The sequence below is a fragment of the Burkholderia sp. GW821-FHT14F03 genome, from assembly GCF_058803765.1.
Genome location: NZ_JBXAPG010000049.1, coordinates 1 through 53,296, shown reverse-complemented (window position 1 = coordinate 53,296; position 53,296 = coordinate 1). Strand labels below are relative to the sequence as shown.

Genomic DNA, 53,296 nt, shown 5'->3' with positions numbered 1-53,296 from the left:
CGTTTTTTCGGCATCGGCATATCCATGACTTTTACCTCTCATGATATGCCCCGCCCACAAAATCCCGGACAGGTCCGATCTCAGCGAATCCAGTCATGGCGCTACCCATGCGCCACGTCTACAAAGCGATCTCGCGTGAGCGGGCGCTGCCGGCCGAGGAAATCAAGGAGTTCCTGCAGGCGGCACACCTGTCCAACATCCGGCGTCAGTTCAAAATAAGTTTGCAGCTCATTTTGCTCACCTTGGTTCGCAAATCCGAGCTTCTGTTGGCTAAGCGCAAAGACCTGCACCTTGATGAAGCAGAATGGCATATCCCCGAAGAAAACTCGGAGACAGGGAAGCCGCACATTGTCTATCTGTCTAGGCAGGCCGTACTTCTGTTCAAGGAATTGCTCACACTTGCCGGCAATAGCGAATGGGTTCTACCTGGTCGGGGTTCTCTAACCAAGCCATTCGCGCACAACGCCCTGAACAAGGCACTAAAGGTCGCATTGCAGGGGCAGGAGATTCCAGCCTTTACCATTCATGACTTGCGGCGCACAGCATCGACCCTCTTGCACGAAAAGGGATGGGCATCTGATGTTGTGGAGAAGGCGCTAAACCACACCATCGGCGGCGTGCGCGGTGTGTACAACCGCGCCGAGTATTCAGAGCAACGCAAGGCTATGTTGCAAGCCTGGGCTGACGCCATTGATGCTCTCGCGCCGGCTTCGAGTCTTGTCGTATCACGGGCCTGAATCTGACAGGCCATACGGCAGATAGCGTCCGCTATCTGCCGCTCAATGTGTGCCCCAAGCCCTATCAAAGAGCAGGAGGAATTCTGCTCATTTTTCAGATTCTTCCCACTTACAAACTTAGGAAGATGCTTCTAAAAGTGGTTACTACCACTTGACGCTAGGGACGACCAGTAAGGTCCGTCCTCCCCGGGAGCACGCCATGCCTTCTCCGTCTGACTTCCTAATTCTCAACATCCAGCAGATATTCGAGGTATCGCTCAAAGCTCCAGGCCCTACGGGAGCTGCATGATGGGCGCAACGTCCGATCAACCAAAGTGGTCGCGTCAAGTGGTGAACACGCTGCCTCTCATGGACTGGGCCACGCTGCAACAGGGTGCACGCCCTTGGCTTTGGCTGAGCGGAGCACACAGCGAAACACTCGAACAAGATGTGCAGAAGATAGCCAAGAGTTTTGATTATTTTTGGGTTTGGCGCGACACACCCTGGGAATACGGTTCTCCAGGCTATCGTGAGGGACCTTTGCTGGTACCGCTCGACGAGCAACTCTTCACCTTCGCGCGCGATCACTGGCTTCGCTGTCAGGCGGGATTGATCCTGCTAGGCCCCGATGATGAAACCAACCTCGTAGCGCATCTACAGCACTTGCACCAGTTGACGGGGGCTGATGGTTTTCCGATCGCTTTCAGCCTCCATGCTGTGCGTCCCCTCGAAGAACTCTGTGAAGGGTTGCCAGCGGATCGTCTATCTCAGCTGTTCGGCCCCATTCAGCGCCTTATCTGGTACGCAGGAGATGTGCAGTCGGGCGAGTGGCTGTCTGCCAATGCACCGTTAATCGCTCGTACTTCATCGATAACGGAAAGGCCCATTGCTTTGACAGTGAACGATGAGGCTACGCTTGGCCAAGCCAGTCTCGCGTGGTTCATGCGCGACTTTGCACGCGACGTTCGTCAGCGCTTCCCGGCGTATGACCGCCCAGAAAACGAACCCGTGCTCTGGCGACATCTAAACCTCTTCGCACGTGAGGCTACCGATCAACTGGCGCTAGCCACGGAACGCGACGTTCGCCACTACATGGAACTGCGCTTCCAATATTCACACGAGCTCTTTGCCAAGGACCTGGCGTTGCGCGACATCTTGGTCAATCTAAAGGTGCAGGGGAAACAGCGGTTGACTGACGCTGAAGCGCGGCTGGCGGCTTTAGCCACCACAATGTCTTAAGGGAAGATGGATGACGACAACTTACAAAATAGCACTAGGCCCGGATCGTCCCAATGAGAAGGAACTGGGTAAAGCTATCTCGCCACCCCCGTGTCAGAGGTGTATTCCGGTCTACCCATTACGCTACGGCATCGCGGACAGGGCCCCAGATAAAGGCGTCTTTCCCACACTTGGCACTGAGGGCTACCCCGCGCTCACATCAGGTAAGGCCTATGGCCTGCGCGTGCTGCGTCCGGGCACCTACGTCTACCTCTGCTATTTCGAAAATGACCGCATGTGGACGCAGCACTATCAAGTTACCGAGGACGTACGATTTGCCCGAATTTGGTGGAGCCGTCCCGATGAAATCGACGCTACCCCTGGTCGGCATACTCGCCCCGATACCGTGGGTGCCAAGTCCTTCCTGTTAGCCCCAGAAAGCAAAACAGCAGAGAGCGTCTACCTGATGGTAAGTGAAACGTTGCTTACGCATCGCACTCTCTGGGATATCGAAACGAACAAGGACCGGCTGCGCGATACGCTGGCCGTCAAAATCAAACCAGCGGGTGGTGCTGAGCAAAAACATGCCTTCAATGCCGTGTTGCTTGGCAATGCCACCCCTGAGCTTGTTCAACCCGCGGTGTACGGCATACCCATGTACTACGGCTGGAGTGAGATTCAGTTCTCAGCGACTGCGCCAAACCACAACAACATTCTGGGCAATATGTACATTGGATTGCGCCCACGGATGGATATCGCGCCACTGGCCGTCGCATTGCCAGATCCAATGGGCATTGCCAGTGAATTGCACTACTTATGTGCTGACTCCGTGAAGAAGCGTGATAGCTGGCAGCTGAACAACAAGCACAAGCTGCAGAGCGCCGCTCTGATAGACGGCTACTTCAAGAGCATTGAGACCTCCGCAGATTCGGCTACCGCCGATGGTGCTCAAGCGCTTCGCCGTCAACGTGAGCTGGTGAACCTTCAAGGCGCTCGGGCATTCAGACCATCCTATGAGAAGACATTAGGGTCGTACAACGAACAGGTAGCAGTTGCCGGCGCTGATGTTGTGAGTTGGGCGAAACTGCTTGGCGCAGGCCAATACCTGGGTCAGACACTTAGACTGTTTGACCTTTCGTGTATAGAGAATGCTCTTGACTATGAGACAGCGGTTCTAAACTGCTTAGGAGCGCTCGTTCACACTGACGCAGGACTCAAAGAGCTGGAACGGCTTATTGAGGCCAACCCGAGCGACAGCCCGTTGTGGAAATCACTGGCTGCGGGTGACAAGTATCTGCTTGACCGGATCTCCGGTCCGTTGATGGTTGCGAAGAACATCTTCGGTGCTGTTGATAAGTATGTTGAGCAATACGCAGGTACGGTCGCTACCCAGGCGCTTGCAGGATTGATACAGCACTATGTAGCAACTGCTCCGGAGGTGAAAGCCAAAGTTCAGATTGAACGTCTGCGCCACGTCAGCGAACGGCGCTTCAGCATCACACTTGGTTTCCGCTTGACCACCGCCGCAGACTACTTGCGCTACTCCATGGAACTGCAGGGCTACCTGACACTAGGCGAGGATGCCTATGCTCGGTGGAACCTTCAGACCCTGCCTGAACCAGGTAGGATCCCCGGTACCACGCGCGTGAGCGGTGTCGAACGGATCGAAATCTGGGAGTGGGAAACCGTTGGCACTGCCGACGTGGGTAGTCCACCCAAACAGATCCCGCTGACGGAAAACCCGCTACTGCGAAACCTGAAACGTATGAAGGCTTCGGCGCTTGCTAGTGCAGAACGAGTAAGAGGCCCAGTAGGCATCGGTTTCACTGGGGTCGGAGGTGTCCTAGCAGTCTGGGGGATACGGGGGGCAATTAAAGAGCTTGGAAAAGTCCAATCCACAGCAAATGTAGTCACCATTCTCGGTGCTGGTGCGGCTTTTGCGGGTTCGGTCATTGAAATAGGGGCCTTGGCAACTTCAATGATTTCGTCAAGACGAGGAAATACACTCCTTGCCCAAGGAGTAAAGGTGTGGGGCTTTAAGTGGGGAACAACTGTTGCGGGCTCTATTGGTGCTGGCTTGTTTGCCATTGGTGACGGAATACGAGCCATTAACGCAGTTGGTGATTCTAATCCTCAACAAGCCCGCCTTTACCTTGGGTCTGCATTGTCGGGAGGAGTAGTCGCTGTTGCCACGCTCATGGGGGGAACTACCGTCAGTCTCGGTCCTATAAGCATCACCCCTTTGGGGTGGTTGGTGATCGCAGCCGTGGGAATCGGCGCTACTGTATGGTTTACCGTCAAAGCAGGAGAGGCCGGGCACAGCCCTATCGACACATGGCTAAAACACAGCGCCTGGGGAGTGAATGTACGCCGCTACGATTTAAATCAAGAGCTAGAGGCTTGGTATGCACTGCATTTTCGACCACGGCTCACCCCGAAGTGGGAGGCCAGCGGAGAAACCATGTTCAGCCGATTCTTCAGCAACGCTGGCACCCTACGGCTGCGATGTACTCTGCCAAATACGAGCGCAAATGAGCACTTCGATAGCAAGTTACGGGTCACATTGCGCGGTAAAACACTGCCGCCAATAGATCCTCAAGTGTTGAAATCCCAGGGCAGCTTCATGCTAAACCTGGACGAGAACTGTTTCATCAGCCCGCTAACCAACAATCAGGGCGTGGAACGAGGCTGGGCTATCGCTATGCATGAGGATGCGGCTGTCGAATTGGAGTACTTGTACCAGCCAGATCGTCTATCAATGCCCGAAGTCGCCCTGTTGCAGCAGGGGGCGCCAAGACCATTGGTTTTTACCTCAGGTAGCCTTTTCTCAGATCCTATCGATATGGATAAGGTGACCCCCGTAGAGGCGCCTAAATGATCCAATCAAAGGGACGTACCAAAAGACTGCCGCCTAGCCTGCTGTTCGGAGCAACGCGACTTGCTCATGGCTGGACGGTTGGCAATATCGAGTCGGCTTCACCAGAGTCAGTTCGACAAGAATTGGGTATCCGTCGCATCAATGATAAATGTGTTGAACTGGAGAGCTTCGATAACAATCAACGAAATCTATGGGCTAGCGCCATAGGAATGATGATTCTGTTTTCAATAGGTGGGGCCTTCTTCTTATGGCTGATACTGACGTATGGCAGCTCCGGTACACCCCGCCCATTGAGCTTAGAGGTATGGCTCAAGATCGTCCTTGTTCCATGGATATCCGTCGCCCTGGCATTCATTTTCTATGTGGTGACTGGCGCCTCTCGTACGCGTGGCGCCTTCATTCGATTGAACCGCGTCACTCGAAAGCTCTACTACGTTGCTCCGCGAAAGACCCATGTGACTGTGCTCGATTGGGACTCTCTTGTACCCCTAGCTGCGTATGTACCAATAGCCAGCCAGACCAGCTTCACCACTAGGCATCCCCTGTACTTAATTGCCGTGGACGACAGTCAGTGCCCCTCCGCTGAAGTCTGCATTGCCTGCGGCAATATGGGATGGCGTGATGAGGGAGATTCGGCCAAACAGTTATGGGAGTACCTTCAGCACTTCATGGAAAACGGAGTCCTGGACTTGCCTCTACCACCGCCAGTACCTCAACGCGGGACACGTCAACAGGCCTTCACTCGGTTGTTTCATGAATGGGCTGCCAAGTTCCGTGAAGATTTTCCTACGGTAGGTTCGTGTCTTCGCTCACCGTTCCGCGTTTGTGGCAAGGTGATATGGCTGATCGCTATGACATTCCCCGACAGCCTGGCCGAGTGGATTCAATACAACGTGCCTTACGCACAATTCCCTAAGGAGATCGACCGGCTGTGCGGCTTCGAGGAAAAGCGTACTCCAGTGATTCGTATCAACGGGGAGCGCATTGATCCGTAAGCACAAGCCCACTATTCAATGAACGACTGTGGAACCCGACCTCGCCGCCAGCTGCTCACTACCGCCCAAGATAGACCACCGTAATCTGCGTGCGCTCGTGCCCCAGCTCACGACTGATGGTCTGTCGTGCTTGCAAATCCATAGCTCGTTGCGCGGGGGGCAGTGACCGTGCCGAAGGTCCGCCGGCCGCTGGAGCCTTCCACCCCGTCAGCACTTCATAGCGGTCCTGCGCATAGCGATGCCGCAGCCCATGCATGTTGCTCAAACCAGCCGCTTTGCACTGTCCGTCATAGGTGTGCCGCTGCTGAATGTAGCTCTTGTGCGCCGGGATCAAAGATCCCGCGCCCGCCAACCGGTGCGCCAGATCGAGTACGTGGCGCTGCTCAGCCGTAGTGATCGGCACAGTCCGCTCGCGGCCACCCTTGGTCCAACTGCCTTTGAGCGCAATGTGATCTCCCCGGTCTGCATAGCCCGGCTGGAACTTGATGGACTCTTCCCGCCGCAACCCGAAGGCTTGCTGCAATTGCAGACTCATCTGGACATGGGCATCGCGCACACCGTCGAGCGCATCGCCCAACGTCTTTGATTTGTCCGTGTTGGTCACATGCTGCCTTTCAGAGATGCCAAGGCGCGTGTTGTCGGCCGGAATGACACCGGCCTTGCCCACCTTCTCTGCCCACCAGCGCAGGTGCGCCAGACGGTTCTTGAGCGTGCCTGGGGACAGTCCTTCGGACTGCCAGCGCTCCACCAATGCTTCCACATGCTTGCCCTTGATCGAGCCTGCGCTCATCCGCCGAAACCCCGCTTCGCTCAGTTGTTGAGCGACCAGGGTCAGCCCGCGCATCCGGTCGGCCTGGGTCGTGTGGCTGCCGTCTTTGTTGCGCCGGCATAGCTGCCGTAGCCCATAAGTCAGATCGTCCATACAGCGCCCCAATAGTGTTGTGTCTTGTCCTGCTTTCTGAGATCGAATCGGTTAGTGAAGTTGCCGGCTCGCCAAGGCGAGGCTCCCGAAGGACAAGGGCATGGTGCTCAGAACACCGGTTTGCCTCGAATGAGGCGTCCGCCGTGCTCCCTGGGGGGAGACAGAACGAAGGTACAGCGAGAGAACAAACAAGCCAGTAGCGGTGAAAAAACCTCCTTTGAGTGAGTGGGATGGGTAAGGCCGTTCGCGAGCGTTGCACTCGAAACATGGCCATGGAATAGCGCGCCGTGGGCGCAAAGGGAATGAGAACAAGCGGAGAGGGAAGGCTCTGCCCCGTGGGTAGGGGCGGCATGCGGGGGAGCCTGAGCATGCCTGGGGATGGTTCCAACCTGGCTAGGCAGACGCTTGCAGGAACCAGCATCTTTGGGGGTGCCGATGTACAAAGCCCATCGGTCGTGGCGTGGTGCAAGGTCAATGTAAATGGGCATCGTCACGCATGCCGCAATCAATAGGAACGTGCTCAAGCCCATATTCCGCGCAGGTTCCGGGGGGCCGTCACTGCCGAAGCAGTGACGGCCCCTCGCATCGCTGGGGACCGTGCAAAAGGCCAACGCCGTTGCGGCAGTATCCGAGCACAAAGGGGCTGGGATAGCCGTGAGCACGCCTGCTGACGCGCCCCTGCGGGGCTTGTCGGCTACCCACCCTGGGCGCGCAAGGAGTTCCCCCTTGCCCACCCAGCGCGGGCAGCTTGGTGTATGCAGCGGCTTGCCTGGGGCGAGCGTAGTGGGGGTCAATGGCGGGCGCGCAGGCCGCAGCGGAGCGCAGCCGCAGGCGAGCACCGAACGGGTGAGCACCCGGCGTAGCGCACCATTGACGCCCATGCAGCGACCCCAGCCTTACGGCGGGGGTGCAGGGCGCTTTTCCCCCTGCACCCATGCCCTTCGGCGAGAACGGAGTTCCAAGAGGCAGCACCTCTTGGTCAAGGCCGCAGGCCGCGAAGGTGGGTCGAGTTGCTATGCGGGGCTTGGCTTCCAGTGGCCGCTCAGCATCAGTTCCTCTGCCAGATCGCCTACCTTCGCCGGCATGTTCAACATCGAGCGGATTGAATCCATATGCCGACGCACCACCTCGGGCGAGGCGGGCTTGAACACCGGCATCACACTTCCCGGCGCACTTGTTGCCCCTTGAGCGGTCACGCTTGAGGTGTCTTGCGCAGCCTGCTGTGTTTGGCTGGCCAACCGCTTGCCAGCCCAGAGCCGGAACTCACCCTGACCGACACGACGGATGAGCGCAAACAAGTAGGCCACCACGTTGCGCACGCCGCCGTCCCTGTGGCGAGCCTCTAGCTCTTGCAGTACCTCCTGGCCCACCTGCCGGGGCAGACGCCGCAGAGCGGTTTGCATATCGCGCCGTTGATCCTCTGCAGCGCGTTCGAGGCACGGCGGCAACGGCAAGGGTGCACCAGACTCGCGCTCACGTGTGGGCGCAGGTTCACGCGCATGTGTGCGTGCGGTACGTACGTATTTTTTATACTTATCTTCTTTATACGTAGGGCTATGACATTGCATTGCCAGACGGTCGGCTTCGTTCTGCTGCGCAACGCTCGACTCGCAAGCAGAATCAATGGATGGCGGCGGGGATGACGGCGGGTCCTCATCATCGCGACCTACCTGGGCATCGCTAGCAGGCGCTGCAGCGATGGGTTCAAGCCCATCGCGGATGTGGAGGGCAACGCGATCGACCTGGTTGTTTTCGTGGCCGATGGAGTCTTGCAGAAGTTTCGCCAGGCCCAGGTCGATTTCGCATGCCTGCGTGAACGTCAAAGGGCTTTCGTGGGTCTGGTACAGCTCGCTAAGGACATTCCCAGACAAGGGGTCACGATGTTGTCCCACAAGGCTAATCCAGCCTGTCAGCCGAAGCACGATGAGCGCGCGCCAGGCCGTTTCGAATCCGGCACGCTGTCCTAGCGGGGTGGTGGTGAGATAGGGCCGCAACTGCGCCAGACTAGCCAGCGCGCTACGACCATCGACACCGTGCAGCATGCGCAGGACCTGCCATGCGTTGCGCTCCACCGGGGTGAGGCGGATGTCGAGCATCAACGCTGATGGTGTGATGAACGGGCCGACATGTGCTTGCGGGGTAAAGCTGCTGTGATTGTCTGTCATGAGAGATCTCCGAGGTGTAGGCCACAACGGCCCGTCCTCTGAATCTCATCGCATCGGACACCCACACTTCAGCCAACAATTCGGTCTGCTAAGCAACCGGTTTGATCGAGAAAAATAGGGGTGAAGTAGGAGCTGTTCGACGGTAGAATCGAACGAGCTTGGCATCTATGCACGATGGTGCGCGGTCATTGACCCGCTTGAACGGCGATTGCAGTGGCAGAGTTATCCACATGCCCCTGTAACCTCTAGATTGCGGGTCTTCCACTGTTATCCACAGAGGTTCATAGAAGGCTGGACTTCAAGGTATGTCCAAGTTTATGTCCAAGCGCCCAAAGTGGTTTTATAAAAACCCTTTGGAATCAACATAGTAGATGGCTTTCTCTTGCTTCTGCATCGGCAAATAACCTGATTTCCGCAGGGTTCCATCAAGGTCTTCAAATCGCCTTGAAACCCGCATAATCACTGAGTTTCTTGCCTAAAGCGTTCTGCCGGAGCACACCGAAAGCCGTCTGTTTTTATGTCCAAGTAGCGGTTTTGGCCTGAGCCTTCCTCTACTTGGACATACGGAGGTAGAAGGTGGCACTCACCGACACCGCCCTGAAGGCACTCAAGCCCAGGGACAAGACCTACACCGTCAGCGATGATCGCGGCCTGTACCTGGAGGTATTTCCAACCGGGGGGATGGTCCGGCGCTACCCGCTACCCGCTACCCGCTACCCGCTACCCGCTACCGGCTGAACGGCAAGTACGAAAAGCTCACTCTGGGCAAGTACCCCGCACTCACCCTCAAAAACGTCAGGCTCATGCGTGACGGTGCATCGCAGATGGCGGCCATCGGTGAATCGCCAGCGCAACGAAAGCAGCGCGCCAAGGTAGCCGGCCCGGAAGACACCACTCTCAAGCAGTTCGCCGAACGCTATTTCAAGGAGATCCAGCAACGCGACCGCAAGGACAACACCATACCGCGCCGCTATCTGGACAAAGACATTCTTCCTTACATCGGCATGAAACCAGTATGTGAAGTCACGGCCGAAGACGTTCGGTCAGTGATCTGGCGGAAGAAGGAACAGGGCTTTGACGCCGCCGCAGGCCAGATACGCGGACTGCTTAAACGCATGCTGGACTACGCGGTGACCTGCGGGCTGATCTCAGTCAATCCAGTCATGGCGTTGCCCATGCGGCACGTCTACAAAGCCGTCTCGCGTGAACGTGCTTTGTCGCCTGACGAAATCAAACAGTTCCTGCAAGCTGCTCACCTGTCCAACATCCGGCGGCAATTCAAGATTGGCTTGCACCTAATCCTGCTCACCCTGGTGCGCAAATCCGAGCTGCTGTTAGCTAAGAGCAAAGACCTGCATCGTGATGAAGCGGAATGGCATATTCCTGAAGAAAACTCGAAGACGGGGAAGCCGCACATCGTCTACTTGTCGAGTCAGGCCGTATCGCTCTTCAAGGAGTTGCTGGTACTGGCGGGTAACAGTAAATGGATATTGCCTGGTCGTGGTTCCCTGACCAAGCCTTTCGCGCACAACGCGCTGAACAAAGTACTCAAGGTCGCTTTGCAAGGGCAGAACATTCCGGCAGTTACCATCCACGATTTGCGCCGGACTGCTTCTACGTTGCTTCACGAAAAAGGCTGGGCATCCGATGTGGTGGAGAAGGCGCTCAACCACACGATCGGCGGCGTGCGCGGTGTGTACAACCGGGCTGAATATTCAGAGCAATGCAGGCTATGTTGCAAGCCTGGGCTGACGCCATCGATGCTCTCGCGCCAGCTTCGAGTCTTGTCGTATCACGGGCCTGAAGCAACGTATTGATTGATCAAGATGTCGCGCAACGCCAGGTCCTTGGCAAAGAGCTCATGTGAATACTGGAATCGCAGTTCCATGTAGTGGCGAACGTCGCGTTCTGCGGCTAAGGCCAGTTGATCGGTAGCCTCACGTGCAAAAAGATTTAGATGTCGCCAGAGCACGGGTTCATTTTCTGGGCGGTCGTACGCCGGGCAGCGTTGACGAACGTCGCGTGCACAGTCGCGCATGAACCACGCGAGCCTGGATTGGCCGAGCGCAGCCTCATCGTTCAATATCAAAGCGATGGGCCTTTCCGTTATCGACGAAGTACGAGCGGTTATAGGCCCGGCCTTCATCACGCCCGGTAGTCCATGGCAGAACGGCTTCGTTGAAAGCTTCAACGGCAAGCTGCGCGACGAATTGCTGAATCGCGAATGGTTCCGCAGCCGAGCCGAAGCCAAGGTGCTCATCGAGCAGTGGGACAGTTCTACAACGAGCGACGGCCGCATAGCGCCCATCGCTACCAACCTCCGGCCACGGTTCGCCGAGCCTGGCTGGAGTCCGATAATATCGACATGCGACTCACTGCTTAACTGGCTACAAGATGCCGCCGCAAGTCAGGGCGATCGGCTGCGATCGACCCGGTGTGGACAACGAACATGCGCCGGATCGGGCATTTGTAGTAATGTCTTCAACGGCCTGCCGGCGTCCTACGAAACGCCTGATGCGCGTGATCTCACGCTCGGTATTACGAGTTCGTCCATCGCGGTGCGAATACGACGCCTTTCAGATTTCTTCAAATTACATTCGGAAAACTAAGGATTCGATAGCTGGTAAATGATCAATCACATCCATACTAACGCACAGCGTAAGCTAGTTGTTGTCCTTGGGATGGCCCGAAGCGGGACCAGCGCGACCGCGCGCGCACTGCCGGTTTTCGGCGTCCAGCTCGGGGACAATCTAATGAAGGCGTGGCCCGGAATCAACGATAAAGGGTTCTGGGAAGACCTCGATGTCTATGAACTGAACATCGAGCTGATGCGGGAGCTGCAGGCGGACTGGCAATCGCACGGACCGATTTCCCTGCAGGACATATCCGCGGATAAGCTTGCCGCGTTCCGCCTGCGGGCGTCTGCATTGTTGCTCCAGCGCACGGCCGATGGCAAACCATTCGGATTCAAGGACCCGCGTACTTCGCGGCTACTCGGATTTTGGCGCCCGATCTTCGATCATCTCGAACTCGATCATGGCTACGTGATCTCGCTGCGCGATCCGCTCAGCGTGGCGCGCTCGCTCGCGAAGGCATGGGGCTACGGGACAGAGAAGGCCTGCTATCTGTGGCTCGAGTACATCGTCGACGCGATGCACGGAAGCCGCGGCGCGCGCCGGCTCGTGGTGGATTTCGATGCGATCATTGCCGATCCGGCCAGCCAGTTGCAGCGGATCGCATCGACGCTCGGTTTTCCCCCGCCCGATGAACAGAGCCCCGAATACCGGGAGTACGCCGATATTTTCTTGGATGAATCGCTGCGCCACGCGCGTTTCGAGACTGCTGACCTGCGGCTCGATCCGGCTGTGCCCCAGGACGCCATCGATGCCTACACGATGCTGCGCCGCGTGAGCCGTGACGAACTCAGTATCGACGATCCGGAGATCGTGGCGCTGTTCGATCGCTTGCGCGATTCGCTCGGGCATATGGCGCCCGCGCTCATGCAGATGCGCCGGCAGGATGAGGCTATCCGCAGCCTTACACAGACGGTCGCTGCCCGCGATGCAGAGGTGGCGCGATTGCAGCAGGAATTACGTGCCGCGCAGGACGAATGCACGCAGCGAAATTCACGGATCGCCCAACTTGCCGCGACGGTGGCGCAAGGCGAGCAGCAAACGCGCGAAGCGGTACAAGCGCTGCAAGAGCGCATTCGCAATCTGGACGATGAATTGCGTCATCGCGATGAGAGTCTCGCCGCGATGAGAAAATCGACTTCATGGCAGGTTACGGCGCCGCTGCGTGCCGTCGGTCGCCTGCTGAAGTAGTTGGTAGCGCGCGAACTTGGAAGGGCAGGCGTTGGTTTGTAGTACACAATTAGGTTCTGTTCACATGCTCACCAGCGTCCCAAAGGCCCAGGCAGCGCTGCGAAGACGAGATAGTTGCCCGCGCGCTTGTTGTATCGAGTGGAGACGCGACGAAAATGTTTGATGCGATTGAAGAAGCGTTCGACGATGTTCCGAGTTCGGTACAGCGCGCGGCTGTGCCGACACTGGGTCTTTTGATTCGAGCGTGGCGGGACGGCAACCTTGGCATACGCGGCATGGATAGTGTTCGCGAAGGCATCCGAGTCGTCGCCTTTATCGGCAATCACCGCGCCCGTGCGCCGATGCTCGACCAATTCGTGCGTGCACGAAATATCGGCAACCTGTCCCTCGGTGATGATCATTCGCACAGGACGTCCGGCTTCATCGACAGCCAGATGCAGCTTGGTCGTCAGTCCGCCGCGCGAACGCCAGGGCGCTTGCGGGCCCACTGGCGGAATGCTGATGCGCACGCACGAGGGTCGAGTCGATCAGCACGCGTTGATCTCCGTTTCATCGGACACTGCGTGCGCCACGCGCTCCCACACGCCTTTGCGACGCCACCGCGAGAAGCGCAATATGCACCGAACTCCTTCGACAAATCGCGCCACCGGCAGCCCGTTCAGCCGATCCAGAGAACGGCTTCGACAACCCAATGATTGTCGGCTGCCGTTCGTCCTGGAGCGCCTTTCTTGTCAGGCAAAACCGATTTGATTTGTGCCCATACCTCGTCGCCCAGTAACGTTCGAATCATCTTGGCCCGCTTGTGCAAAAGACAAGATGTAAATACATTTCATCGAATGTAAACAACTCCTAGTACACAAATGCCTGCTGACTTTCACGGAGCCTGAACACGAAAGACGCTCGCCGGTCACACGGGGTTTTGTATTGATTCGCCCGAGGTCGAGCAGGGCTGTTCTAGGTAGGGTTGGTTAGCATTCACAAGTTCGTCCATTGAGATTCAGTTTTTGATGGTGCGCATGGACGTCGCGCAGATCCTCCTTCGCCTGAAACGCCAGTTGTGCCCGCTCGAATGCCTGCTGGGCGGCCTGGACCCGTTTCTCGGACGCGCTTTTCACCTAGGGCAGGATACTTGCCATACCTTTGGCTTTTTTTCGACTCGTGCCGAGTCCAGAAAGCTTCTCGGTACGTGGGAGCGAGATCGTTCGGGTCGAGCGGATCATGGGTTGGGGAGATGCGCAAATCGGAGACGTTGATCGTCGGATTACGCTTCAACCCGCTGGCCAGCATCGTGCCGAGTGACTGAATTCTGTCTTCGATTTGTTCGTACTGACTTTCGGCGTCCGCCAGTTAGGACTCAATGTAGAGCGGCTTCCGTTCTTTCTCATCCGCCTTCGCGGCGCGCTCGGCGTCTCGTACGGCCGCAGTGCGCACGGTGCTGCGCCTCGGCTTCTCGCTGCTTGGCGTGAGCAGAGCGCTCCATTTCTCATACCGCCGTGATTCACGCTGCCGACAAATCCCCGGCGAGTCATAACGGGGCCCGCTTGTTTTGGGGCCGCGTAGCAAAGTCGGATTCGGCGAGGTTGTCTCGAATTACAGCGCAATTTCCCCGAGGTTTTGATTGGCTCGGTGCTTTGGACCCAGGATACCGGCCCGGCAACAAACCCCGCCCCGAAACAATCCCCCATCCCATTCTTCCACCCTCAGGAACACTGCTTTCAAAAGATCAGTGTTAACCCTAGGTTCGGATGCTCCTAGACTTCAGTCACCGGTTGCAGACAAGCCGTCGCACCGATCCCAAGTCCGAAGGAGGTAGTCGTCATGAAGTCCCTGATCCACGCCGTTGCTGTTGCCGTCGCCCTGACCGTCCCCGCAATCTCGTTCGCGCAATCGAACGGCCCCATCACCCGCGAGCAGGTTCGCGCCGAACTGGTGCAACTCGAAAAGGCGGGCTGGCGTCCGGCTGCCGGTTCCGATCCGCACTATCCGGAAGACCTGCAGGCTGCCCAGGCCCGCGTGCGCGAGATGAATGCGAACAGCGGCTACGGCGGCGTGGAGAACGCATCTGCGGCAGGGCGTCCGGCGGCGGCCGTGTCGAAGGCCGACTGGAACGCGATGTACAGCCATCCGTAACGATGCGCACCGGCGCGCGGCGTGCTGAAGCGCCGCCCCGGATGCCTTCACGTATCTCTGATGTTTTCACGGCCGCCGAGCACAGGACTATCGCCCGCGCTGCGCGCCGCTCGTTTCACCTGACCTCCGTCGTCGCTTCGTCCGGCGACTTCGCTCGGGCCACCCGGTCCGGGCATTTTTTGCCACAATCGAGCCTGCGCCATCCCTGCGCTGCACCGCGCGTACGAAGGCGCTTCGAGCATGTCGGTCCTTTCCGCGCGATCCACGCGCTGCCTGTTCCAAACCGCCTCCACGACCCGACCCGATGCGCTTCGATCGACCACCTGAATTTCGCCGCCCTGTCGCCGGCCCCTACCGATCGACTCGCTGGCGGCGCGTAATCGAATCGATCTTCTCGGGCGTGGCCAAGGCAACGCTGGTGATCGCCGTGTTGATCGCACCTCGCACGCGCGCTCGCCGTGCTCAGCGGCAACCCCGACGGCCTCGTCTCGTTGCCGAATACACGCAAGGGCTGGCTTCGTCTGACTCTGTTGGTCGTGCTGATGGCCGCACTCGTGTTCGTTGCGCTTTCGCTCGCCGGACGCACTCCCATTCCCCGCTGACGCGCCGGAGCGCACCGGCGCATCACCCATCACCCATCACCGTGCGACCGCTTGCGCGCGATGAAGTGAATCCACTCCTCACGGCTCAAGTCGACGGTTTCATCCACCCTCGCACCATCCGCGTTGCCGAACGCGACGTCGAAATGCAGCCCGGCGTCCGCCAATTGCCGACGTTGCGTGGCGAAATCGGTATAGAGGATCACGATGCCGAAGCGATGCGCGGCGCATACGCGCGTGGCGTAGCCATCCTCGATTTGATCGAGGCGCGTGTGCCGCAGATAGTTGAACGCCCCAACCGGCAATGCATAGAGGATGCGCAGCGTGTCGCGTCCGAATTCGACGAGGCCGGCGTCGCGCCGGGGCAGGCGCAGCAGATCGCTTGGCCGCCGGCGATAGCTCGGGCCGTGCAGGTTGTGCGTCGAGAACAGCAGGTATCCGCCGGGCCTGAGCACACGCGCGCACTCCCCGAGAATCGCCAGACGTCCGGCATGATCGACGGCGTCGATGCCGTTGTAGCTGAACGCGACGAGCCCGAAGCACGCATCCGCGAACGCGGACAGATCGCGCGCATCCATATGCCGGACCTGTATCCCGGGATGATTGCGCTGACAGATCTCGACGAGTTCGGGGGTGTAGTCGACGGCGATGTAGTCGGTGCTGAGCGCGGTCAGGAGCGGAACGGTGCGTCCGCCGCCGACGCCGATGTCGAGGATCGGCTGGCCACGGATGCGTTCGGCGAGCCACGCGAACGCGGCGGCTTCGCCTGGATCCGTCCAGCCGGACGCGCGGCCGTAGCCATTGCGTGCGCTCCGGCTGCGCCAGGCTGCCCGGTTGATGCTGTCCTGTCCGCGGTCCTGCTTCATGCGCGTCTCCTCCGAACCTGTTCCGGCTCCGGTCGCGGTCATGCCGCGAGTCCGCAGGAATGCTCAGTATCGTGACGAAGGCATGAGCAAGACTGTTCTACAGCTAACACATCGGATCAGGCGCGGATCAGGCGGCGGCGCGGTGATCCGCGCGCCGGGAACCGCATGTCGATTGCGGCGCGCATGGCGCCGCGCCGCATGGTGACGAATACGAACGCCCTCTCAGGCATCCGTGCGCATCGTTCAGCTGCCCGCGCTCACTTCGATCTTGCGCGGCCGTGCTTCGTCGCGACGCGGGATCGTTAGCTTGAGCACGCCGTCCTGCAGATTCGCCGCGATCCGCGCCGTATCGAAGTCAGGGCTGATCACGAAGCTGCGCGCGAAATGCGGCTCGCGGGCCTCCGCGTGCTGCACGCGCAGGCCATCGGGTGTCGGCACCGATGCGCGCGCGTCGATCGACAGATTGCCGTCGTGCACCTTGACCTCGAGCTGCTCCCGCGACACGCCGGGCAGGTCGGCCCATAGCGTGATGCCCTGCTTGTCCTCATGGACGTCTACGGCCGGCGTGACGGTGAACACGCGCCGCGCGTCACCCGTGAGCGCGCGGGACGGCGCGCGTTCGACGATCTGGTTGCTGCTGCTCATGGCTGGCTCCTTCGGTTACTGGACGGTGATGGCGCGCGGCTTCGACGATTCACGCTTGCCGACGCGCACGAGCAGGCAACCGTTTTCGTAGCGGGCGCTGACCGTCTCGGGATCGGCGTTCTGCGGCAGTTCGACCACGCGGCGGAAGCTGCCGACGAAGCGTTCCTGCGCATAGGTGCGGGCGTCGCCGCCGCTTTCCTGGACGTGCTTGCGCTCGCCGCTGATCGTCAGGAGTCCTTTGTCTATCGAGACGTCGAAGTCCTTGGCCTGCATGCCGGGCGCGAACGCGACGATCTCGATGCTGTCGTCGGTCGAGCCGATGTTGACGGGCGGGAAGGCGCCGAGCCGGCCGGCCCGGATGCTCGATGAGGGCAGCCCGCCGAACAGGTGGGCCACTTGGCGTTGCAGTCGGTCGAACTCGCCGAAGAGATCGGCGCCGAAGTAGAGATCGCTCATGTTCCTATCCTCCAGGGATGATGCCGGCGGACGAGGCGTGACGCGCATGCGGGCGCGTTCGCCGGGCGACGGCGGGTCAGTCGGTCTGCGCAGTGCGCGGGGCGCGGCTGCTGCGTGACACGAACATGAGAGCGTCGACTGCGATTTCAAGAGTCCGAATTTGACGCGCGACAAAATCCCGTCGCGAGCATGACGAGTGGCGAAACAGGGTCGGGGTGCGTGCGATACGGTCGGCGTCCAGGCGCGTTCGCGTGCAGCAGGACGTTGCATCGCATCGGAATCGGCGGCAAGCTACGCGCAACGACGCACTGCGCGGCATGGCGCGCGGGCGGACGAACCCTGGATGGAGGATGTCGATGTCGCTGATGGATCGCTTGTTGTCCCGGACGGGGAATGTGCCGGATGCGCTGCGCCGCAAGGTGATCGTTCGCGTGTGGCTCGACGATGAAGGTCGCGTGCGCGACCTGAAGGTGCGCCGCAGCTGCGGCGATCCGGCGCGCGACGCGAAGGCGCTCGATGCGATCGCGGTAATGCATTTTCCGCGCGGCCAATTGGGATCGTCGGGGACGTCGCAGCGCTGGCACGATTTGTCCTACGACGTCGACTGAACGCGCGGCTCAGTTGCCCTCGATGATTGCGCCGCCGCGCATGCCCCGTTCGCGCATGCGCGTCCGATACCAGAAGGTCCAGAACAGCAGCGCGCCATAGACGCTGTAGCCGATCAAGGGCGCGACGAGCAGGTAGCGCTCGATCGGCCAGTTCCATGCGAGCCACGCGCGCAGCAGGTTTTCACCGGTGAGCCCGAGCCCCCACACCCACGTCACCACGCGGATGCCGCGTCGGAACGACGGACTCTCGCGCCAGAGCATCTCGATGTGGGCGCCGCCGTCGCCGCGCTGGCGGGCGATGGTGGCGCGCGCGAGATAGAACGTGAGCGGCTTGCCGAGCGGCAGCGACAACAGGAACGCCGCGCCGATGCAGCCCGACACCAGCGACTCGCGCATCAGCAGCAGGCGCGGGCTGCCGCCGAACGAGATGGCGGCGCACGACAGCGCGATGCCGAGCAGCACGATCGCGCTGACCGCGTCGATACGGCGATGCCGCAGGAATTCGAACAGGCTCCAAAGCAGCGGCGGCGCGGCCGAGGCGTAGAGCGCGCCGAGTTCGCCCCAGGCCGGTTGCGCGAGCCGGTAGACGAGCCACGGCAGGGCGAAATTGGCGACCAGCTCCGCGACGAACGACGCGCGTATTTTCATGATGATTCTGAACGGGGAGGGTCGGCCGGCGGCTGGCGGCGACAGGCGGCATGCCCGTGGCGGGCGGGGACGCCATGCGCTGATTGTCATCGATATGGCGGGCGGATGCACGTCATCGGTGCGCGCGCCGACACGGCGCGGCACCGCCAGTTGCAAGGGGCGTGCGACGATGATCGGCGGGCGGCAGGTGTCGCGATCCGCCGGCCCGTTCCAGGCGTCGGGAGCGCGCACAGGGCGACGATACGCGGCTTTATGCGCGGGTCGTATCGGGAGCGGGCGTGACAGTGGCGTGTGCGTCGGCGTCGGCGTCGGGCGCAGGCGAGGATGGAAGGGGCATGCGCATGCGGAGGGGCCGGGCGCGGGGCGCGCGGCCGGTCCGGGCGATATCAGTGGTCGCGGCGCAGATGGCGCCACGGATGACGCCAGTCGATCGGCGTCGTGCGCGCGACGCGCGGGTGCTGCAGCCGGTGTTCCTGCCAAAGCTCGTCCGAGAACAGAATCGCCACGATCAACAGCGGCAGCACGAGGAAAACGCCCAGTATCAGTTGCTCGATCACGATGACCTCCGGCGGGTGGCGGGAACCCTGCTTTCATTTTAGGCTCTGTGTGAGGGCCCGCAGTCATTTTCTGCCGATGCGCATCACCCGTGCATCGGGTCCATCGCGGATCTCCATATCCCGATACGCCAGGCTGAATGACCCAAGGACAAACCTTCATGCAAATACAGAATCCCAATCACTCGCTCGCGCTGCGCCCACTCGAACGCCACGACCTGCGCTTCGTCCACGAACTGAACAATGACGCGAAGATCATGCGCTATTGGTTCGAGGAGCCTTATGAAACCTTCTCCGAGCTGTCGCAGCTGTACGACCGGCATGTCCACGACCAACGCGAGCGCCGTTTCGTCGCGGTGGATGCGGAAGGCGAACTGGTCGGGCTCGTCGAGCTGATCGAGGTCGACTACATCCACCGCCGCGGCGAGTTCCAGATCATCATCGCGCCCAACCGCCAGGGGCATGGCTATGCCACGCGCGCCACGCGGCTCGCGATCGAGTACGCGTTCAAGGTGCTGAACCTGCGCAAGCTCTATTTGATCGTCGACAAGTCGAACGTCGCGGCGATCCACGTCTACGAGAAATGCGGCTTCCGGCACGAGGCCGAGCTGATCGAGGAGTTTTTCGGCAACGGCACGTATCACAATGCATTGCGCATGTGCATGTTCCAGCACGATTACTTCCAGGGCGCGCCCGCTGCATAAGGCCGCCAGCGTGCCGGGCCGATTGGCCTGGCATTTTTCTTGTATTCAGTCGACCTTGGAATTTCATGTCGCGGCGCAATATTTTTCTCGTGACTTTATGTGCGTTGCACCAAATCAATGACTGAAAATCCTGAATGATCTAAATTGTTCATTCAACGCACGGCGATTTTGAGGAAAGCCTTTTGGAATAAGGCTTTCAGAGATGAAAGCAGGGCGATGCCGAATGGATTCCGCTGACAAAACAGGCGCTTGCGCAGTCTTTAAGGCCGCTGATCGGGGGTGCGACAATTCGCCACTATTGCGAACGCACAATGAATGTGCTTGCTATCGACCGTGCATCTTCTAGGATGAAAAATCGCAGGTCCGCGGATGCCTTTAAATACATAGCTAACCCGAACCCGGATCCTGCTTGCACGGAGACATTTCATGATGAAGCGAACCGGTGTACTGCTTGCGCTGATGAGCGGCATTGCCGCTTTCTCGGCGGCCCACGCGGGCGGCGATGCGTCGCTCAAGCCGCAGCAGGAAATCCAGCTGACCAAGAATGCCTGGGGATGCTTGTCGAAAGACAACCTTGATTCCGCGTTGAACCACGAGCGCGATGGCCAGGCGCAGGCGAAGCAGCGTTACTTCGATGATTATCGCTGCCTGTCCGTCCCCGAGGGGCAGCGTTTCCGGGTCGTCAGCATCGAGAAGGGCGACATCCAGTTCGTGAGCGCGGAGAACAGCGACCAGCAGGGTCTTTGGACGGATTCGCGTTTCATCAAGCAATAACGTCGGCGCATCCGCCGGCGGATCGCGTCCGGGCGTCTGTCCGGATGCGCCTTGGTTTCGGCCCGGCTGATGCCGGGCCGTTTTGCGTTTACCGCGCCGCGACCCGCACATTCGGTATCATCACGCCCCGACCCGAATGAATGGAACGGCCCGCTTGGGCCCGAGATCCCGCATGGCGCTGAAATCCACGATCTACAAGGCTGAACTGCAAATTGCCGACATGGATCGGCACTATTACGCCGATCATTCGCTCACGGTGGCGCGTCATCCGTCCGAGACCGACGAGCGCATGATGGTGCGCATCGCGGCGTTCGCGCTGTTCGCGCACGAGCGGCTCGAATTCTGCAAGGGGCTGTCGGACGTCGACGAGCCGGATCTCTGGCAAAAGGACCTGACGGGCGCGATCGACACCTGGATCGACGTCGGGCAGCCGGACGAGCGCCGCATCGCGAAGGCGAGCGGCCGCGCGGGCGAGGTGAACGTGATCGCCTACGGCGGCCGCACCTCCGATCTCTGGTGGCAGGGCGTGCGCGGCAAGGTCGAACGCCTGCGCAACGTCCAGGTGATCTCGCTCACGGAGGAGGTCGCCGCGGCGCTCGCCGGCATGGCGGAGCGCACGATGCGGCTTCAGTGCACGGTGCAGGACGGCGAGGCCTGGCTGTCGAGCGCGACCCACGATCCGGTCGCGATCGAATGGGTGGTGCTGAAGGCGCGCGACGGCGCGTGACGGGTGGTCAGTGGGCCGCGCCCGGCGGTCCCTTGAGTTCGACCATGTTGCCCTCCGGGTCGAACAGATAGATCGAGGGCCCATAGCCGTCCGCGCCGTAGCGCTCGGCGGGCTCGCCCGGCTGCGCGCCATGCGCGCTCAGGTGCGCGCGCAGCGCGGCCGCGTCGAACGGCTCGACGCGCAGGCACAGGTGATCGAGGTTGCGGCCGGCGCCCGGTGCGCCGCTGTCGGCGCGGTCGAGCGCGCCGCCCACCGCGAGCAGGTCGATCAGCGAGCGGCCCGCGCGCAGCTGCACGAGCCCCTGGGCGGGCAGTTCGCGCTCGACGTGGCAGCCGAGCGCGTCGCAATAGAAGCGGACCATGGCGGACAGGTCGGTCACGCGCAGCACGATGTGATCGATGTCGCGGATGTGGGGTTTCATTGGCGGCGTCTCCTCCTCTGACGGGAATGGCGGGAAGTGTAGCCCCGCGCCCGGCCCTGCGAAATCGATGGACGAAAAAAAGCCCGCTCACGGGGAACGGGCTTAATCCATATCAGGAGGAGACATGGAGGAGACAGTTCCAACTATACACACGCGGATGGTGCGGCGCAATATCCAGGGTGTAAAAAATCGTCAGACGGCCGTTTTGTCGGAGCCGCATCGCAACAAAACCCTGCTTTGTTGCGGCGCCACGACCGTTGCGTGACAAGGGGGTGACGGTCGACAATAACGAGACTGGACGGGGGAATTACACCGCAAGATTCAGGGGCGTCAGGCGATCCGACGCCGCTTACAGTAGGCATATCGAATCATTCCGCTCCCGCAGTTTTGTGAGGCCATGATGCAATCAGCCTATTCGACCGACGACGCTCGCTGGGAAGCGCTGGTCGCGCGCGATCCCGAAGCCGACGGCGTGTTCGTCTACGCGGTAAAGACCACCGGCGTGTTCTGCCGGCCCTCGTGTTCCTCGCGGCGGCCGCTGCGCGTGAACACGGCGTTTTTCGTCGATCCCGCCGCGGCGCGCGCCGCGGGTTTCCGGCCGTGCAAGCGCTGCCAGCCCGAAGGGCAGCCGCGTGAACTCGAAATCACCGAGCGCGCGTGCGCGGTGCTCGACGCCCATCCGCACGAACGCATCACGCTCGCGCAGCTGAGCGACGCGGTGCATGTGAGCGCATTCCACCTGCAGCGGGTGTTCAAGCGCGTGGTGGGCGTGTCGCCGCGCCAGTACCAGGCGGCCTTGCGCGGCGCCGCGCTGCGCAAGGCGCTGGAGGAGGGGGCGGAAGTGACGCGCGCCGCGGTCGACGCGGGCTATGGTTCCTCATCGCGCCTGTACGCGTCGACGTCGCGCGAGCTGGGGATGTCGCCGTCGGCGTTCCGCAACAAGGGCGCCGGGCTGCGGATCTGCTACAGCACCGCGACCACCTCGCTCGGCCTGGTGCTGGTCGCGGCGACCCGCAAGGGCGTGTGCCGGATAGCGTTCGGCGACACCCGGGCCGCGCTCGTCGACGAATTGAAGACGTCGTTCGCGAACGCGGAATTGGTCGAGGCGACCGAGCGGGTCCGCCCGCTCGTGGAACAGATCGAGGCCTATCTCGCCGGCACGCGACAGTGCGTCGACCTGCCGCTCGACATCGGCGCGAGCGCGTTCCAGCTGCGCGTCTGGGATGCGCTGCTGCGGATCCCGTACGGCGAGACGCGCAGTTATACGGAGATCGCCACCGAACTGGGCTTGCCGCGCGCGGTGCGGGCGGTCGCGAGCGCGTGCGGGGCGAATCCCGTGGCGCTGGCGATTCCGTGTCACCGGGTGGTCCAGCGGGGCGGCGCGCTTGCCGGCTATCGCTGGGGCGTGACGCGCAAGGCCGTGCTGCTCGACACCGAGGCGCGGCATGCGGCCGAGGCCGAACCCAAGCCGCCCGCGCTGCGCGTGGACGACGCGGCGTGAGCGCGGCGCAGGCGAGCGCCCTCCGCGCGGATCTCACACTGACGCTGCCGTTTCGCGCGCCCTACGACTGGGCGCGCCTGTTGCGCTTCCTGGCGGGCCGCGCGATTCCCGGCGTCGAGGCGGTCGAGGACGGCGCATACCGCCGCGTGATCGACTACCGGGGCGAGAGCGGGCTGCTGACGGTGCGCCGGCATCCCCGCCGGGCCTGCCTGCTCGCACATCTCGAGGGCGGTGTCGCGCGGGTGGCCGATCACGCGCTGGCCGCGCGGCTCGGCGTGATGTTCGATGTCGACGCCGATCCGGCGGCGATCGGCGCATCCCTGTCGCGCGACGCCTGGCTCGCGCCGCTCGTCGCAGCCGCGCCGGGCCTGCGGGTGCCGGGGACGTGGTCGGCGTTCGAGCTGGTGGTGCGCGCGATCGTCGGCCAGCAGGTGAGCGTGAAGGCGGCGACCACGATCGCCGGGCGGCTCGTCGAGCGGGCCGGCGAACGGCTCGCGGGCGGCGCGACCGGCTGGCGCTTCCCGACGCCGGCGGCGCTGGCCGCGTGCGATCTCGTGAAGATCGGCATGCCGGGCAAGCGGGTGGCGGCGCTGCAGGGCGTCGCGCAGGCGATTGCGACGGACGCGGTGCCGCTCGACGCCGAGGGCGCCGCCCCGGCGGACTTGCGCGCGGCGCTGCTCGCGCTGCCGGGCATCGGTCCGTGGACGGTCGAGTACATCGCGATGCGCGCGTGGCGCGACGCCGATGCGTGGCCGGCGACCGACCTGGTGCTGATGCAGGCGATCGCGGCGCGCGATCCGGCGCTCGACCGCGCGCCGCGCCAGCGGGCCCGCACCGACGCATGGCGGCCGTGGCGCGCCTATGCGGCGATGCATCTGTGGAACGAAATCGCGGACCGCGCGGGCGGCGCGCGGGGCGGCTGACGCGCGCTACGGGCTAACCCTGAGCGCGCCGAGGCCGGCTCAAGCGAGCGCGACGGCGAGATGTTAAAGTGCCCGCTACTGTCAATCCAGCCAGGTGATGCGCGCCTCAGGCCGCGCGCCACCGAGCCCGTCATCCCGTTTCCATGTCGAACACCAAGACTTCCCGCCAGACCGGTTTGCTGACGCGTCGCCTCGCGCTGTTGAGCACGGGCGACACGCGCGCGCGCTTGCCCGGCGGCCTGCGCGGCATCGAGAAGGAAAGCCTGCGCGTGACGCGCGACGGCATGATCGCGCAGACGCCGCACCCGCGCGCGCTGGGGTCGGCGCTCATGCATCCGTTGGTGACCACCGATTATTCGGAGGCGCTGCTCGAACTCATCACGCCCGCCGAGCCCGATGCGGCCGTCACGCTCGAACGGCTCGACGAACTGCACCGCGACGTGTACGCCGCGCTCGGCGACGAGATGCTGTGGAACGAGTCGATGCCGGGCCTGCTGCCCGCCGACGACCAGATCCCGATCGCCGACTACGGCACCTCGAACATCGGCCAGCTGAAGATGGTGTACCGGCGCGGCCTCGCCTATCGCTATGGCCGCACGATGCAGTGCATCGCCGGGATCCATTACAACTACTCGCTCGACGAGGAAGTGTGGCGCCGGCTGCATGCGGAGGAAGGCTCGACGGCGGGCATGGTCGACTATCAGTCGGAGCGCTATCTGGCGCTGGTCCGCAACTTCCGGCGCACGAGCTGGCTGCTGATGTATCTGTTCGGTGCATCGCCGGCGCTCGACGCGCGCTTCCTGCGCGACCGCGCGCATACGCTCGAAACGTTCGATGCCGACACGCTGTACCGTCCGTACGCGACCAGCCTGCGGATGAGCGACCTCGGCTACTCGAACACGACCGCGCAGGCGGCGCTCGAGATTGACTACAACACGCTGCCGGGTTATCTCGATGCGCTGTCGAAGGCGGTGAGCGAGCCCTATCCGGCATACGAGGCGATCGGCACGCATCGCGACGGCGAGTGGATCCAGATCAACACGAACGTGCTGCAGATCGAGAACGAGTTCTACTCGACGATCCGCCCGAAGCGCGTGACCTATTCGGGCGAGCGGCCGCTGCATGCGCTCGCCTCGCGCGGCGTGCAGTACATCGAGGTGCGCTGCCTCGACATCGACCCGTTCGAGCCCACCGGCATCGCGCTCGCCACCGCGCGCTTCATGGATGCGTTCCTGCTCGTGTGCGCGCTCGACGACAGCGCGCCGCTGACCTGCGACGCGTATCGCGAGGCGAACGCGAACTTCGGCCAGGTGACGCTGGAGGGCCGCCGGCCCGGCCTCGAGCTGACGCGCGACGGCGCGGCGATTCCGCTGCGCGCGTGGGCCGAGGAGATGCTCGACAAGGTCGAGGCGGCGGCGCGCGTGCTCGACGAGATTCGCGGCGATACCGCGCATCTGAGCACGGTCGCCGCGCAGCGCGACAAGGTCGCGGATCCGGAGCGCACGCCGTCGGCGCACGTGCTGCGGACGATGCGCGACACGGGGCAGTCGTTCCTGACGTTCGCGCGCACACGCAGCGAGGCGCACGCGCAGGCGTTCCGTGCGCGGCCGCTCGATGAGGCCGCGACGCGCGCGGCGCGGGCGCTGGCCGAACAGTCGCTCGTGGAGCAGGCCGAACTCGAAAGCAAGAATGCCGGCTCGTTCGATGCGTTCGTGGCCGCGTATCGCGCCTATACGTTGAATCGCTTCAGCGTCTGAGCCAGGCGGCGGGTGCGGTCCGCGCCTGCCGTCGCCTCCTCACTTTCCCCCGGCCGGCTCGGCCGGCGGCCGCGATCCCTTTTCCCGCTTGTCGCGCTGCGCCGTCACCACGGCGACTGCCTGCCGCTGCGCACGAAATGCGCGAGGCGCTTTTGCGCGTCGTGGACCACGAAGACCGGGGCATGCAGCAATTGCTGCTCGTGGTATTCGAGCAGCCATCCGGCTGTTTCGCTGTCCTCGGCCTCGAGCGACCAGCCGCCGCTTTCCGCGCGCTGCGAGGCGGCGGTGATCATGCGCTCGACGGCTTCGAACCGTTCTCGTTCGGCCGTGCCGAATCCGGCGTCCTGCAGATACCAGGTGAGATAGGCGGTTTCGATCAGCGCCGCCAGCAAGTGCCCGTTGCCCTGTCCCGCCAGCAACGCGGCGAGTGCGACGTGGTTGCGCAGGATCCGTTCGCGTATCGACGCCGCCGTCGCGGGAAGCAACATCGATTTGGAGCGTGGCTTGCGGCTACGCATCGCGGGTGGCGCCGGGGCGGAATCCCGGGCGGGCGGAAATGGCGATGGACTGCGCGCGCGTGAAAGCGCGCTGCCGAATGGAGGTCGACATAGCGTGCGTGTGATTCGTACTGTATGAAACTAGATTAGCGTGTTGAGATGCGGATATCCGGTTAATTAACGATCTTTAACCCGAAACCTTTAACGAACCTCATGTGACCCCGGCTCGGATTGTGCAAATTGCCACGCTTTAATGTGCGGGCGTTGATCCGAAGCGATGCTTTTTCCTATGCCCGGAATGTACCTCAGTTCGGCGGGGGATTTAAAGCGGTAGATCGACGGCGTCGAAGCGCGCCATGGACATGGCGCAAGGGTAGGCGGGCATGCGCGACCTTGATGTGTGCGGGTGGCGCCGCGGTTTGTTTGAACGCGTTGCCGTCCGATTATCTCGATATCGTGAGAGAGGATTTCCGTATTGCCCGAATGGATTTCGATTTCCATGCGTCAGTACAAATTTCCGCAAATGTGAGATATCAAATTGGGAGAGGGAAATTTTTCCTGATTAATGAAAGGCTCTGTGATATTCAGGCTTAATGGATGTGAAAGGTGATTTTCGCCAATACGCCTCGAGTTGACGGTGCCGGTGATGGCGTGCCGGATCGCCTGAATCGATCCGGATTCCGGCGCGGAACGATTCAAGCGAATTCAGCGGCAATGGAATCGGCGGACGGGCTGGAATCGTGTGCGTATCGAGCGGCGCGCGTGGAAGGGGGCTCAGCGCGCCCGCAAGGTCGACGGCGGCACGCCCAGCAAGCGCTGGAAGCTGCGGCGCATGTTCTCGGTATCGCCGAAGCCGCATTCGGTCGCCACGCGCTGCAACGACGGCGCGCCGCTTTCCAGCGCGGCGCGCGCGGCTTCCACGCGCAGCTTCTCCACGGCTTTCGCGGGGGTGAGGCCGGTTTCGGCCTGGAACGCGCGCGCGAAATGCCGCGGGCTCATGCATGCGCGCTCGGCCAGGTCGTCGACGCGATGGCGCACGTCGAGGTGGCGGCGCACGTGATCGAGCAGCGGCTTGAAGCGGCCGCGTGCGCAATCCATCTCGATCAGCTCGGAGAACTGCGATTGACCGCCCGGGCGCCGGTAGTAGACGACGAGCTGGCGCGCCACCGCGCGCGCGACGCGCTCCCCGAGATCCTCGCCGACCAGCGCGAGCGCGAGGTCGATGCCGGCGCTGATGCCCGCGCTGGTCCAGAACGGGCCGTCGTTCACGTAGATGTGGTCCGGCTCCAGGTGGACCTGCGGAAACGTGCGCGCGAATTGCTCGCTGCGGGACCAGTGCGTGGTTGCGCGGCGGTTGTCGAGCACGCCGGCGGCGGCCAGCAGCAGGCTGCCCGAACACACGCTCGTCACGCGCGCGCCTTGCCGCGCGCAGCGCTGCACGAAGCGCAGCAGGCGCGGGTCGGACAGGAGGGCGTCGACGCCATCGCCGCCGGCGACGAGCAACGTGTCGATCGCGCGGGCCGGAGGCAGCGCTTCGGCGGCCCAGCTGACGCCCGACGAGCTGCGCACGAGGCCAGCCTGCGCGGCGATGGTGCGCAGCGTGTAGTGGTCGTCGCGATAGCGCGCGGCGACTTCGAAGGCGGCGATGGGGCCGGCTGCGTCGAGCAGCTGGAAGTCGGGAAAGACGAGTACGGCGATGCGATGGGGCATGGCAGAAAAAGTCGGATCAGCGACATTGCTGCCAAGACGATAGAGCGCGACGCTGTGGGGTGTCAATCCACCGGAAGGAGCTTCGTGCCATGACTGCCGCACCGTATGTCGTTGTCTTCGCGCTGTTCGAGAACGTGACGCAACTCGATTTCTCCGGACCCTACGAGGTTTTCCTGCGCCTGCCCGGCGCGCAATGCGTGATGGCTTCGTCGGGCGGCGGGACGATCGAGGCCGACGGCGGGCTCACGTTCGCGAACGTGCGGCGCCTGGCCGATATCCCGCACGCGGATCTGGTGTGCGTGCCGGGCGGGATGGGCGTGATCGAGGCGATGGGCGATGCGGAATACGTGCGCGAGCTGCGGCGGCTGGCGGAAGGGGCGCGTTATGTGACGTCGGTGTGCACGGGCTCGCTGCTGCTGGGCGCGGCGGGGCTGCTGCGCGGCAAGCGGGCGGCGTGCCATTGGTCGTGGCGCGATCTGCTGCCGCCGTTCGGCGCGATCATCGATGAGGCGCGCGTGGTGCGCGACGGCAACGTGATCACGGGCGGCGGGGTGACGGCGGGCATCGACATGGCGCTGACGGTGATGGCGGAGATCGCCGGGGCCGAGCATGCGCAGTCGGTGCAGCTGTGCATCGAATACGCACCGGCGCCGCCGTTCGACAGCGGGCGGCCGGAGCGCGCCGCGCCGGCGATTCTGGAGGCGGTGACGGCGCAGCTTGGGAAGATGCGCCGCGATCGTTATGAGGCGGTGCAGCGGGCGGCGCGGGCGATGTGAGGTGGGTGCGGCCGGGGCGGAGGAGGGGGGCTGTCGGGGCTGTTCCGCCGATCGGCTGTAGCGGGTGCGGTGGTGCCGCCGGCGTGCTCCGTTGCGCGGCTACGGCAAGGTCGGGCAGGGCTGCGCGGTTCGCCTTGCCGTAGCCGGGTGTTTTAGTTTGCGTCGCCGCGTTCGCAGACGACATAGATGCTTGAACACAGATCGGATACGGCGCGAACGTCTTGAGCATGTATTCACATGCATCAGATAGTCGAAATCGTCGGCATAGCGGTGCTCGGGGTGGTCCTTCGCTTCCGCGTTGTAGTCTCTGTTCACCATGTCAGTCTTGTCCACGTTGGTAAAAGCGCTGCTCAACAGGCAGATAGAATTCTTCGAAGGAAGCGGGTGTTCGCGCGTTGAAGCCGATCGCTTGCCGAAGATAGTCGCTGCAGCCGGCTGCGTTGGCATAACCGTATAGCCGTGGGTAATCGAGTTGTTGTTTGAAGAACGCGCACGTGAAGGTCAACGTCAAGGCTCGTCTGGGGGGCGTCGTCCGATTCGTACCCGCGGCGTGCCAGACTCTGGAGTCGAACAGCAGCACGCCACCGCGTTTCCCGGTGATTCGATCCGCCCGTTCCAGGAGCACATCGTCGGCCGGCTTCTCCGGCAGATGCTGCGAAGCGGACGAGATGTAGGTTGCCCCATTCTCGACGGTGAAGTCGTCCAGCATCACGAGCGAATTCAACATGAAGCGCTTTGCTGTCGAGTGGAAGCGAATGTCGCGATGGACGTGATGGGCGTAGGTCGACAGGTCGGTATCGTTGATGAATCCGCCGTACGAGTTCAGGATGTACGGGCTGCCGAAAAACGCTCTGAGTAGTGGGTCGAGCTTTGCGAAATGCGCGAGCAGTTCGATGTAGCACGGCGCATCGACGAGCACATGGTGCGCGGTTCTTCCATGACGCCATTGCGTATGCGGATGGCGTCGCGTGCCTCGAGCGAGGGGACGAGTGCCGCGTTGAGCGTACCCACCAGGACCTGATCGACGACGTCGGGGACAAGCGTCCAACCCCGGGTTTCCATTTCGGTCTGATGGCGAGGGGCGAGCAGGCTCATGGATGATTTCAAGGCTGTGGAACGCGTTCGACGGCCTGGTCCCGATGCGTGGCGGAGAGCGGCGGCGAAGGCCCTTCCATCCCAGGCGGAGAGTGGCATCTGATCGGATTATCCCGGCGAGCGTCGGGTTCCAAAGCAGGGATATGAGGCGTACTTTGCGCAATGGGCGGGCTTTGCCGGCATGTAGGGCGCATGGGGCCGTGTTGCGGGCCATCGGCGATGGCGACCCGGAGGGGGCTGGAAAATGAAAAAGCCCGGTCAGCTTTCGATGACCGGGCTTTGAAATGCTTGGTGGGGCGTGAGTGACTCGAACACTCGACCTACGGATTAAGAGTCCGCTGCTCTACCAACTGAGCTAACGCCCCAACAGAAGAAAGATTATGCACGTGTTTCTTTCGCTTGGCTAGAGTTTTCTTCAAATCCCTGCAAAAAGTTTCGTCGCCTCCGCCGGTAACGCCCGGCAAGACGCGCCCGCAAAAGCACAAGTCGCACTTCACGGCCTCCCGGTATGATGTCGCCCACACCCGCTGCGCGGCGGTCGCGCGGCCCTCACGGGGTTTCATGATGGACGAACAGGCTGTCCGCGATCTGCTCGATCGACTTCTCGCGCCTTGGGTGCGCTCCCTGTCCCTGGCGCCGGTCGCGGTGTCCGAGGAAAGCGTCACTTTACGTTTGCCGTTCTCCGGCGAGCTGCGCCACTCCGGCGGCGTGATCTGCGGGCAGGTGTTCATGGCCGCCGCCGATACCGCGATGGTCGTCGCGATCTCCGCCGCGCTCGGCGAATTCCGTCCGATGACCACCGTGTCCTTGAACACCCATTTCATGCGCGCGGTGCGCAAGGGCGACGTGCTCATCACCGCGCGGGTGCTGCGCATGGGCCGCAATCTCGTGTTCGGTGAGGTCGAGCTGTTCGACGAGGACGGCAAGATGGCCGTCCATGCGACCACCACCTACGCGCTCGTCAACTGAGGAAGAGGAAGGCTGTCCCGATGTTCGATCAGGTCGTATTCGCAGGCGGCGGCAATCGCTGCTGGTGGCAGGCGGGGTTCTGGAATGTCGTGCAGCCGGCGCTCGACGTGCGCCCGCGCGTGATCACCGGCATCTCGGCGGGCGCCGCGACCGCCTGCATGCTCTATACGCGCGATGCGCAATGGGTGATGCGCTATTACGCGGACGTGCTCCGGCACAACCGCAAGAACGTGTACTGGGGCAATCTGCTGCGGTCGGAGTCGGTCTTTCCGCATTACCGCATCTATCGCCAGGCTTTGCTCGACATCTACGGCGAACCGTTCGCGCAGCTCGCCGCCGCGCCGGAGATCCGGGTCGGCGTGTCGCACGTGCCGCGCTGGCTCGGCGCGCGCAGCGCGGTCGCGGCCGGGCTGATCGCGTACAACATCGAAAAATACGTGCGCAAGACGCTGCATCCGACGCTCGGCCGCACCCTCGGCTTTCGTCCCGAATTCGTGCGCGCCCAGTCCTGCACACGGGTCGAGGATCTGGCGGACCTGATCCTGCAGTCGTCATGCACGCCGCCGTTCACGCCCGTGCTGCGCCGCCAGGGTCGGCCCGTGCTCGACGGCGGGATGGTCGACAACGTGCCGGTCGGGGCGCTCGACGCAACCCCGGGGCAGGTGCTGGTGCTCGTCACGCGCCGCTATCCGCGGCCGCAGATGTTTACCGTCGCGCACGGCGAGCAGCAACGCCTGTATGTGCAGCCGTCGAGCAAGGTGCCGATCTCCAGCTGGGACTATACGAACCCGTCGCAGATGCCGCACGCCTACGACCTGGGGCGGCGTGATGGTGAGCACTTCCTCACCTCGGAGCCCGTGCTGCGCGCGGCGGAGCGCGCGCACGGATAGGCGCCGCTGGCGGGCGGGCTCAGCGCCGCGCGCGTCCCTGGTTGAGCGCTTCCGGATTCGCGACGCTCGACAGGTCGCCGCCGTCGAATGCGAGGATGTTCCGGAACGCGCCGCTGAAATACAGCTCGTAGCTCTCGCGCTCCACGTAGCCGATATGCGGCGTACAGATCACGTTCTCCATGCGCAGCAGGTTGTAGCCCTGCAGGATCGGCTCGCTCTCGTACACGTCGATCGCGACCATCCCCGGCCGGTTGTGCGACAGCGCGTTCACCAGCGCGTTTTCATCGAGGAGTTCGGCGCGGCTCGTGTTGACCAGCAGCGAGGTCGGCTTCATCCGCAGCAGGTCCTCCTGCTTGACGATGCCGCGCGTGTCGTCGTGCAGGCGCAGGTGCAGCGTCAGGATGTCCGCCTGCTCGAAGAACGCCTCGCGGCTTTCCGCGGTGGCGTGGCCGTCGGCGCGCGCCGCGTCGAGCGAGTGCTCGCGGCCCCACACCAGCACGTTCATCCCGAACGCCTTGCCGTAGCCGGCCACCATCCGGCCGATCTTGCCGTAGCCCCAGATCGCGAGGGTCTGCCCGCGCAGCACCTGGCCGAGGCCGAAGTTGGGCGGCATCGCCGAGGTCTTGAGGCCGGACTGCTGCCACGCGCCCTGCTTGAGGTTCGCGACGTACTGCGGGATGCGGCGCTGCGCGGCCATGATGAGCGCCCAGGTCAGCTCGGCCGGCGCGACCGGAGAACCGGTGCCCTCTAGCACCGCGATGCCGCGCTCGGTACAGGCGGCCAGGTCGATGTGGCTGGAAATGCGGCCGGTCTGGCTGATCATGCGCAGGTTCGGCAGCTTGCCGAGCAGCTGCGACGTGATGTGCGTGCGCTCGCGAATCAGCACGAGCGCCTCGACCTCCGCGAGCCGGCTCGCGAGCTGACCCAGGCCGCGCACCGTGTTGTTGAAGATCTTGACCTCATGGTCGGCGAGCATCTCGAAGCAGTTGAGCTTGCGGACGGCGTCCTGGTAGTCGTCAAGGATGGCAATTTTCATGGCGTAGCGTTCGCGATTCGCGCGGTTGAGCGGTGTACGGCGGGCGCCAGGCGCGCCCGGGCCCGGCTTGGGGGCCGTAATGATCCTATGACGGCAGGGTGTCAGGTGTATCTCTTTTTAACAGCTTGTTACGCCCGCTCGCAAGCGGGGGCGTCCCCGCGTTCGTCCCGCCGCGCCCGCGCGTTCGCGCCTTCCGGCCGATCCGCGGCACCCCGCCCCTGTTTCTCATTCCGTGAGCCCGCTGGTGGAGCTGCGCCGTTTTGTTTTTGAAAACAGAACAATCGCGCCTCGTCTTTGCGGGAAGCGAGCATATTTAACCGTTTTTATCGGGATGACCCCGGGTTTGGGGCAACTCTGCATGTTTTTCGCTGTCGTAGGAGAATTACTCATTTGCTTCATATTTTTGAAGCAGTAACCGGTCACAGTGGCAGGAGTTGTTTATGGATCATTTGCAGTCGATGCGAGTGTTCGTCAAGGTTGCGGATCTCGGCAGTTTCGCGCGAGCCGCCAGCGCAATGGATATCTCGAACGCGGTCGCCACCCGTCACGTCGCCGACCTCGAAGGCCGGCTCGGCACGCGTCTTCTCAATCGCACCACCCGCAGCCTCTCGCTGACCGAGTCCGGTCAGGTCTATCTGGAGCGCGCCCGGCAGATTCTCGACGAGCTGGAAGACGTCGAGCAGATGGTGGTCGCCCGCAACCACGAGCCGGTCGGCACGCTGCGCATCGTCGCGCCCGTGGTGTTCGGGCTCCATAACCTCGCCCCCGTGCTGCAAACCTATACGCAGCGCTATCCAAAGGTCATTCCCGACCTGACGCTCGTCGATCGTCAGGTCGATCTCGTCGAGGAAGGCTTCGACGTCGGCATCGTGATCGCGCGCCAGATGCGCAGCGCGAGTATTGTCACGCGTCGCTTGACAACCGGCTGCATGACCGTCTGCGCGACGCCGGGCTATCTGGAAAAGCACGGCATCCCGACCCATCCCGAGCACCTGATGGAGCATCCGTGCCTGAGCCTGCCGTCGGAGTACTGGGGCGACGAGCGGGTGTTCACCGGCGCGGAAGGGGAAGTGCGGGTGCGGCCGTCGAACGTGATCATCGCGAACAACACCGAGATGCTGCGCCAGTTCGCGCTGCTCGGCATGGGCATCGCGATCCTGCCGAGCTACCTGATCGGCGGCGATACCGCGCGCGGCCGGCTGGTGCGCCTGCTCGGCGACTATCGGCTGCCGCAGGTGGAGATCAATGTCGCCTACCCGAGCCGGCGTCACCTGCCCGCCAAGGTGCGCACCTTCATCGATCACCTGGTCGAGTACTTCAGCCAGTCGCCGGACACGATGATGGGCGAGCAATGGGCCGCGCAGGGCGGCGTCGCCGCGCCGGCGGAATCGTTCGCGGCCGAAGGGCTGGTCGAGGGCGCGGGCGCCGATCCGGCGCTGTCGCCGCGCATGCCCAAGGCGGCGGCGCGCACCCGCGCGGCCGCGCCGTCGCCGTTGTGACGGCTTGTCGGCGGCGCCTGCGGCGCGCCGCCGGCCGATAAAAAAAGCGCGGACCCGAGGTCCGCGCTTTTTTGTTGGGCGTGGCCGCTTGCGCGGTCAGGACCCGGTCTTGCGGGTCGGCGTCTTGCGCGCGGCGGTCTTGCGGGCCGGCGCGGCCTTCGCGGCGACCTTGGCCACCTTCGCCACCTTCGCCGGCGCGGCCTCCTCGGTGTCGTCCGTCGCCTTTGCGGTGGCCTTGGCGGGCGCCTTCTTCGCGGCCGCGGCCTTCGGTTCCTTCTTCTCGAACTCGAAGCCGATCTTGCCGTCCGGCTGCTTCACCAGGAAGGCCTTGAAGTTGCGCCCGGTGCGCGACGACTTGAAGTTCGGCAGCAGGTCGGTGCGGCCTTCCGACAGCAGCTTCGCCATCTGCTCGCGCGCGATCTCCTGCTGCAGGATCACCTTGCCCGAGCGGAAGTCGCAGGTCTTCGGGTTCGCGACCGAATGCTCGCAGACGAAGCTCATGCCGTGTTCGAACACGCGGCCGCTGCACTTCGGGCATGCGCCGACCGGCTCCTGCGCGGAGAAGTCCGGCGCCTCGCCGTCCTCGCCGCCCTGGTCCTGGCCGAAATCGAACTCGAGCTTGTAGTTCTTGATCTCGTCGTCGAACGACAGCTTCAGGATCGCCGAGAACGGCCGCCCCATCTTGCTGCGGAAGCCCGACAGCGGGCCGATTTCCTTCTTCTGCAGCAATTCCTCGACTTCGGGAATCTCGAACTGGCGGCTGCCCGGAATCTTCGAGATCGAGAACTCGCACTTCGTGCAGGCGAAGCGGCGGTAATTCTCCTTCACCTGGCCGCCGCAGTTCGGGCACGGCGTCTCGAGCGTCGCGTAGTCGCCCGGGATCGTGTCGGAATCGTATTCCTTCGCGCGCTTGACGATGGTTTGCGTCATCCGCGCGATTTCCTGCATGAACGCGTCACGCTGCAGGTTGCCGCGCTCCATCTGCGACAGCTTGTATTCCCATTCGCCCGTCAGCTCCGGCGCGGTCAGTTCCTTCACGCCAAGGCCGCGCAGCAGCGTCATCAGCTGGAAGGCCTTCGCGGTCGGGATCAGCTCGCGCCCTTCACGCAGCAGGTACTTCTCGCCGAGCAGGCCTTCGATGATGGCCGCGCGCGTCGCCGGCGTGCCGAGCCCCTTGGCCGCCATCGCCTCGCGCAGCTCGTCGTCTTCGACCAGCTTGCCCGCGCCTTCCATCGCCGAGAGCAGCGTCGCTTCCGAGTAGCGCGCCGGCGGCTTGGTCGCCAGCGCGTGCGCGGCGATCTTGTCGGTCTTGACCTTCTCGTTCTTCTGCACCGGCACGAGGTTCGCATCGGCGCCCTCGGCGTCGCGGCCGTACACCTGCAGCCAACCCGGCTCCACGAGCACCTTGCCCTCGGTCTTGAAGTGATGGCCCGCGACCTCGGTGATGCGGGTCGTCACCCGGGATTCGGCCGCCGGGAAGAACACCGCGAGGAAACGTTTGACCACCAGGTCGTAGAGCTTCTGCTCCGGCTCCGACAGCGATTTCGGCGCCTGCAGGGTCGGGATGATGGCGAAGTGGTCGCTGATCTTCGAGTTGTCGAAGATCCGCTTGTTCGGCTTCACCCAGCCCTTGTCGAGCACCTGCTTCGCATACGGCAGGTAGTTGTTGCTCTCCTTGAGCATCTCGAGCGTGCTCGCCACCGTGCTGAGGTAGTCCTCGGGCAGCGCGCGCGCGTCGGTACGCGGGTAGGTCAGCACCTTGTGCTTCTCGTACAGCGCCTGCGCGAGGCCGAGTGTGTTCTTCGCCGAGAACCCGAAGCGGCTGTTCGCCTCGCGCTGCAGGCTCGTCAGGTCGTACAGCAGCGGCGACAGCTGGGTCGACGGCTTCGATTCCTCGGTGACGGTGCCCAGCTGGTCGCGGCAGGCCGCGACGATCGTCTCGGCGGCCGGCACGCTCCAGAGCCGCGAGTCGCGCCGCTCCGGATCGAACTCGTCCTTCTTGAACTTGGGGTCGAACCAGCGGCCCTCGTAGAAGCCGCCCGCGCAGACGAATTCCGCGCGCACTTCCCAGTAGTCGCGCGACACGAAGCGGCGGATTTTCTCCTCGCGTTCGACGACGATCGACAGGGTGGGGGTCTGCACGCGGCCGACCGTGGTCAGGAAGAACCCGCCGCCCTTGCTGTTGAACGCGGTCATCGCGCGGGTGCCGTTGATGCCGACGAGCCAGTCGGCTTCCGAGCGGCACCGCGCGGCGTCGGCGAGCGGCTGCATGTCCGTGTCGCTGCGCAGGTGCGCGAAGCCGTCGCGGATCGCGGCCGGGGTCATCGACTGAAGCCACAGGCGCTGGACCGGCTGCTTGGCCTTCGCGTGCTGCGCGATCAGGCGGAAGATCAGCTCGCCCTCGCGCCCCGCGTCGCAGGCGTTGATCAGGCGCTCGACGTCCTTGCGCTTCATCAGCTTGGTCAGGACCTTGAGGCGCGATTCGCTCTTGGCGATCGGGTTCAGGTCGAAATGCGGCGGGATCACGGGCAGGTGCGCGAAGCTCCACTTGCCGCGCTTGACCTCGTACTCCTCGGGCGCGGCGATCTCCAGCAGGTGACCGACGGCCGACGACAGGACGTACTCGTCGCTTTCGTAGTATTCGTCATGCTTCGTAAAGCCGCCCAAAGCGCGCGCGATGTCGTTCGCGACAGAAGGCTTTTCCGCAATGATGAGTGCTTTGGACATGACTAATGTGTATTGGTAGACCGGACAGGCCGGTTAACGGCCCTTTTACGACGGCTTTATAGCACATGGCGCGGAATCGGCTGCCGCCATGTATGAAAAGCGGGTCATCATAAGTGGGGGCCGGGGCGGCGGCAAGCGTGACGGGACCCGGCGATGTAAACCCGGAGCAAATACCGGCGGCAGGTGGCAGGCCTGCCGGGCCGCCCGCGCCTCAGGCCGGCGCGTCGAGCAGGTTGCGCAGCTTCGGCGCGTGCGGCACGCCCGGCACCGCGCTCAGGTCGCTCAGCATCCGTTCGACGATCGCCGCGTGAGGCAGCACGGTGCCGAAAAAGCGCACGGCGTGGTCGTCCTCGATCAGGACCGTCGGGAAGTTTTCGACGTCGAGATCGTCGAGCTGGTCGGCGTGGGTCTCGATATCGATCCAGGCGAAGCAGAGCTCGGGGTGCGCGTCGGCGAGCTGGTCGAACGTGGTCCGGTAGTCGCGGCAGGTGCCGCACCAATCGGCGCAGAGGCACACGACCAGCAGCGTCGCGGGATTCCGGAGGCGCTTGGCGATCCGATCGGCGTCGGTGTCGAGATTCAGCGCGGGCATTGCGGTTCCTTGCATGATGAATGGAAGGCGGAAGCGCCTATTCGCGAAAATTTAGCACGCCGGGCCCGCCGCCGGTTTGCGCGGTGTCCGGCGCCGCGACGACGCGGACCAGCCGGCCGCCGGGCAATCGTGCGATCTGGCCCGATAACTCCAGTTCGAGCAGGAGGCGCGGCAGCCGGTCCGGCGCGACGCCGCAGCGCGCGGCCAGCAGGTCGGGCGGCAGCGGGGCGTGGCCGAGCGCGGCGAGCACGGCGCCTGCCTCGCCCGCGGGTGCGGCGGCTGCGGGGCCGGGCTCCCGCGCGGCCGGCAGGCCGAATTCCTCGAGAATGTCGTCGACGGTTTCGACGAGCTTCGCGCCGTCGCGCAGCAGCGCATGGCAGCCGCGCGACTGCGGCGCGTGGATTGAGCCGGGCACGGCGAATACGTCCCGGCCCAGTTCGTTCGCGAGGCGCGCGGTGATCAGCGAACCCGAGCGCGGCGCGGCCTCGACCACCAGCACGCCGTCCGCGAGCGCGGCGATCAGCCGGTTGCGCTGCGGGAAGTGCGCGGCGCGCGCCGGCGTGCCCAGCGGCCATTCGGAGACGAGTGCGCCGCGCACGGCGATCTCGCGCGCGAGCGCGTGGTGCCGGGCCGGGTAGACGAGATCGGCGCCGGTGCCGACCACCGCGAGCGTGCCGCCCGCGCCGGCGAGGCCGCCCTGGTGGGCGGCGCCGTCGATGCCGCGCGCGAGGCCGGACACGACCGCGAGGCCCGCGTCCGACAGCGCGCGGGCGAAGCGCTCGGCGTCGATCAGCCCTTGCGGGGTGGCGGCGCGACTGCCGACGATCGCGATGCCGCGCGCGGCCAGCAGTGCGACGCGGCCTCTTACATATAGCAGCGGCGGCGGATCGTAGAGCGTGGCGAGCCGCGGCGGGTAGGCCGGGTTGCCCCAGGTGACGAGCGCGTGGCCCGGCTGCGCCAGCCAGTCGAGGGTGCGCGCGACCTGCCGCGCGAGGTCGGCGGGGGGCGGCGCGAGCGCGGCGCGCGCGGCCGCGTCGCCGACGAGCGGGACGAGCGCCGAGTGGGTCGAGGCGAACAGCGCGTCCGGCGTCGCGAAGGCGTCCAGCAGGCGGCGCCAGGCCGCTGCGGGCAGGCCGGGCGCCGCCGCGAGCCGCAGCCAGCCGGCGAGCGAGGCGGTGCTCAGCGGCGGCGGCGACAAGACGAACTCCTCCAGACGCACGTCCAGCGGGCCTGACGATGCCGTGGTAAAATTTTCATCATCCGAAATAAAACGACGTGCCACGCGCGACTGCCCGTGGCGGATTGCCCGGCGCGGCACAGGCCGCGCTTTCCGTGCCCATCTTCGCGACCGCGCGCGGTCCGCGCCAGTCGGCCGGATGGCCGACGAGGGCGTTTCACCCGTTTCCATCGAACCTGACACCATGGCTTTGCTGAACATCCTCCATTACCCCGACAAGCGGCTGCACAAGGTCGCCAAGCCGGTCGAGAAAGTCGACGACCGGATCCGCAAGCTCGTCGCCGACATGGCCGAGACCATGTACGCGGCGCCCGGCATCGGGCTCGCCGCGACGCAGGTCGACGTGCATGAGCGCGTGGTCGTGATCGACGTGTCCGAGGACAAGAGCGAACTGCGCGCCTTCATCAACCCGGAGCTGGTCTGGTCGAGCGACGGCCGCCAGATCTACGAGGAAGGCTGTCTGTCGGTGCCGGGTGTCTACGACGAGGTCGAGCGCGCCGAGCAGGTGCGGGTGCGCGCGCTCGACGAGCACGGCGAGACCTTCGAGCTGGACTGCGAGGGCCTGCTGGCCGTGTGCATCCAGCACGAAATGGATCACCTGCTGGGGCGCGTGTTCGTGGAATACCTGTCGCCGCTCAAGCAGAACCGCATCAAGACCAAGATGAAGAAGCTCGAACGCGCGATGTGACGCGCGGCCGTTCCTGATCGATTGCTCCATGACACATTCGTTGCGCGTCATTTTCGCCGGCACGCCGGAATTCGCCGCGGCGGCGCTGGCCGCGATCCACGAGGCCGGCTTCGCGGTTCCGCTCGTGCTGACCCAGCCCGACCGGCCGGCCGGCCGAGGGATGAAGCTGCAGGCCAGCGCGGTCAAGCGCTACGCGCTCGAGCACGGGCTGCCGGTCGCCCAGCCGCCGTCGCTGCGCCGCACCGGCAAGTATCCGGCCGAGGCCGCCGCCGCGCTCGATATGCTGCGCGCGACGCCGCATGACGTGATGGTCGTCGCCGCCTACGGACTGCTGTTGCCGCAGGAGGTGCTCGATCTGCCGCGTCATGGCTGCATCAACATCCACGCCTCGCTGCTGCCGCGCTGGCGCGGCGCGGCGCCGATCCACCGGGCGCTCGAGGCGGGCGACGCGGAAACCGGCGTGACGCTGATGCAGATGGACGCGGGGCTCGACACCGGCGCGATGCTGAGCGAGGCGCGCACGCCGATCGCCGTGGACGACACCACGGCGACGCTGCACGACAAGCTGGCCGCGCAGGGTGCGCGCCTCATCGTCGAGGCGCTGGTCGAACTCGAGCGCAGCGGCGCGCTGGCGTCGACGCCGCAGCCGGCCGCTGGGGTGACCTATGCGGAGAAGATTGCGAAGCACGAGGCGGCGCTCGACTGGCGCGAGCCGGCTGAGGTGCTGGCGCGCCGGGTGCGCGCATTCGATCCGTTCCCCGGCGGGGCCGGCACGCTCGACGGCGCGACGCTCAAGCTGTGGGCGGCCGACGCGGCGCCCGCGCGCGGCGCGGCTGAGCCCGGCACGATCGTCGAGGCCGGGCCGGATGGCGTCGTGGTGGCGTGCGGTGCGGGCGCATTGCGCGTGACCCAGCTGCAGAAGCCGGGCGGCAAGCGGCTGCCGGTCCGCGAATTCCTCGCGGGCGCGCCGCTCGAGGCCGGCCAGCGTTTCGCTTTGCCGGAGTCGGAGCAGGCCGCGGGCTGAGCGCGGCGCGCGTTGGGTCGGCGCGATCCGTGGTGCGACGGCGAGTTGCCGCTTGACGGATATCGTTCAGTGAATGGGGGCGTGGCGGATTGCCGCCCAATGGATCGCCGCCCGATAGAGGACCGCCCGATAGGGCCGCCCGACGGATCGCCGCCCGACGGATCGCCGTCCCCGACAGACCACCGTCCGGCAACTCACCCCCATCGATCCCGGATGCGCTGCGCCGTCACGGCGCGCGTAAAATTCGCCTATTCCGATATCGCGTTTCCCTGAGGCTTCCCATGTTCGGCATCACCCATCTCGAGTTCTTCGTCGCGGCCGTGTTCCTGCTGAACATCACGCCCGGGCCGGACACGGCCTACATCGTCGGGCGCAGCGTGGCCCAGGGGCGGCGCGCGGGGCTCATGTCCGGGCTGGGGATCTCGGCCGGGTGCTGCGTGCATGTGATCGCGAGCGCATTCGGGCTGACCGCGCTGCTCGCCGCGTCGGCCACGGCGTTCACGGTGATCAAGATCGTCGGCGCGCTCTACCTGATCTACCTCGGCGTGCGGCTCATCTTGACGAAACCGGACCCGGCGGCCGCACCGGCCGACGCGACGGCGCGCGGCGCCGACAAATCCCTGCGGCAGTTGTTCGTGCAGGGTTTTCTCACCAACGTGCTGAATCCGAAGGTCGTGCTGTTCTTCGTGTCGTTCTTCCCCCAATTCGTGGCGGCCGACAGCCCCAGCAAGACGCTCGCGTTCCTCACGCTCGGCGCGGTGTTCGCGACGATGAGCACGATCTGGTGCTGCATCGTCGCGTGGGTCGCGGGGACGGTCACGGCGCGTTTCTCCGGCCAGCCGGGCGTGAAGAAATGGCTGGACCGTGGCGTCGGCGGCGCCTTCGTCGGACTCGGGCTCAAGCTCGCGGCCATGCAGCGGTGATACGGTGAGATTGAATTTTCTCGACGCGCCCCTATCTAACAAATCGCTTACAATCAAAGGTCGCCGCCGATAGTGCGCGCGGTCCCGTTCCCGCAATCCGGGCAAGGAGTAGATTATGTTCAATTGGGTCAAAACGGCGATGCTGATGGCCGCGATCACGGCCCTGTTCATCGCGATCGGCGGCATGATCGGCGGTTCGCGTGGCATGACGATCGCGTTGCTGATCGCGCTCGGCATGAATTTCTTCTCGTACTGGTTCTCCGACAAGATGGTGCTGCGCATGTACAACGCGCAGGAAGTCGACGAGGCCACCGCGCCGCAGTTCTACCGGATGGTGCGCGAGCTCGCGACCCGCGCGAACCTGCCGATGCCGCGCGTGTACCTGATCAACGAAGACGCGCCGAACGCGTTCGCGACCGGCCGCAATCCGGAGCACGCGGCCGTGGCGGCCACGACGGGCATCCTGCGCGTGCTGTCGGAGCGCGAGATGCGCGGCGTGATGGCGCACGAGCTGGCGCACGTGAAGCACCGCGACATCCTGATCTCGACGATCTCCGCGACGATGGCGGGCGCGATCTCGGCGCTCGCGAATTTCGCGATGTTCTTTGGCGGGCGCGACGAGAACGGCCGTCCGACCAACCCGATCGCGGGCATCGCGGTCGCGCTGCTCGCGCCGATCGCGGGCGCGCTGATCCAGATGGCGATCTCGCGCGCGCGCGAGTTCGAGGCGGACCGCGGCGGCGCGCAGATCTCGGGTGATCCGCAGGCGCTTGCGTCGGCGCTCGACAAGATCCATCGCTACGCGGCAGGGATCCCGTTCCCGGCTGCCGAGGCGCATCCGGCCACCGCGCAGATGATGATCATGAACCCGCTGTCGGGCGGGGGGCTGCAGAACCTGTTCTCGACCCACCCCGCGACCGAGGAGCGCATCGCGCGCCTGATGGAGATGGCGCGCACGGGCCGCTTCGACTGATCCGCCGCGCCCGCCGCATTCCCACGCGCCCCGCCGGCCTCGCGCCCGCGGGGCGCATTGCATTCGGTCTCCCGAAGGATCGCGCGCGCGGCGCGCTAGAATGTCGAGTTTCAGGCTGCGCGGGTCCGCCCGCCCTCCGCCCGCCGTCGCTACTCGTTCGATGACCCAGACTCGCCGCTCCTCCCATTCCCGTTCGTCGTCCGCGCCGGTCCGCTCGCGCACCGGTTTCCTGCCGCCGCTGCACCTGGCGCCCGATTCGCTCGGCTTCGCGCTCGACGGCGCCGCGCAGGCGGTCGCCGCCGTGCGCCGTGGTTCGGCGCTGCCGGCCGCGCTGTCCGCCGTGCAGGCGACCCTGTCCGCCGAGGCGCAGCCGGTCGCGCGCGGCGCGATCCAGGATCTCGCCTATCGCGCGATGCGCCGCCTCGGCGCGACCGACTGGCTGATCGGCCAGCTGGTCGGCAAGGCGCCGCCGGATCAGGTGCGCGCGCTGCTCGGCTGCGCGCTCGCGCTGCTGCTCGACGACGGTGAGCAGGCAGCCTATTCGTCGTTCACGGTGGTCGACCAGGCCGTGTCCGCGGTGGGCGCGCGTCGTGAATATGCGTTTGCGAAAGGGCTCGTGAACGCGGTGCTGCGCCGTTTCCTGCGCGAGCGCGATGCGTGGCGCGAGGCGCTGGACGGCAATCGCGCCGCGCGCTGGAACTACCCGGCCTGGTGGATCGACGCGGTCGAGCGCGCGTGGCCCGATGCATGGCGGCAGATCCTCGCCGCGGGCGACGTGCCCGGCCCGCTGACGCTGCGCGTGAACGCGCGGCGCGGCGCGGTCGAGGCGTATCTCGACACCTTGCGCGCGCACGGGATCGAGGCGACGCGGGCGGGGCGGCATGCGGTGCGGCTCGCGGCGCCGTTGCCGGTCGAGCGGATTCCGGGCTTCGCGGCGGGCGAGGTCTCGGTGCAGGACGCCGGCGCGCAGCTCGCGGCGGAATGGCTCGGCGCGCGCGACGGCATGCGCGTGCTCGACGCCTGCGCGGCGCCGGGCGGCAAGACGGGGCATCTCCTCGAACTGGCGGACGTCGAGGTGGTCGCGCTCGAGAGCGACGCGGCGCGCGCGGCGCGCATCGGGGAGAACCTCGCGCGGCTGTCGCTCGCGGCCGAGGTGCGGGTCGGCGACGCCGGCGCTCCGTCCGCGTGGCACGACGGTCGTCCGTTCGACCGGATCCTCGCCGACGTGCCGTGCTCGGCCTCGGGCATCGTGCGCCGCCATCCGGACATCCGCTGGCTGCGTCGGCCGGCCGACCTCGCGGCGCTCGTCGCCGAGCAGCGCCGGATCCTCGCGGCGCTGTGGCCGCTCGTGAAGCCGGGCGGCGAATTGCTCTACGTTACATGCTCGATCTTTCCCGAAGAAGGCGAGATGCAGGCGCGCTGGTTTGAAGAGGCCTATCAAGATGCGGTACGATTGGACGCGCCCGGGCAGCTGTTGCCGCGGGCCGCTCCAGGCGGGTCGCACGCCGCGCACGACACCAGCCAGCACACCGATCACGACGGATTTTTCTACGCGCGTTTCCAGAAACGGTGACGATCAAACATCTTCTTCCATTCCGGCTCGCGGCCGCGCTCGTGATGGCGCTGGCCTTGTGTCTGGCCGTCGTCGCGCGGGCCGAGCCGGTCGCCGTGCAACGCGCCTCGCTGCAGTCGGACGGCAGCGGCTGGAGCCTTGACGCCCGTTTCGACTTCGAGCTGAACGCCAATCTCGAGGATGCGGTCAACAAGGGCATCCCGCTTTATTTCACGACCGACTTCGAGCTCAGCCGCGCGCGCTGGTACTGGTTCGACGAGCAGCCGGTGTCGGTGTCGCAGACGATCCGCCTGTCGTTCCAGCCGCTCACGCGCGAGTACCGGGTGTCGACGGGCGGCCTGCAACTGGGCTTCCCGTCCCTGAAGGAGGCGCTCGCGGTGATCAAGCACGTGACCTCATGGCACGTGATCGACAAGAGCCAGGTGCGCGCCGGCGAAACCTACACGGCATCGGTGCGCATGCAGCTCGATACCGCGCTGATGCCCAAGCCGTTCCAGGTCGACGCGGTGAACAACCGCGACTGGAGCCTCGTTTCCGACTGGAAGCGCTTTACCTTCACGGTGGCCGATCGTGCTAAATAGAGTGCGCCGCGCGACCAGCGGGAAAAGCATCCTGATCCGCGTGATCGTGTCGACGGTCGCCGTCACCGCGCTGCTGCTGCTCGTGCTGCTCGCGGCCGCGAGCGCGAACACCGAATTCTTCGACCGCTACTACTCGTGGCTGTACGCGGCCAACATCATCGTCGCGATGGTGTTCCTGCTGGTCGTGCTCGGGCTCGTCGGGATGATCCTGCTGCGGCTGCGCAAGGGCAAGTTCGGCACCCGGCTGCTCGCGAAGCTCGCGATCTTCTTCACGCTCGTCGGCGTGGTGCCGGGCGGCATCATCTACATCGTGTCGTACCAGTTCGTGTCGCGCAGCATCGAATCGTGGTTCGACGTGAACGTCGAGACCGCGCTGACGGCGGGCCTCAACCTCGGCCGCGGGATGCTCGACACCTCGCTGTCCGACCTGCAGACCAAGGCGCGCCTGATGGCCGACCAGCTCGCGAGCGCCGACACCCACACCAACGGCACCACGCTCACGCTGCTGCGCCTGCGCGACCAGTTCAGCGTGCAGGACGCGACCATCGTCGAGCCCGGCCGCAACGGCCCGGGCGCCGCGCCGGACCTGCACATCGTCGCGCAGGCGTCGGGCAACTTCACCGCGCTGATCCCGGACGACATGCCGACGCCGATGATGCTGGGCCAGGCGCGCGAGCACGGCGGCTACGCGGCGATCGAGGGCGAGGTGGACGGCGATCCGCGCGCCCAGGGGTCGAAGGGCGCGCTGCGGCTGCGCGTGGTGCAGCGGATCCCCGATGCGAGCACCGCGCTGCTGCAGCCCGTCGAGCGCTTCCTGCAGCTGACCCAGCCGGTGTCGCCCACGCTCGCGCGCAACGCCGACGCGGTGCAGCGCGCGTACCGCGAATACCAGGAGAAGTCGCTCGGCCGCAGCGGCCTGCGCAAGATGTACATCGGCACGCTGACGCTCGCCCTGTTCCTCGCCACCTTCATCGCGATGATGATCGCGCTCGCGCTCGGCAACCAGCTCGCGCGGCCGCTGTTCCTGCTCGCGCAGGGCACGAAGGAAGTGGCGGAGGGCGATTACACGCCGAAGCGCGAGATCAAGACGCGCGACGAGCTGGGCTTCCTGACCCAGTCGTTCAACGCGATGACGCGGCAGCTGTCCGAGGCGCGGCTCGCGGTCGAGAAGAACCGGGTCGCGCTCGAGCATTCGAAGACCTACCTCGAAAGCATTCTCGCGAACCTGACGGCGGGTGTGTTCGTGCTCGACCGGCAGTTCCGCCTGACCACCGCGAACCGCGGCGCGGAGCGGATCTTCCGGCAGCCGTTCAATTCGCTGATCGGCACGACGCTCGACCAGATCGGCGTGGTCGCGGGGTTCGGCTCGATGGTGCGCAAGGCGTTCGCGGATCGCGAGGCGGCGGGGCAGGCGGGCGCAGAGGATCGCGGCCACTGGCAGCAGCAGTTCGCGGTGGAGGTGCCGGGCGAGAGCGATCCGCTGACGCTGCTGGTGCGGGGCACGCGCCTCGTGTCGACGCTCGCCGGGCAGGTCGAGGATCCGCAGACGGCCGGCTACGTGGTCGTGTTCGACGACATCTCCGACGTGATCTCCGCGCAGCGCTCGGTCGCGTGGGGCGAGGTCGCGCGGCGTCTCGCGCACGAGATCAAGAATCCGCTCACGCCGATCCAGCTGTCGGCGGAGCGCCTGCAGATGAAGCTCGCGGACAAGCTCGCGGCGCCCGACGCCGAGGTGCTCAAGCGCGGCGCGACGACGATCGTCAACCAGGTGGCCGCGATGAAGCGCATGGTCGACGATTTCCGCGAATACGCGCGCACGCCGCCCGTGGTGCTCGCGAACCTGCAGCTCAACGATCTGGTCAGCGAAGTATTGACGCTGTATGGCGTCGGCGAGGGCAAGAGCACAATCGTGGTCGAGCAGGGGCCGTTGCCGGTGATTCGCGGCGACGCGACCCAATTGCGGCAGGTGATTCACAACCTGCTGCAAAACGCGCAGGACGCGGTGGCGGATCTCGAGCCGCCTCGTGTGTGGCTCGAAACCAAGACAGTAGAATATGGCGATCCCGACGCCGACGGAAAGACGCGCATCGCGGTGCGTCTGACCGTCTCCGACAACGGCCCGGGTTTTCCCGCGCGCATCCTGACCCGGGCGTTCGAGCCCTACGTGACGACGAAGGCGAAGGGCACGGGGCTCGGTCTCGCGACGGTGAAGAAGATCGTCGACGAACACGGGGCGCGGATCGATCTGCGCAACCGGATGCAGGGCGAGGTCGTGGAAGGCGCGCAGGTCTCGATCCTGTTCCTGCAGATGGCGGACGACGCAACGGGCGCCGAGGGCGGAGCGCGCGGTGCGGCGGCACCCGCAAAGACAAAAGCAACTGTGCAGACAAAGGCAGCGTAAATGGCAACCATCCTGGTGGTAGATGATGAAATGGGCATCCGGGAATTGCTCTCGGAGATCCTCAGCGACGAAGGACATGTCGTGGAAGTGGCGGAGAACGCGCAGGCTGCGCGTGACTACCGGCTGCGTCAGGCGCCCGATCTCGTGCTGCTCGATATCTGGATGCCGGACACCGACGGCGTCACGCTGCTCAAGGAGTGGGCGAGCCAGGGGCAGCTCACGATGCCGGTCATCATGATGTCCGGCCACGCGACGATCGATACCGCGGTCGAGGCGACCAAGATCGGCGCGCTCGATTTCCTCGAGAAGCCGATCGCGTTGCAGAAGCTCCTGAAGTCGGTCGAGCACGGCCTCGCGCGCGGCGCGGCGCCGCTGTCGCTCAACCCGGCCGCGAAGGTGGCGACGGGGCCGGCCGCGGTGGCCTCGGCCGCCGCGCTGCCGGGTTTCGGCGACGAGAGCGGCGCGGGGGGCGCGGGCCAGACCGCGGCGATCCCGTTCGACATCCCGCTGCGCGAGGCGCGCGATGCATTCGAGCGCGCTTACTTCGAGTATCACCTCGCGCGCGAGAACGGCAGCATGACGCGGGTCGCGGAAAAGACCGGCCTGGAGCGCACGCACCTGTATCGCAAGCTCAAGCAGCTGGGCGTCGAGTTGGGCAAGAAGCCGGCCGAGGGCGCGGTTTAAAAAGTGAAGAAAAGGGCTTGAGCAGGCTGTCGTCCTTTGCTATACTCTTTTTTCTTCGTGGCCCGGTAGCTCAGTTGGTAGAGCAGCGGATTGAAAATCCGCGTGTCGTTGGTTCGATTCCGACCCAGGCCACCAGCAGTATTCAACCCCAAGAATCCGCCGATTCTTGGGGTTTTTCGTTTGTGGGACCAGGTTGCCGGCGCGCGGCCCGGACGGGGCCGGCGTGATAAAATCCTCGTCGGCTCAAAGACTTAAAGGACTTGAGGGCGCGCCACGGGCGCCGCAAGTCCTTTTTCGTTTCGGCGCGCGATGCGCGGCGCCCGACGGATCAGCGGTATAAGCGCCGGGCCGTATCCGGCCGGGGTGCGCTGCCTATACTGCAGGAGCCGGCCAGGCCGGTGCGTGCCGGCCGTCCGGCGGCAAGAGGCCGCCGCGGGCGCAGCGCGGCGCGCGCTCATCATTCACGGAGTATCACGGTGATTCGGACAGACGCTAAAGACGGCGCGCTCGTGTTGTTTTCCGGCGGTCAGGACTCGGCCACGTGCCTCGCCTGGGCGCTCGAGCGCTATCAGACCGTCGAGACGCTGGGCTTCGACTACGGACAGCGGCATCGCGTCGAGCTGGAATGCCGCGACGGCGTGCGCGACGCGCTCAAGCACCGCTTCCCGCAGTGGGCGGGCCGGCTCGGCGACGATCACATGATCGACCTGTCGGTGCTCGGCGCGATCAGCGACACGGCGATGACGCGCTCGATCGAGATCGAGACCGCCGCGAACGGGCTGCCGAACACCTTCGTGCCGGGCCGCAACCTGATGTTCATGACGATCGCGGCCGCGGTCGCCTATCGGCGCGGGCTGCGCGTGCTGGTCGGCGGGATGTGCGAGACGGATTTCTCGGGCTATCCCGACTGCCGCGACGATACGATGAAGGCGCTGCAGGTCGCGCTGAACCTCGGCATGGACACGCGCATCGTGCTGGAAACGCCGCTGATGTGGCTCGACAAGGCCGACACCTGGCGGCTCGCGGAGCAGCTGGGCGGCACGCCGCTCGTCGAGCTGATCCGGGTCGACACCCACACCTGTTATGTCGGCGAGCGCGCCGAACTGCACCACTGGGGTTTCGGCTGCGGCGAATGTCCGGCCTGCAAGCTGCGCAAGCGCGGCCACGAGGCCTATCTGAAGGGCGAACAGGTGACGGAAGCGCCGCACTGAGGCGCACGCACGAACATACGGCCGCTCGGCGGCCATCAGACGAAAGGATGCCGCGGCGTGGCCGCGGCGACGCAACATGACGTACGCGGTCAAGGAAATCTTCTACACATTGCAGGGCGAGGGCGCGAATGCCGGGCGTCCGGCCGTGTTCTGCCGGTTCGCCGGCTGCAATCTGTGGTCGGGCCGCGAGGAGGATCGCGCGGCCGCCGTCTGCCGCTTCTGCGACACCGACTTCGTCGGCACCGACGGCGAGAACGGCGGCAAGTTCAAGGACGCGGCCGAGCTGGTCGCGCGGATCGCGTCGCTGTGGCCCGTCGGCGAGGCGCACCGCTTCGTCGTCTGCACGGGCGGCGAACCGATGCTGCAGATCGATGCGCCGCTCGTCGACGCCTTGCATGCGGCGGGCTTCGAGATCGCGATCGAGACCAACGGCTCGCTGCCGGTGCTCGAATCGATCGACTGGATCTGCGTGAGCCCGAAGGCCGACGCGCCGCTCGTCGTCACCCGGGGCGACGAGCTGAAGGTGGTGGTGCCGCAGGACAACCAGCGCCTCGCCGAGTACGCGAAGCTCGATTTCTCGCACTTCCTCGTGCAGCCGATGGACGGCCCCGCGCGCGACTTCAACACGAAGCTCGCGATCGATTGGTGCAAGCGTCATCCGCAATGGCGGCTGTCGATGCAGACCCACAAGTACCTGAACATTCCCTGAGCCGCGAGCGTCATTCACCGTGCTGATTACCCGAAAACTCGAATTCGACGCGGGCCACCGCATCCCGGACCACCGCAGCCAGTGCCGCAACCTGCATGGCCATCGCTACGTGCTCGAAATCACGCTGCGCGGCGACCTGGTCGACACCGAAGGCGCGCCGGACCGCGGCATGGTCATGGATTTCGCGGACGTGAAGGCGCTCGCGATGGAGCACCTCGTCAGCAAGTGGGACCACGCGTTCCTCGTGTACGCGCGCGACGAGGTCGTGCGCTCGTTCCTCGAGCAGATGGCCGACCACAAGACGATCGTGCTTGACCGGATCCCGACCGTGGAAAACCTCGCGGCCGTCGCGTTCGACATCCTCGCGAACGTCTACGACGCGCACTACGGCGTGAACCTGCGGCTCGAACGCGTGCGGCTGTACGAAACGCCGAACTGCTGGGCCGACGTCGAGCGCGAGCCCGGCCGCTGAGCCCGCGCGGACGCCGCCGTCCGCCATTTCCCCTCCTGTTCCGGCGCGGCTGCCGCCGGATTCCCGCTCTCCCGCCGCCGTCGCGAGTATGATCAGCACGATCCGCCGCGCGGCGATGCGCCCGCGCGGCGGAGCCGCGTCGCCGGCCGTCGGCGGGCGACGCTACCGTGTCTGGGTTCGCCATGCCCCGGGAGACCGTCGATGAGCACCCTCACCAACGCGCTGAAGGCGCGCCTCGCCGAAGGCGACGAGCCCTTGTTCGGCCTGTGGCTGTCGCTCGGGAGCGAGGCCGCGACCGAAGCGCTCGCCCATGCCGGCTTCGACTGGCTGTGCATCGACATGGAGCACGCGCCGAACGACGCGCGCGACGTCGCCGCGCAACTGCGCGCGCTGGCCGCCGCGCATTTGCCGAGCGAGCCCGTCGTGCGGGTGCCGGCGCGCGAGCCGTGGCTCGTCAAGCAGGCGCTCGACGCGGGCGCCCGCACGCTGATGTTCCCCAACATCGAGACGCAGGACGAGGCGCGCCACGCGGTGCGGCTGACCCGCTATCCGTCGCCCGAGGCGCCCGACGGCCTGCGCGGCGTGGCCGGCATCGTGCGGGCGGCCGCCTACGGGATGCGGCGCGACTACCTGCAAGGCGCGAACGCGCAGATCGCCACGATCGTGCAGATCGAATCGGCGCGTGCGCTCGACGAGGTCGAGCGGATCGCCGCGACGCCGGGCGTCGACTGCCTGTTCATCGGCCCGGCGGACCTCGCGGCGAGCCTCGGGCACCTGGGCGACGGCAGGCATCCGAGCGTCGAGGCCGCGCTCGCGCGGGTGCTCGCGGCGGGGCGCCAGGCGGGCGTGCCGGTCGGGATCTTCGCGGCCGACAGCGCGCAGGCGCGCCAGTATCGCGACGCGGGGTTCCGGGTGATCGCGCTGTCGGCCGACGTGGCGTGGCTGCTGCGCGCGACGCGGCAGGCCCTGCAGGAGGCGCGCTCATGAAGCCCGCGGACCGCCGGGCGGCATGGTGCGGCGCGGCCGTGCTCGCCATCGCGAGCGCGGGGGCGGCCGCGCAGGCCTCGCATCCGCATGCGCAGCCCGATCCCGGGCGCGAGACGGCGTCGGCGATCGCCGACTACAACGCCGGCGACTATCGCGCCGCGCTGGTGCAGTTCCGCGACGCGGCCGAGCGCGGCGACCGGCTCGCCGAATTCAACTACGCGATGATGATGATCACGGGCGAGGGGGTGACGGCGAACGTGCCCGAGGGCTTGCGCTGGCTGCGTCAGGCGGCCGATGCGGGCATGTCGCATGCGCAGTACGTGTACGGGACGATGTTCGACGACGGGCAGTTCGTCGCGCGCGACCCGGCGCAGGCGCACCACTGGTTTCTGAAGGCCGCGCAGCAGGGCCACGTGCAGGCGGAACTCGCGCTCGCGAACCAGTTCCTCGACGGGCGCGGCACACCGCGCGACAACCGGCAGGCGTTCGTCTGGTACAAGCAGGCGGCGGACGCGGGCGACCCGACCGCGCAATACGTGACCGCATCGTTCTACGAGCGCGGCGGCGACGGGGTCACGCCGAACCTGAACATCGCACGCGCCTACTATGCGGCGGCCGCGGCACAGGGCGACGAGGCCGCCGGGCTCAAGTTCAAGGAGCTGAGCGCGGCGCTGCGCGCGCCGCCGGCCGCGGGCGGGTCGGCCGCGCGGCCGCAGTGAGCGGGGGCCGGCGCGGGACGCCGGCCGTGAGGCCGCTCAGCTTTTCATCAGGCGCTTTTGCCGGCCGACGCTCATGATGAGGCCGACCGCGATGCCGAGCGTGGTGAGCGCGGTGCCGCCGTAGCTCATGAACGGCAGCGGCACGCCGACCACCGGCAGCACGCCGCTGACCATCCCGATGTTGACGAACGCATAGACGAAGAACGCGAGGGTGAGCGAGCCCGCGAGCAGGCGCCCGAACAGCGTCGCGCCCTGCGCGGCGATGAACAGCCCGCGCGCGATCAGCGCCATGTACAGCACGAGCAGCGTGAGCCCGCCCGCCAGGCCGAACTCCTCGGAGAACACCGCGAAGATGAAATCGGTGTGCTTTTCCGGAATGAACTCGAGGTGCGCCTGCGTGCCCTTCAGGTAACCCTTGCCGAGCGCGCCGCCCGAGCCGATCGCGATCACCGCCTGGATCGTGTGGAAGCCCTTGCCGAGCGGATCGGAGGTCGGGTCGAGCAGGGTGCAGACACGGTGCTTCTGGTAATCGTGCATGAGCGGCCAGACCACCTCCGGCTGGCAGATCCGCTCCTCGAACACGGCGATCGAGCCCACCGCGATCACGCCGGCGACGAGCACCGGCACGATCAGCTTGAACGACAGGCCCGCGAGATAGATCACGAACAGGCCGGCCGCGAACACCAGGAGGCCGGTGCCGAGGTCGGGCTGCTTCGCGATCAGGCCGACCGGCACGAGCAGGATCCCGAACGCGACCACGAAGTCGTACCAGCGCAGGCTGCCCTCGCGGCGCTGGTAGTACCAGGCGAGCATCAGCGGGGTGGCGATCTTGAGGATCTCGGACGGCTGGATCACGACGCCGACGTTCAGCCAGCGCTTCGCGCCCTTCTTGGTCATCCCGAACAGCGCCACCGCGACCAGCAGCGCGACGCCGAAGGTATAGAGCGGCACCGCGAAGCGCATCAGCGTCGACGGCGGGATATTGGCGATCACCCACATCAGCACGAACGTCAGCAGGATGTTGCGCAGCTGATCCTCCACGCGGCCGGGCATGTCGATGCTCGCGCTGTAGAGCGTCACGATACCGACGCACAGCAGCAGGAACACGATCAGGGCGAGCGGGCGGTCGAAGCCCGCGAACATCTGCTTGACCTTGTCGAGCCAGGCGCGCTTGTCGAATTGCATGCCTTTCTCCGTTAATCGTCGGCGCCGGCGCGGGCCGGCTGGTCGGGGGCGCTGCGCGGGTCGTCGCGCGGCGCGACCGCGACGGGCGCGGCCTCGCTGGCGGGCGC

48 protein-coding genes, 2 tRNA genes and 2 pseudogenes are annotated in these 53,296 nt (G+C 64.9%); 34 read left to right on the top strand and 18 right to left on the bottom strand.

What is annotated here, in order from left to right; genetic code table 11:
* The first annotated feature begins 107 nt into the window (after positions 1-107).
* The 4 genes from AC1RQF_RS27260 (at position 108) to AC1RQF_RS27245 (ending at position 5,807) form a co-directional block, all read left to right on the top strand.
* Positions 108-737, top strand: coding sequence for a tyrosine-type recombinase/integrase (locus AC1RQF_RS27260; protein ID WP_492873356.1), 630 nt, complete (start codon positions 108-110; stop codon positions 735-737).
* Between the two features lie 288 nt (positions 738-1,025).
* A complete protein-coding gene (locus AC1RQF_RS27255) occupies positions 1,026-1,955 on the top strand; it encodes a DUF4123 domain-containing protein (RefSeq protein WP_492873355.1) in 930 nt (309 codons plus the stop codon).
* A gap of 10 nt (positions 1,956-1,965) precedes the next feature.
* On the top strand, positions 1,966-4,812 hold the full coding sequence (locus AC1RQF_RS27250; RefSeq protein ID WP_492873354.1) for a toxin VasX: 2,847 nt from the start codon (positions 1,966-1,968) through the stop codon (positions 4,810-4,812).
* The gene (locus AC1RQF_RS27245) at positions 4,809-5,807 is read left to right on the top strand and encodes a DUF6708 domain-containing protein (protein WP_492873353.1); all 999 of its coding nucleotides are present in this window, start codon (positions 4,809-4,811) and stop codon (positions 5,805-5,807) included. The genes AC1RQF_RS27250 and AC1RQF_RS27245 overlap by 4 nt, the downstream gene beginning before the upstream one ends.
* 58 nt (positions 5,808-5,865) lie before the next feature.
* Here AC1RQF_RS27245 and AC1RQF_RS27240 read toward each other — a convergent pair whose 3' ends face one another.
* Complete coding sequence (locus tag AC1RQF_RS27240) at positions 5,866-6,729, bottom strand: phage integrase N-terminal domain-containing protein (RefSeq protein WP_492873352.1); 864 nt, start codon at positions 6,727-6,729, stop codon at positions 5,866-5,868.
* Between the two features lie 1,013 nt (positions 6,730-7,742).
* Positions 7,743-8,894 carry an STY4528 family pathogenicity island replication protein gene (locus AC1RQF_RS27235; RefSeq protein ID WP_492873351.1) on the bottom strand — a complete coding sequence of 384 codons (1,152 nt, stop codon included), beginning with the start codon at positions 8,892-8,894 and terminating at the stop codon, positions 7,743-7,745.
* Between the two features lie 576 nt (positions 8,895-9,470).
* Between AC1RQF_RS27235 and AC1RQF_RS27230 the strand changes: the two genes are divergently transcribed.
* From AC1RQF_RS27230 to AC1RQF_RS27215, 4 genes and pseudogenes are all read left to right on the top strand, one after another.
* The gene (locus AC1RQF_RS27230) at positions 9,471-9,632 is read left to right on the top strand and encodes an Arm DNA-binding domain-containing protein (RefSeq protein WP_492873350.1); all 162 of its coding nucleotides are present in this window, start codon (positions 9,471-9,473) and stop codon (positions 9,630-9,632) included.
* Entirely contained in the window at positions 9,560-10,711 is a 1,152-nt protein-coding gene (locus AC1RQF_RS27225; protein ID WP_492873357.1) for a tyrosine-type recombinase/integrase, read from the top strand. Before AC1RQF_RS27230 ends, AC1RQF_RS27225 begins: the two co-directional genes overlap by 73 nt.
* Positions 10,712-11,032: 321 nt before the next feature.
* Positions 11,033-11,277 (top strand): annotated as a pseudogene (locus tag AC1RQF_RS27220) (integrase core domain-containing protein); the annotation flags it as partial.
* Between the two features lie 244 nt (positions 11,278-11,521).
* On the top strand, positions 11,522-12,718 hold the full coding sequence (locus AC1RQF_RS27215) for a hypothetical protein (protein ID WP_273999689.1): 1,197 nt from the start codon (positions 11,522-11,524) through the stop codon (positions 12,716-12,718).
* A 68-nt stretch (positions 12,719-12,786) separates the two neighbouring features.
* Here the strand turns inward: AC1RQF_RS27215 and AC1RQF_RS27210 are convergent.
* Positions 12,787-13,508: pseudogene (locus AC1RQF_RS27210) on the bottom strand (IS5 family transposase).
* A gap of 1,028 nt (positions 13,509-14,536) precedes the next feature.
* On the opposite strand from AC1RQF_RS27210, the gene AC1RQF_RS27205 reads away from it, so the two are divergent.
* Positions 14,537-14,848 carry a DUF4148 domain-containing protein gene (locus tag AC1RQF_RS27205; protein ID WP_273999687.1) on the top strand — a complete coding sequence of 104 codons (312 nt, stop codon included), beginning with the start codon at positions 14,537-14,539 and terminating at the stop codon, positions 14,846-14,848.
* A 631-nt stretch (positions 14,849-15,479) separates the two neighbouring features.
* On the opposite strand, the gene AC1RQF_RS27200 is transcribed toward AC1RQF_RS27205, so the two are convergent.
* The 3 genes from AC1RQF_RS27200 to AC1RQF_RS27190 form a co-directional block, all read right to left on the bottom strand.
* Positions 15,480-16,313 (bottom strand): class I SAM-dependent methyltransferase, encoded by an 834-nt coding sequence (locus tag AC1RQF_RS27200; RefSeq protein ID WP_273999686.1) that lies wholly within the window; start codon positions 16,311-16,313, stop codon positions 15,480-15,482.
* A 243-nt stretch (positions 16,314-16,556) separates the two neighbouring features.
* Complete coding sequence (locus tag AC1RQF_RS27195) at positions 16,557-16,958, bottom strand: Hsp20/alpha crystallin family protein (RefSeq protein WP_273999685.1); 402 nt, start codon at positions 16,956-16,958, stop codon at positions 16,557-16,559.
* A 15-nt stretch (positions 16,959-16,973) separates the two neighbouring features.
* Positions 16,974-17,414, bottom strand: a complete 441-nt coding sequence (locus AC1RQF_RS27190; protein ID WP_273999684.1) for an Hsp20/alpha crystallin family protein — start codon at positions 17,412-17,414, stop codon at positions 16,974-16,976.
* A gap of 356 nt (positions 17,415-17,770) precedes the next feature.
* Between AC1RQF_RS27190 and AC1RQF_RS27185 the strand changes: the two genes are divergently transcribed.
* Positions 17,771-18,022, top strand: coding sequence for an energy transducer TonB family protein (locus AC1RQF_RS27185; RefSeq protein WP_252984702.1), 252 nt, complete (start codon positions 17,771-17,773; stop codon positions 18,020-18,022).
* A gap of 9 nt (positions 18,023-18,031) precedes the next feature.
* On the opposite strand, the gene AC1RQF_RS27180 is transcribed toward AC1RQF_RS27185, so the two are convergent.
* Positions 18,032-18,670 carry a VC0807 family protein gene (locus AC1RQF_RS27180; RefSeq protein ID WP_492873349.1) on the bottom strand — a complete coding sequence of 213 codons (639 nt, stop codon included), beginning with the start codon at positions 18,668-18,670 and terminating at the stop codon, positions 18,032-18,034.
* Between the two features lie 386 nt (positions 18,671-19,056).
* The gene (locus AC1RQF_RS27175; protein WP_492873348.1) at positions 19,057-19,227 is read right to left on the bottom strand and encodes a hypothetical protein; all 171 of its coding nucleotides are present in this window, start codon (positions 19,225-19,227) and stop codon (positions 19,057-19,059) included.
* A gap of 158 nt (positions 19,228-19,385) precedes the next feature.
* Here AC1RQF_RS27175 and speG point away from each other — a divergent pair, with 158 nt between their 5' ends.
* The 3 genes from speG (at position 19,386) to AC1RQF_RS27160 (ending at position 21,429) form a co-directional block, all read left to right on the top strand.
* The gene (speG, locus tag AC1RQF_RS27170) at positions 19,386-19,928 is read left to right on the top strand and encodes a spermidine N1-acetyltransferase (protein WP_273999678.1); all 543 of its coding nucleotides are present in this window, start codon (positions 19,386-19,388) and stop codon (positions 19,926-19,928) included.
* 426 nt (positions 19,929-20,354) lie between these two features.
* Positions 20,355-20,702, top strand: a complete 348-nt coding sequence (gene sap1 / locus AC1RQF_RS27165; RefSeq protein ID WP_273999676.1) for a surface attachment protein Sap1 — start codon at positions 20,355-20,357, stop codon at positions 20,700-20,702.
* A 172-nt stretch (positions 20,703-20,874) separates the two neighbouring features.
* Complete coding sequence (locus AC1RQF_RS27160) at positions 20,875-21,429, top strand: YaeQ family protein (RefSeq protein ID WP_273999674.1); 555 nt, start codon at positions 20,875-20,877, stop codon at positions 21,427-21,429.
* Between the two features lie 7 nt (positions 21,430-21,436).
* Here AC1RQF_RS27160 and AC1RQF_RS27155 read toward each other — a convergent pair whose 3' ends face one another.
* Positions 21,437-21,850 carry a VOC family protein gene (locus AC1RQF_RS27155; protein ID WP_273999673.1) on the bottom strand — a complete coding sequence of 138 codons (414 nt, stop codon included), beginning with the start codon at positions 21,848-21,850 and terminating at the stop codon, positions 21,437-21,439.
* Positions 21,851-22,247: 397 nt separating this feature from the next.
* Between AC1RQF_RS27155 and ada the strand changes: the two genes are divergently transcribed.
* The 3 genes from ada to gshA all read left to right on the top strand — a co-directional run bounded on the left by ada (position 22,248) and on the right by gshA (position 26,031).
* Positions 22,248-23,351 (top strand): bifunctional DNA-binding transcriptional regulator/O6-methylguanine-DNA methyltransferase Ada, encoded by a 1,104-nt coding sequence (gene ada / locus AC1RQF_RS27150; protein ID WP_273999671.1) that lies wholly within the window; start codon positions 22,248-22,250, stop codon positions 23,349-23,351.
* Positions 23,348-24,274: a DNA-3-methyladenine glycosylase family protein gene (locus AC1RQF_RS27145; protein ID WP_273999669.1), complete on the top strand. Its 927-nt coding sequence runs from the start codon at positions 23,348-23,350 to the stop codon at positions 24,272-24,274. Before ada ends, AC1RQF_RS27145 begins: the two co-directional genes overlap by 4 nt.
* 143 nt (positions 24,275-24,417) lie before the next feature.
* Positions 24,418-26,031 carry a glutamate--cysteine ligase gene (gene gshA, locus AC1RQF_RS27140; RefSeq protein WP_273999668.1) on the top strand — a complete coding sequence of 538 codons (1,614 nt, stop codon included), beginning with the start codon at positions 24,418-24,420 and terminating at the stop codon, positions 26,029-26,031.
* Between the two features lie 104 nt (positions 26,032-26,135).
* Here the strand turns inward: gshA and AC1RQF_RS27135 are convergent, their stop codons facing one another.
* Positions 26,136-26,519 carry a hypothetical protein gene (locus AC1RQF_RS27135; protein WP_273999666.1) on the bottom strand — a complete coding sequence of 128 codons (384 nt, stop codon included), beginning with the start codon at positions 26,517-26,519 and terminating at the stop codon, positions 26,136-26,138.
* A gap of 783 nt (positions 26,520-27,302) precedes the next feature.
* On the bottom strand, positions 27,303-28,238 hold the full coding sequence (locus AC1RQF_RS27130; RefSeq protein WP_273999664.1) for a GlxA family transcriptional regulator: 936 nt from the start codon (positions 28,236-28,238) through the stop codon (positions 27,303-27,305).
* Between the two features lie 89 nt (positions 28,239-28,327).
* Here AC1RQF_RS27130 and AC1RQF_RS27125 point away from each other — a divergent pair, with 89 nt between their 5' ends.
* On the top strand, positions 28,328-29,014 hold the full coding sequence (locus AC1RQF_RS27125; protein ID WP_273999662.1) for a DJ-1/PfpI family protein: 687 nt from the start codon (positions 28,328-28,330) through the stop codon (positions 29,012-29,014).
* A gap of 319 nt (positions 29,015-29,333) precedes the next feature.
* On the opposite strand, the gene AC1RQF_RS27120 is transcribed toward AC1RQF_RS27125, so the two are convergent.
* Both AC1RQF_RS27120 and AC1RQF_RS27115 read right to left on the bottom strand, forming a co-directional pair.
* On the bottom strand, positions 29,334-29,933 hold the full coding sequence (locus AC1RQF_RS27120; RefSeq protein WP_273999660.1) for a phytanoyl-CoA dioxygenase family protein: 600 nt from the start codon (positions 29,931-29,933) through the stop codon (positions 29,334-29,336).
* A 465-nt stretch (positions 29,934-30,398) separates the two neighbouring features.
* Positions 30,399-30,474: transfer RNA gene (locus AC1RQF_RS27115), tRNA-Lys, on the bottom strand.
* Between the two features lie 199 nt (positions 30,475-30,673).
* Between AC1RQF_RS27115 and AC1RQF_RS27110 the strand changes: the two genes are divergently transcribed.
* Positions 30,674-31,078 carry a PaaI family thioesterase gene (locus AC1RQF_RS27110; RefSeq protein ID WP_274004399.1) on the top strand — a complete coding sequence of 135 codons (405 nt, stop codon included), beginning with the start codon at positions 30,674-30,676 and terminating at the stop codon, positions 31,076-31,078.
* Between the two features lie 20 nt (positions 31,079-31,098).
* A complete protein-coding gene (locus AC1RQF_RS27105) occupies positions 31,099-31,968 on the top strand; it encodes a patatin-like phospholipase family protein (protein WP_492873347.1) in 870 nt (289 codons plus the stop codon).
* Positions 31,969-31,987: 19 nt separating this feature from the next.
* Here AC1RQF_RS27105 and AC1RQF_RS27100 read toward each other — a convergent pair whose 3' ends face one another.
* Positions 31,988-33,004: a D-2-hydroxyacid dehydrogenase family protein gene (locus tag AC1RQF_RS27100; RefSeq protein ID WP_273999657.1), complete on the bottom strand. Its 1,017-nt coding sequence runs from the start codon at positions 33,002-33,004 to the stop codon at positions 31,988-31,990.
* A gap of 440 nt (positions 33,005-33,444) precedes the next feature.
* Here AC1RQF_RS27100 and AC1RQF_RS27095 point away from each other — a divergent pair, with 440 nt between their 5' ends.
* A complete protein-coding gene (locus tag AC1RQF_RS27095) occupies positions 33,445-34,503 on the top strand; it encodes a LysR family transcriptional regulator (RefSeq protein WP_273999656.1) in 1,059 nt (352 codons plus the stop codon).
* Positions 34,504-34,599: 96 nt separating this feature from the next.
* On the opposite strand, the gene AC1RQF_RS27090 is transcribed toward AC1RQF_RS27095, so the two are convergent.
* From AC1RQF_RS27090 to dprA, 3 genes are all read right to left on the bottom strand, one after another.
* Positions 34,600-37,230, bottom strand: coding sequence for a DNA topoisomerase III (locus AC1RQF_RS27090; protein WP_492873346.1), 2,631 nt, complete (start codon positions 37,228-37,230; stop codon positions 34,600-34,602).
* A gap of 211 nt (positions 37,231-37,441) precedes the next feature.
* Positions 37,442-37,822 carry a thioredoxin family protein gene (locus AC1RQF_RS27085; RefSeq protein WP_273999652.1) on the bottom strand — a complete coding sequence of 127 codons (381 nt, stop codon included), beginning with the start codon at positions 37,820-37,822 and terminating at the stop codon, positions 37,442-37,444.
* 37 nt (positions 37,823-37,859) lie between these two features.
* The gene (gene dprA / locus AC1RQF_RS27080) at positions 37,860-39,020 is read right to left on the bottom strand and encodes a DNA-processing protein DprA (protein ID WP_492873345.1); all 1,161 of its coding nucleotides are present in this window, start codon (positions 39,018-39,020) and stop codon (positions 37,860-37,862) included.
* 223 nt (positions 39,021-39,243) lie between these two features.
* On the opposite strand from dprA, the gene def reads away from it, so the two are divergent.
* The 14 genes from def (at position 39,244) to AC1RQF_RS27010 (ending at position 52,004) form a co-directional block, all read left to right on the top strand.
* A complete protein-coding gene (def, locus tag AC1RQF_RS27075) occupies positions 39,244-39,747 on the top strand; it encodes a peptide deformylase (protein WP_492873344.1) in 504 nt (167 codons plus the stop codon).
* A 28-nt stretch (positions 39,748-39,775) separates the two neighbouring features.
* A complete protein-coding gene (gene fmt, locus AC1RQF_RS27070) occupies positions 39,776-40,771 on the top strand; it encodes a methionyl-tRNA formyltransferase (protein ID WP_492873343.1) in 996 nt (331 codons plus the stop codon).
* A gap of 281 nt (positions 40,772-41,052) precedes the next feature.
* Positions 41,053-41,694: a LysE family translocator gene (locus AC1RQF_RS27065; RefSeq protein ID WP_273999647.1), complete on the top strand. Its 642-nt coding sequence runs from the start codon at positions 41,053-41,055 to the stop codon at positions 41,692-41,694.
* 115 nt (positions 41,695-41,809) lie between these two features.
* Entirely contained in the window at positions 41,810-42,667 is an 858-nt protein-coding gene (gene htpX, locus AC1RQF_RS27060) for a zinc metalloprotease HtpX (RefSeq protein ID WP_492873342.1), read from the top strand.
* Positions 42,668-42,827: 160 nt separating this feature from the next.
* Positions 42,828-44,240: a 16S rRNA (cytosine(967)-C(5))-methyltransferase RsmB gene (gene rsmB, locus AC1RQF_RS27055; protein ID WP_273999644.1), complete on the top strand. Its 1,413-nt coding sequence runs from the start codon at positions 42,828-42,830 to the stop codon at positions 44,238-44,240.
* Entirely contained in the window at positions 44,237-44,821 is a 585-nt protein-coding gene (locus tag AC1RQF_RS27050) for a DUF4390 domain-containing protein (protein ID WP_273999642.1), read from the top strand. Before rsmB ends, AC1RQF_RS27050 begins: the two co-directional genes overlap by 4 nt.
* Positions 44,811-47,222, top strand: a complete 2,412-nt coding sequence (esaS, locus tag AC1RQF_RS27045; RefSeq protein WP_273999641.1) for a sensor histidine kinase EsaS — start codon at positions 44,811-44,813, stop codon at positions 47,220-47,222. The genes AC1RQF_RS27050 and esaS overlap by 11 nt, the downstream gene beginning before the upstream one ends.
* Entirely contained in the window at positions 47,223-47,906 is a 684-nt protein-coding gene (gene esaR / locus AC1RQF_RS27040) for a response regulator transcription factor EsaR (protein WP_273999640.1), read from the top strand.
* A 59-nt stretch (positions 47,907-47,965) separates the two neighbouring features.
* Positions 47,966-48,041 (top strand) — tRNA-Phe (locus AC1RQF_RS27035).
* 341 nt (positions 48,042-48,382) lie between these two features.
* Positions 48,383-49,117 carry a 7-cyano-7-deazaguanine synthase QueC gene (queC, locus tag AC1RQF_RS27030; protein ID WP_492873341.1) on the top strand — a complete coding sequence of 245 codons (735 nt, stop codon included), beginning with the start codon at positions 48,383-48,385 and terminating at the stop codon, positions 49,115-49,117.
* Between the two features lie 76 nt (positions 49,118-49,193).
* Positions 49,194-49,826, top strand: coding sequence for a 7-carboxy-7-deazaguanine synthase (queE, locus tag AC1RQF_RS27025; protein ID WP_273999637.1), 633 nt, complete (start codon positions 49,194-49,196; stop codon positions 49,824-49,826).
* Positions 49,827-49,845: 19 nt separating this feature from the next.
* Positions 49,846-50,298 (top strand): 6-carboxytetrahydropterin synthase QueD, encoded by a 453-nt coding sequence (queD, locus tag AC1RQF_RS27020; RefSeq protein ID WP_252983596.1) that lies wholly within the window; start codon positions 49,846-49,848, stop codon positions 50,296-50,298.
* Positions 50,299-50,499: 201 nt separating this feature from the next.
* Complete coding sequence (locus AC1RQF_RS27015; protein ID WP_273999636.1) at positions 50,500-51,285, top strand: HpcH/HpaI aldolase family protein; 786 nt, start codon at positions 50,500-50,502, stop codon at positions 51,283-51,285.
* On the top strand, positions 51,282-52,004 hold the full coding sequence (locus tag AC1RQF_RS27010; protein WP_492873340.1) for a tetratricopeptide repeat protein: 723 nt from the start codon (positions 51,282-51,284) through the stop codon (positions 52,002-52,004). The genes AC1RQF_RS27015 and AC1RQF_RS27010 overlap by 4 nt, the downstream gene beginning before the upstream one ends.
* Positions 52,005-52,040: 36 nt before the next feature.
* Here the strand turns inward: AC1RQF_RS27010 and rodA are convergent, their stop codons facing one another.
* On the bottom strand, positions 52,041-53,189 hold the full coding sequence (rodA, locus tag AC1RQF_RS27005) for a rod shape-determining protein RodA (protein ID WP_273999632.1): 1,149 nt from the start codon (positions 53,187-53,189) through the stop codon (positions 52,041-52,043).
* Positions 53,190-53,296 lie beyond the last annotated feature (107 nt).

What these genes read in the sequence shown, in the direction of transcription:
- AC1RQF_RS27260 (WP_492873356.1), top strand. Translation starts at nt 108, where the DNA reads ATGCGCCACGTCTACAAAGCGATCTCGCGTGAGCGGGCGCTGCCGGCC.
- AC1RQF_RS27255 (WP_492873355.1), top strand. Translation starts at nt 1,026, where the DNA reads ATGGGCGCAACGTCCGATCAACCAAAGTGGTCGCGTCAAGTGGTGAAC.
- AC1RQF_RS27250 (WP_492873354.1), top strand. Translation starts at nt 1,966, where the DNA reads ATGACGACAACTTACAAAATAGCACTAGGCCCGGATCGTCCCAATGAG.
- AC1RQF_RS27245 (WP_492873353.1), top strand. Translation starts at nt 4,809, where the DNA reads ATGATCCAATCAAAGGGACGTACCAAAAGACTGCCGCCTAGCCTGCTG.
- AC1RQF_RS27240 (WP_492873352.1), bottom strand. Translation starts at nt 6,729, where the DNA reads ATGGACGATCTGACTTATGGGCTACGGCAGCTATGCCGGCGCAACAAA.
- AC1RQF_RS27235 (WP_492873351.1), bottom strand. Translation starts at nt 8,894, where the DNA reads ATGACAGACAATCACAGCAGCTTTACCCCGCAAGCACATGTCGGCCCG.
- AC1RQF_RS27215 (WP_273999689.1), top strand. Translation starts at nt 11,522, where the DNA reads ATGATCAATCACATCCATACTAACGCACAGCGTAAGCTAGTTGTTGTC.
- AC1RQF_RS27205 (WP_273999687.1), top strand. Translation starts at nt 14,537, where the DNA reads ATGAAGTCCCTGATCCACGCCGTTGCTGTTGCCGTCGCCCTGACCGTC.
- AC1RQF_RS27200 (WP_273999686.1), bottom strand. Translation starts at nt 16,313, where the DNA reads ATGAAGCAGGACCGCGGACAGGACAGCATCAACCGGGCAGCCTGGCGC.
- AC1RQF_RS27195 (WP_273999685.1), bottom strand. Translation starts at nt 16,958, where the DNA reads ATGAGCAGCAGCAACCAGATCGTCGAACGCGCGCCGTCCCGCGCGCTC.
- AC1RQF_RS27190 (WP_273999684.1), bottom strand. Translation starts at nt 17,414, where the DNA reads ATGAGCGATCTCTACTTCGGCGCCGATCTCTTCGGCGAGTTCGACCGA.
- AC1RQF_RS27185 (WP_252984702.1), top strand. Translation starts at nt 17,771, where the DNA reads ATGTCGCTGATGGATCGCTTGTTGTCCCGGACGGGGAATGTGCCGGAT.
- AC1RQF_RS27180 (WP_492873349.1), bottom strand. Translation starts at nt 18,670, where the DNA reads ATGAAAATACGCGCGTCGTTCGTCGCGGAGCTGGTCGCCAATTTCGCC.
- speG (WP_273999678.1), top strand. Translation starts at nt 19,386, where the DNA reads ATGCAAATACAGAATCCCAATCACTCGCTCGCGCTGCGCCCACTCGAA.
- sap1 (WP_273999676.1), top strand. Translation starts at nt 20,355, where the DNA reads ATGATGAAGCGAACCGGTGTACTGCTTGCGCTGATGAGCGGCATTGCC.
- AC1RQF_RS27160 (WP_273999674.1), top strand. Translation starts at nt 20,875, where the DNA reads ATGGCGCTGAAATCCACGATCTACAAGGCTGAACTGCAAATTGCCGAC.
- AC1RQF_RS27155 (WP_273999673.1), bottom strand. Translation starts at nt 21,850, where the DNA reads ATGAAACCCCACATCCGCGACATCGATCACATCGTGCTGCGCGTGACC.
- ada (WP_273999671.1), top strand. Translation starts at nt 22,248, where the DNA reads ATGATGCAATCAGCCTATTCGACCGACGACGCTCGCTGGGAAGCGCTG.
- gshA (WP_273999668.1), top strand. Translation starts at nt 24,418, where the DNA reads ATGTCGAACACCAAGACTTCCCGCCAGACCGGTTTGCTGACGCGTCGC.
- AC1RQF_RS27135 (WP_273999666.1), bottom strand. Translation starts at nt 26,519, where the DNA reads ATGTTGCTTCCCGCGACGGCGGCGTCGATACGCGAACGGATCCTGCGC.
- AC1RQF_RS27130 (WP_273999664.1), bottom strand. Translation starts at nt 28,238, where the DNA reads ATGCCCCATCGCATCGCCGTACTCGTCTTTCCCGACTTCCAGCTGCTC.
- AC1RQF_RS27125 (WP_273999662.1), top strand. Translation starts at nt 28,328, where the DNA reads ATGACTGCCGCACCGTATGTCGTTGTCTTCGCGCTGTTCGAGAACGTG.
- AC1RQF_RS27110 (WP_274004399.1), top strand. Translation starts at nt 30,674, where the DNA reads ATGGACGAACAGGCTGTCCGCGATCTGCTCGATCGACTTCTCGCGCCT.
- AC1RQF_RS27105 (WP_492873347.1), top strand. Translation starts at nt 31,099, where the DNA reads ATGTTCGATCAGGTCGTATTCGCAGGCGGCGGCAATCGCTGCTGGTGG.
- AC1RQF_RS27100 (WP_273999657.1), bottom strand. Translation starts at nt 33,004, where the DNA reads ATGAAAATTGCCATCCTTGACGACTACCAGGACGCCGTCCGCAAGCTC.
- AC1RQF_RS27095 (WP_273999656.1), top strand. Translation starts at nt 33,445, where the DNA reads ATGGATCATTTGCAGTCGATGCGAGTGTTCGTCAAGGTTGCGGATCTC.
- AC1RQF_RS27090 (WP_492873346.1), bottom strand. Translation starts at nt 37,230, where the DNA reads ATGTCCAAAGCACTCATCATTGCGGAAAAGCCTTCTGTCGCGAACGAC.
- AC1RQF_RS27085 (WP_273999652.1), bottom strand. Translation starts at nt 37,822, where the DNA reads ATGCCCGCGCTGAATCTCGACACCGACGCCGATCGGATCGCCAAGCGC.
- def (WP_492873344.1), top strand. Translation starts at nt 39,244, where the DNA reads ATGGCTTTGCTGAACATCCTCCATTACCCCGACAAGCGGCTGCACAAG.
- fmt (WP_492873343.1), top strand. Translation starts at nt 39,776, where the DNA reads ATGACACATTCGTTGCGCGTCATTTTCGCCGGCACGCCGGAATTCGCC.
- AC1RQF_RS27065 (WP_273999647.1), top strand. Translation starts at nt 41,053, where the DNA reads ATGTTCGGCATCACCCATCTCGAGTTCTTCGTCGCGGCCGTGTTCCTG.
- htpX (WP_492873342.1), top strand. Translation starts at nt 41,810, where the DNA reads ATGTTCAATTGGGTCAAAACGGCGATGCTGATGGCCGCGATCACGGCC.
- rsmB (WP_273999644.1), top strand. Translation starts at nt 42,828, where the DNA reads ATGACCCAGACTCGCCGCTCCTCCCATTCCCGTTCGTCGTCCGCGCCG.
- esaR (WP_273999640.1), top strand. Translation starts at nt 47,223, where the DNA reads ATGGCAACCATCCTGGTGGTAGATGATGAAATGGGCATCCGGGAATTG.
- queE (WP_273999637.1), top strand. Translation starts at nt 49,194, where the DNA reads ATGACGTACGCGGTCAAGGAAATCTTCTACACATTGCAGGGCGAGGGC.
- AC1RQF_RS27015 (WP_273999636.1), top strand. Translation starts at nt 50,500, where the DNA reads ATGAGCACCCTCACCAACGCGCTGAAGGCGCGCCTCGCCGAAGGCGAC.
- AC1RQF_RS27010 (WP_492873340.1), top strand. Translation starts at nt 51,282, where the DNA reads ATGAAGCCCGCGGACCGCCGGGCGGCATGGTGCGGCGCGGCCGTGCTC.
- rodA (WP_273999632.1), bottom strand. Translation starts at nt 53,189, where the DNA reads ATGCAATTCGACAAGCGCGCCTGGCTCGACAAGGTCAAGCAGATGTTC.